This is a genomic window from Mesorhizobium sp. M0088 (assembly GCF_040322895.1).
Lineage (GTDB): Bacteria > Pseudomonadota > Alphaproteobacteria > Rhizobiales > Rhizobiaceae > Mesorhizobium.
This window is the reverse complement of the sequence record NZ_JAMYUI010000027.1, coordinates 55,308-111,444: the sequence shown is the minus strand read 5'-3', so window position 1 is coordinate 111,444 and position 56,137 is coordinate 55,308. Positions and strand designations below refer to the sequence as shown.

The 56,137-nt window shown below is 62.6% G+C and carries 55 protein-coding genes and 1 pseudogene (2 of these 56 only partly in view); 25 read left to right on the top strand and 31 right to left on the bottom strand.

Annotation, left to right across the window (positions count from 1 at the left end; genetic code table 11):
* A protein-coding gene (cbiB, locus tag NKJ67_RS28010) for an adenosylcobinamide-phosphate synthase CbiB (protein WP_127331448.1) crosses the window boundary here: on the bottom strand, positions 1-88 show its 5' portion. 881 nt of this gene lie to the left of the window's left edge; the window shows 88 of its 969 coding nt (coding positions 1-88); the start codon lies at positions 86-88; the stop codon falls past the left edge of the window.
* On the opposite strand from cbiB, the gene cobD reads away from it, so the two are divergent.
* Both cobD and NKJ67_RS28000 read left to right on the top strand, forming a co-directional pair.
* The gene (gene cobD / locus NKJ67_RS28005) at positions 87-1,136 is read left to right on the top strand and encodes a threonine-phosphate decarboxylase CobD (RefSeq protein WP_352584430.1); all 1,050 of its coding nucleotides are present in this window, start codon (positions 87-89) and stop codon (positions 1,134-1,136) included. The genes cbiB and cobD overlap by 2 nt on opposite strands.
* Positions 1,133-1,642 (top strand): tyrosine phosphatase family protein, encoded by a 510-nt coding sequence (locus NKJ67_RS28000; protein ID WP_127272559.1) that lies wholly within the window; start codon positions 1,133-1,135, stop codon positions 1,640-1,642. The genes cobD and NKJ67_RS28000 overlap by 4 nt, the downstream gene beginning before the upstream one ends.
* Before the next feature lie 22 nt (positions 1,643-1,664).
* Here the strand turns inward: NKJ67_RS28000 and NKJ67_RS27995 are convergent.
* From NKJ67_RS27995 to NKJ67_RS27980, 4 genes and pseudogenes are all read right to left on the bottom strand, one after another.
* Positions 1,665-1,960, bottom strand: a pseudogene (locus NKJ67_RS27995) (type II toxin-antitoxin system RelE/ParE family toxin).
* On the bottom strand, positions 1,960-2,214 hold the full coding sequence (locus NKJ67_RS27990; protein WP_127271993.1) for a type II toxin-antitoxin system ParD family antitoxin: 255 nt from the start codon (positions 2,212-2,214) through the stop codon (positions 1,960-1,962). Before NKJ67_RS27990 ends, NKJ67_RS27995 begins: the two are co-directional and overlap by 1 nt.
* Before the next feature lie 168 nt (positions 2,215-2,382).
* Positions 2,383-3,186 carry a creatininase family protein gene (locus tag NKJ67_RS27985; protein ID WP_127331442.1) on the bottom strand — a complete coding sequence of 268 codons (804 nt, stop codon included), beginning with the start codon at positions 3,184-3,186 and terminating at the stop codon, positions 2,383-2,385.
* Between the two features lie 54 nt (positions 3,187-3,240).
* A complete protein-coding gene (locus tag NKJ67_RS27980; RefSeq protein ID WP_127271694.1) occupies positions 3,241-3,624 on the bottom strand; it encodes a RidA family protein in 384 nt (127 codons plus the stop codon).
* 265 nt (positions 3,625-3,889) lie between these two features.
* Here NKJ67_RS27980 and NKJ67_RS27975 point away from each other — a divergent pair, with 265 nt between their 5' ends.
* From NKJ67_RS27975 to NKJ67_RS27945, 7 genes are all read left to right on the top strand, one after another.
* Positions 3,890-4,894 (top strand): ABC transporter substrate-binding protein, encoded by a 1,005-nt coding sequence (locus NKJ67_RS27975; RefSeq protein WP_127272561.1) that lies wholly within the window; start codon positions 3,890-3,892, stop codon positions 4,892-4,894.
* A gap of 12 nt (positions 4,895-4,906) precedes the next feature.
* On the top strand, positions 4,907-5,734 hold the full coding sequence (locus tag NKJ67_RS27970; RefSeq protein WP_352584426.1) for an ABC transporter ATP-binding protein: 828 nt from the start codon (positions 4,907-4,909) through the stop codon (positions 5,732-5,734).
* Positions 5,721-6,572: an ABC transporter permease gene (locus NKJ67_RS27965; protein WP_127268481.1), complete on the top strand. Its 852-nt coding sequence runs from the start codon at positions 5,721-5,723 to the stop codon at positions 6,570-6,572. Before NKJ67_RS27970 ends, NKJ67_RS27965 begins: the two co-directional genes overlap by 14 nt.
* A 186-nt stretch (positions 6,573-6,758) precedes the next feature.
* The gene (locus NKJ67_RS27960) at positions 6,759-8,060 is read left to right on the top strand and encodes a cytosine deaminase (RefSeq protein WP_352584424.1); all 1,302 of its coding nucleotides are present in this window, start codon (positions 6,759-6,761) and stop codon (positions 8,058-8,060) included.
* Complete coding sequence (locus NKJ67_RS27955; protein ID WP_352584422.1) at positions 8,060-9,463, top strand: FAD-binding oxidoreductase; 1,404 nt, start codon at positions 8,060-8,062, stop codon at positions 9,461-9,463. The genes NKJ67_RS27960 and NKJ67_RS27955 overlap by 1 nt, the downstream gene beginning before the upstream one ends.
* Before the next feature lie 205 nt (positions 9,464-9,668).
* Positions 9,669-10,250 (top strand): NAD(P)H-dependent oxidoreductase, encoded by a 582-nt coding sequence (locus NKJ67_RS27950; protein ID WP_352584420.1) that lies wholly within the window; start codon positions 9,669-9,671, stop codon positions 10,248-10,250.
* Positions 10,250-10,837 carry an NAD(P)H-dependent oxidoreductase gene (locus NKJ67_RS27945; RefSeq protein ID WP_127332377.1) on the top strand — a complete coding sequence of 196 codons (588 nt, stop codon included), beginning with the start codon at positions 10,250-10,252 and terminating at the stop codon, positions 10,835-10,837. Before NKJ67_RS27950 ends, NKJ67_RS27945 begins: the two co-directional genes overlap by 1 nt.
* 146 nt (positions 10,838-10,983) lie before the next feature.
* On the opposite strand, the gene NKJ67_RS27940 is transcribed toward NKJ67_RS27945, so the two are convergent.
* From NKJ67_RS27940 to NKJ67_RS27920, 5 genes are read right to left on the bottom strand one after another with little or no spacing between them, the layout of a single operon-like run.
* The gene (locus NKJ67_RS27940; protein ID WP_352584417.1) at positions 10,984-13,434 is read right to left on the bottom strand and encodes a GcvT family protein; all 2,451 of its coding nucleotides are present in this window, start codon (positions 13,432-13,434) and stop codon (positions 10,984-10,986) included.
* A complete protein-coding gene (locus NKJ67_RS27935) occupies positions 13,431-14,612 on the bottom strand; it encodes a pyridoxal phosphate-dependent aminotransferase (RefSeq protein WP_027034771.1) in 1,182 nt (393 codons plus the stop codon). The genes NKJ67_RS27940 and NKJ67_RS27935 overlap by 4 nt, the downstream gene beginning before the upstream one ends.
* Complete coding sequence (locus tag NKJ67_RS27930; RefSeq protein WP_352584415.1) at positions 14,605-15,510, bottom strand: homocysteine S-methyltransferase family protein; 906 nt, start codon at positions 15,508-15,510, stop codon at positions 14,605-14,607. Before NKJ67_RS27930 ends, NKJ67_RS27935 begins: the two co-directional genes overlap by 8 nt.
* A complete protein-coding gene (locus NKJ67_RS27925) occupies positions 15,507-17,960 on the bottom strand; it encodes a GcvT family protein (RefSeq protein ID WP_352584413.1) in 2,454 nt (817 codons plus the stop codon). The genes NKJ67_RS27930 and NKJ67_RS27925 overlap by 4 nt, the downstream gene beginning before the upstream one ends.
* A 20-nt stretch (positions 17,961-17,980) precedes the next feature.
* A complete protein-coding gene (locus tag NKJ67_RS27920; protein ID WP_127269323.1) occupies positions 17,981-18,544 on the bottom strand; it encodes a helix-turn-helix domain-containing protein in 564 nt (187 codons plus the stop codon).
* A 204-nt stretch (positions 18,545-18,748) separates the two neighbouring features.
* Between NKJ67_RS27920 and NKJ67_RS27915 the strand changes: the two genes are divergently transcribed.
* Entirely contained in the window at positions 18,749-19,453 is a 705-nt protein-coding gene (locus NKJ67_RS27915) for a nitroreductase (RefSeq protein ID WP_164762705.1), read from the top strand.
* 39 nt (positions 19,454-19,492) lie between these two features.
* On the opposite strand, the gene NKJ67_RS27910 is transcribed toward NKJ67_RS27915, so the two are convergent.
* The 5 genes from NKJ67_RS27910 to NKJ67_RS27890 form a co-directional block, all read right to left on the bottom strand.
* Positions 19,493-20,935 carry an MFS transporter gene (locus NKJ67_RS27910; protein WP_352584411.1) on the bottom strand — a complete coding sequence of 481 codons (1,443 nt, stop codon included), beginning with the start codon at positions 20,933-20,935 and terminating at the stop codon, positions 19,493-19,495.
* Between the two features lie 175 nt (positions 20,936-21,110).
* Complete coding sequence (locus NKJ67_RS27905) at positions 21,111-21,713, bottom strand: sarcosine oxidase subunit gamma (RefSeq protein WP_127398087.1); 603 nt, start codon at positions 21,711-21,713, stop codon at positions 21,111-21,113.
* Positions 21,706-24,699 carry a sarcosine oxidase subunit alpha gene (locus NKJ67_RS27900; protein WP_352584409.1) on the bottom strand — a complete coding sequence of 998 codons (2,994 nt, stop codon included), beginning with the start codon at positions 24,697-24,699 and terminating at the stop codon, positions 21,706-21,708. Before NKJ67_RS27900 ends, NKJ67_RS27905 begins: the two co-directional genes overlap by 8 nt.
* The gene (locus NKJ67_RS27895) at positions 24,696-25,010 is read right to left on the bottom strand and encodes a sarcosine oxidase subunit delta (RefSeq protein ID WP_352584407.1); all 315 of its coding nucleotides are present in this window, start codon (positions 25,008-25,010) and stop codon (positions 24,696-24,698) included. The genes NKJ67_RS27900 and NKJ67_RS27895 overlap by 4 nt, the downstream gene beginning before the upstream one ends.
* 17 nt (positions 25,011-25,027) lie before the next feature.
* On the bottom strand, positions 25,028-26,287 hold the full coding sequence (locus NKJ67_RS27890) for a sarcosine oxidase subunit beta (protein ID WP_352584405.1): 1,260 nt from the start codon (positions 26,285-26,287) through the stop codon (positions 25,028-25,030).
* Positions 26,288-26,527: 240 nt separating this feature from the next.
* On the opposite strand from NKJ67_RS27890, the gene NKJ67_RS27885 reads away from it, so the two are divergent.
* The 12 genes from NKJ67_RS27885 to NKJ67_RS27830 all read left to right on the top strand — a co-directional run bounded on the left by NKJ67_RS27885 (position 26,528) and on the right by NKJ67_RS27830 (position 41,707).
* Positions 26,528-29,014 carry a mechanosensitive ion channel domain-containing protein gene (locus tag NKJ67_RS27885; RefSeq protein WP_352584403.1) on the top strand — a complete coding sequence of 829 codons (2,487 nt, stop codon included), beginning with the start codon at positions 26,528-26,530 and terminating at the stop codon, positions 29,012-29,014.
* Between the two features lie 156 nt (positions 29,015-29,170).
* Positions 29,171-29,434 (top strand): hypothetical protein, encoded by a 264-nt coding sequence (locus NKJ67_RS27880; RefSeq protein ID WP_164748978.1) that lies wholly within the window; start codon positions 29,171-29,173, stop codon positions 29,432-29,434.
* A gap of 207 nt (positions 29,435-29,641) precedes the next feature.
* Positions 29,642-31,075 carry a UbiA family prenyltransferase gene (locus NKJ67_RS27875; RefSeq protein ID WP_352584401.1) on the top strand — a complete coding sequence of 478 codons (1,434 nt, stop codon included), beginning with the start codon at positions 29,642-29,644 and terminating at the stop codon, positions 31,073-31,075.
* Positions 31,076-31,077: 2 nt separating this feature from the next.
* The gene (locus NKJ67_RS27870; RefSeq protein WP_352584399.1) at positions 31,078-32,430 is read left to right on the top strand and encodes an FAD-binding oxidoreductase; all 1,353 of its coding nucleotides are present in this window, start codon (positions 31,078-31,080) and stop codon (positions 32,428-32,430) included.
* A 124-nt stretch (positions 32,431-32,554) separates the two neighbouring features.
* Positions 32,555-32,989: an EamA family transporter gene (locus tag NKJ67_RS27865; RefSeq protein ID WP_027034758.1), complete on the top strand. Its 435-nt coding sequence runs from the start codon at positions 32,555-32,557 to the stop codon at positions 32,987-32,989.
* The gene (locus NKJ67_RS27860) at positions 32,986-33,993 is read left to right on the top strand and encodes an NAD-dependent epimerase/dehydratase family protein (protein WP_352584397.1); all 1,008 of its coding nucleotides are present in this window, start codon (positions 32,986-32,988) and stop codon (positions 33,991-33,993) included. Before NKJ67_RS27865 ends, NKJ67_RS27860 begins: the two co-directional genes overlap by 4 nt.
* 104 nt (positions 33,994-34,097) lie before the next feature.
* On the top strand, positions 34,098-35,528 hold the full coding sequence (locus NKJ67_RS27855) for an aspartate aminotransferase family protein (protein ID WP_245270233.1): 1,431 nt from the start codon (positions 34,098-34,100) through the stop codon (positions 35,526-35,528).
* 24 nt (positions 35,529-35,552) lie between these two features.
* Complete coding sequence (locus NKJ67_RS27850; RefSeq protein ID WP_352584395.1) at positions 35,553-36,785, top strand: hypothetical protein; 1,233 nt, start codon at positions 35,553-35,555, stop codon at positions 36,783-36,785.
* Entirely contained in the window at positions 36,782-37,540 is a 759-nt protein-coding gene (locus tag NKJ67_RS27845) for an FkbM family methyltransferase (RefSeq protein WP_352584393.1), read from the top strand. The genes NKJ67_RS27850 and NKJ67_RS27845 overlap by 4 nt, the downstream gene beginning before the upstream one ends.
* 154 nt (positions 37,541-37,694) lie before the next feature.
* Complete coding sequence (locus NKJ67_RS27840) at positions 37,695-40,256, top strand: GcvT family protein (RefSeq protein ID WP_352584391.1); 2,562 nt, start codon at positions 37,695-37,697, stop codon at positions 40,254-40,256.
* Between the two features lie 94 nt (positions 40,257-40,350).
* Positions 40,351-41,199, top strand: coding sequence for a DUF1194 domain-containing protein (locus tag NKJ67_RS27835; RefSeq protein WP_352584389.1), 849 nt, complete (start codon positions 40,351-40,353; stop codon positions 41,197-41,199).
* Between the two features lie 166 nt (positions 41,200-41,365).
* Complete coding sequence (locus tag NKJ67_RS27830) at positions 41,366-41,707, top strand: peptidase inhibitor family I36 protein (protein ID WP_027034751.1); 342 nt, start codon at positions 41,366-41,368, stop codon at positions 41,705-41,707.
* 34 nt (positions 41,708-41,741) lie between these two features.
* Here the strand turns inward: NKJ67_RS27830 and NKJ67_RS27825 are convergent, their stop codons facing one another.
* The 5 genes from NKJ67_RS27825 to NKJ67_RS27805 all read right to left on the bottom strand — a co-directional run bounded on the left by NKJ67_RS27825 (position 41,742) and on the right by NKJ67_RS27805 (position 44,540).
* Complete coding sequence (locus NKJ67_RS27825; protein ID WP_027034750.1) at positions 41,742-42,233, bottom strand: GNAT family N-acetyltransferase; 492 nt, start codon at positions 42,231-42,233, stop codon at positions 41,742-41,744.
* Positions 42,230-42,520, bottom strand: a complete 291-nt coding sequence (locus NKJ67_RS27820) for a type II toxin-antitoxin system TacA family antitoxin (protein ID WP_027034749.1) — start codon at positions 42,518-42,520, stop codon at positions 42,230-42,232. Before NKJ67_RS27820 ends, NKJ67_RS27825 begins: the two co-directional genes overlap by 4 nt.
* Positions 42,521-42,593: 73 nt before the next feature.
* Entirely contained in the window at positions 42,594-43,532 is a 939-nt protein-coding gene (locus tag NKJ67_RS27815) for a GlxA family transcriptional regulator (RefSeq protein WP_348625597.1), read from the bottom strand.
* 347 nt (positions 43,533-43,879) lie between these two features.
* On the bottom strand, positions 43,880-44,014 hold the full coding sequence (locus NKJ67_RS27810; protein WP_013531161.1) for a hypothetical protein: 135 nt from the start codon (positions 44,012-44,014) through the stop codon (positions 43,880-43,882).
* Positions 44,015-44,354: 340 nt separating this feature from the next.
* The gene (locus tag NKJ67_RS27805) at positions 44,355-44,540 is read right to left on the bottom strand and encodes a hypothetical protein (RefSeq protein ID WP_013531162.1); all 186 of its coding nucleotides are present in this window, start codon (positions 44,538-44,540) and stop codon (positions 44,355-44,357) included.
* Positions 44,541-44,759: 219 nt separating this feature from the next.
* Between NKJ67_RS27805 and NKJ67_RS27800 the strand changes: the two genes are divergently transcribed.
* On the top strand, positions 44,760-45,659 hold the full coding sequence (locus tag NKJ67_RS27800) for a LysR substrate-binding domain-containing protein (protein ID WP_127411553.1): 900 nt from the start codon (positions 44,760-44,762) through the stop codon (positions 45,657-45,659).
* Between the two features lie 27 nt (positions 45,660-45,686).
* Here the strand turns inward: NKJ67_RS27800 and NKJ67_RS27795 are convergent, their stop codons facing one another.
* The 10 genes from NKJ67_RS27795 to NKJ67_RS27750 all read right to left on the bottom strand — a co-directional run bounded on the left by NKJ67_RS27795 (position 45,687) and on the right by NKJ67_RS27750 (position 54,814).
* Positions 45,687-46,634 (bottom strand): alpha/beta hydrolase, encoded by a 948-nt coding sequence (locus tag NKJ67_RS27795; RefSeq protein ID WP_352584385.1) that lies wholly within the window; start codon positions 46,632-46,634, stop codon positions 45,687-45,689.
* 231 nt (positions 46,635-46,865) lie between these two features.
* Positions 46,866-47,051, bottom strand: coding sequence for a hypothetical protein (locus NKJ67_RS27790; RefSeq protein ID WP_027034747.1), 186 nt, complete (start codon positions 47,049-47,051; stop codon positions 46,866-46,868).
* 188 nt (positions 47,052-47,239) lie between these two features.
* Entirely contained in the window at positions 47,240-49,330 is a 2,091-nt protein-coding gene (locus tag NKJ67_RS27785; protein ID WP_352584383.1) for an ASKHA domain-containing protein, read from the bottom strand.
* A gap of 9 nt (positions 49,331-49,339) precedes the next feature.
* Positions 49,340-50,314 (bottom strand): methyltetrahydrofolate cobalamin methyltransferase, encoded by a 975-nt coding sequence (locus tag NKJ67_RS27780; RefSeq protein ID WP_057142966.1) that lies wholly within the window; start codon positions 50,312-50,314, stop codon positions 49,340-49,342.
* An 81-nt stretch (positions 50,315-50,395) separates the two neighbouring features.
* Entirely contained in the window at positions 50,396-51,487 is a 1,092-nt protein-coding gene (locus NKJ67_RS27775; protein WP_013531168.1) for a methylenetetrahydrofolate reductase, read from the bottom strand.
* The gene (locus NKJ67_RS27770; protein ID WP_127397519.1) at positions 51,484-52,122 is read right to left on the bottom strand and encodes a methylenetetrahydrofolate reductase C-terminal domain-containing protein; all 639 of its coding nucleotides are present in this window, start codon (positions 52,120-52,122) and stop codon (positions 51,484-51,486) included. The genes NKJ67_RS27775 and NKJ67_RS27770 overlap by 4 nt, the downstream gene beginning before the upstream one ends.
* Positions 52,115-52,417 carry a virulence factor gene (locus tag NKJ67_RS27765; RefSeq protein ID WP_352584380.1) on the bottom strand — a complete coding sequence of 101 codons (303 nt, stop codon included), beginning with the start codon at positions 52,415-52,417 and terminating at the stop codon, positions 52,115-52,117. The genes NKJ67_RS27770 and NKJ67_RS27765 overlap by 8 nt, the downstream gene beginning before the upstream one ends.
* 203 nt (positions 52,418-52,620) lie before the next feature.
* On the bottom strand, positions 52,621-53,400 hold the full coding sequence (locus NKJ67_RS27760; RefSeq protein WP_352584378.1) for a formyl transferase: 780 nt from the start codon (positions 53,398-53,400) through the stop codon (positions 52,621-52,623).
* 93 nt (positions 53,401-53,493) lie between these two features.
* The gene (locus NKJ67_RS27755; RefSeq protein ID WP_352584376.1) at positions 53,494-54,069 is read right to left on the bottom strand and encodes a DUF4893 domain-containing protein; all 576 of its coding nucleotides are present in this window, start codon (positions 54,067-54,069) and stop codon (positions 53,494-53,496) included.
* Positions 54,070-54,184: 115 nt separating this feature from the next.
* Entirely contained in the window at positions 54,185-54,814 is a 630-nt protein-coding gene (locus NKJ67_RS27750) for a DUF1638 domain-containing protein (protein ID WP_127317923.1), read from the bottom strand.
* A gap of 64 nt (positions 54,815-54,878) precedes the next feature.
* Here NKJ67_RS27750 and NKJ67_RS27745 point away from each other — a divergent pair, with 64 nt between their 5' ends.
* Positions 54,879-55,019 carry an entericidin A/B family lipoprotein gene (locus NKJ67_RS27745; protein WP_023812312.1) on the top strand — a complete coding sequence of 47 codons (141 nt, stop codon included), beginning with the start codon at positions 54,879-54,881 and terminating at the stop codon, positions 55,017-55,019.
* A gap of 84 nt (positions 55,020-55,103) precedes the next feature.
* Here the strand turns inward: NKJ67_RS27745 and NKJ67_RS27740 are convergent, their stop codons facing one another.
* Positions 55,104-55,802, bottom strand: a complete 699-nt coding sequence (locus NKJ67_RS27740) for a cobalamin B12-binding domain-containing protein (protein ID WP_027029468.1) — start codon at positions 55,800-55,802, stop codon at positions 55,104-55,106.
* Positions 55,803-56,074: 272 nt separating this feature from the next.
* Between NKJ67_RS27740 and NKJ67_RS27735 the strand changes: the two genes are divergently transcribed.
* Positions 56,075-56,137, top strand: the 5' portion of a protein-coding gene (locus NKJ67_RS27735) for a trimethylamine methyltransferase family protein (RefSeq protein WP_024501311.1). It continues 1,512 nt past the right edge of the window; 63 of the gene's 1,575 nt are visible here — the first part of the coding sequence; the start codon lies at positions 56,075-56,077; its stop codon lies beyond the right edge, outside the window.

Here is a 56,137-nt window from a genome sequence, read left to right as displayed (position 1 = left end):
CCGGATGGCCGATGGCGCGAAACAGCCAATCGGGGTAACCGAGGGCGAATTCGACGGCCAATGACAGGAAAGCGATCAGGACTGACATGAAGCTTCTTAATGGGGCGGTTGTGGACCATGGTGGAAGTCTTGGCCGCGCGAGGGCGCTTTTCCCCAACGCCCTGCTGCCATTCGTCGACCTCTCGACCGGTATCAATCCGCACTCCTACCCGCTTTTCGACCTGCCCGCCACCTCGCTGTCGCGGTTGCCGGAAGCCGCGCGCACGCGTGAGCTGACAGAGATCGCTGCCAGTGCCTATGGGGCGCCGTCGCCAGCCAACATCGTGGCGGCACCGGGCACGCAGATCCTGTTGCCGCGCGTCGCCTCGCTGATTACCCCCGGAAGGGCGCTGGTGCTGGGTCCGACCTACGCCGAACATGCCCGCGCAGCAGTGATCGCCGGGCACGCGGTGACCGAGGTCGGCGATTTCGCTGACCTGGCGGACGCCGACCTTGCCATCATGGTCAATCCGAACAATCCGGATGGACGTGTCATCGAGCGCGACCGGTTGCTGGCTCTGGCTGCCGGATTGCGCGCCAAGGGCGGGCTGCTGGTTGTCGACGAGGCGTTCATGGATGTTGGGCCGCGCGAGCATAGCCTCTGCGGCGATGTCGGCCAGGGCGGCGTCGTCGTGCTGCGCTCGTTCGGCAAGTTCTTTGGTCTAGCCGGCCTGCGGCTCGGTTTTGCACTTTCCGATGCTGTGACGGTCGAACGGCTGGAAACACAATTCGGGCCATGGGCCGTTGCCGGCCCGGCGCTGGAATACGGCATTCGCGCGCTTGCCGACATCGACTGGCAGGACGCGATGCGGACGGCGCTGGCTGATGAATCGGCGCGGCTCGATGCGCTGTTCGGCCGCTTCGGTATTCCCGTTATGGGTGGCACCACGCTGTTCCGTTTTCTTCGCCTACCGCATGCTGCCGATTTGTTTGCCGCGCTCGGCGGGCGCGGCATTCTGCTTCGCCATTTTGCCGATCGGCCTGACGTTCTGCGCGCCGGCCTGCCGGGGAGTGAGGAGGAATGGCAGCGGCTCGAGACCGTTCTTGCCGAATGGGCGTCGCGGCGCGAGCTTCAATCGAAGGGTTCGAAACAATGATCCATGTCTGCTCGCTGGCAAAGATCGAGGAAACGGTGGCCAGGAGCGGCGCCGACCGCATGCTGTCGCTGCTTGCCGCCGGAACGGCGGTGGTCCGGCCGGCCTCGATATCGAAAGAAAATCATCTGCATCTGGTCATGCATGACATCGCGGCGGCGCAGGACGGCATGACCATGCCGGGCGAGGAGCATGTCCGCAACCTGCTCGATTTCGCGCGCCGCTGGGACCGGGCAAGGCCGATGCTCGTGCATTGCTATGCCGGCATCAGCCGCTCGACGGCTTCGGCCTATATCATCGCGGCCGCATTGGCGCCGAAACGCGACGAGGCCGAATTGGCGCGGACGCTGCGGGCGCTGTCGCCCTCGGCAACACCCAATCCGCGACTGATCGCGGTGGCCGATGCGCTGCTTGATCGCAACGGCCGCATGATCGAGGCGATCGAATCGATCGGCCGCGGTGCGGATGCCTTTGAAGGCACGCCCTTCGCGCTGAGGATCGACAGCTAGCTGCCCCCATGTCGTTGTTCGATTATCGGGTGCCTTCATTCGCCCAATCTTCATGCCCGTGCCGTATCCGGACAACGAACACGTCGTCGTCGGCTTCGATCCGGTAGACGACAAGATGGGCTTTGAAGGGATGGATACGCATCGGTGGCGCCAATTCAAGCCGCTCCCGCGCTATTCGGGGACTGGCAGCGATCAGGTCAAGATCGTGAACAACTCGTCATGATACTGTCTGGCCTGCACAGCGCCGAACAGGCGCACCCCTTGCTCGGCAATACTGACGATGTCCTCTTCCGCAGCTAAAGAAAGGCGAAATCCCACTACCCATTGCCGGATGGCTTTTCAGCGCGTTTAACCGCCTCCGTGAAAAGCGCGTCCCTGGATCGATTGCCGATGCCACTCTTCAAGCCATCATCGACAAAGCGCTGCATGGCGGCAATCTTGTCATTGCGCTCCTGATCCCGACGGATCAAATCGCGCACATAGTCGCTCGCGTTGGCGTAACGGCCCGTTTCGGTTTGCGCCTCCACCCAATCTTTCATCGGGTCGGGCAATGATACGTTCATCGTTGCCATACTGGCCTCCATATCTCGTCCAGTATGGTCCGTTTTGGCAAAGTTTGTCAAAATCTCTTGTGCGGAAATCTCTTGTCCAAAAGCGCGATTGTCAGATCCGCCCTCCGTCGCCTGGTTTGTTCAAGAGGACAGCGCTTGCCTTTCGATGCCAGACCACTGGTTTGGAGGCTACGTCAACCAGTCCGCGAGCTTCGCCTTGCGCACATCCCGCAGCAGGCTGATGAACCCGTCGGCCTGATATTCTGCCGTCAGCCGGCCCTTCTCCGCCGTCGCGATGCTGGCATCGCCGACGACGCCATTCGGGTTGAGATCGCCAGCGATCCAGGCAAAGGCGTGGGTGCCGGTGTGGCGCAGGAGCGAAAATTCGTTTTCGGCTTTGGCGACATTGGAAACGAAATTGTCGGCCTTGGCCATGTCGACGAGGTCCGGCCGGAAATGCAGCATCAGCGAGGTCTCGACATCGCCGCCATGGATGCCGTGGCGGTCCTCCAGTTCGGTGTACATGCCGGCCGGGCGGCCGAACCGTTGCCAGCTGGTCTTTACCGCCAGCATCTTTTCGCGCACGCGCAATTCGCGCGTGACGATGCCCATGATCTCCTCGTTGCCGCCATGCGAATTGACCACGATAAGCTTGCGCACGCCAGCGCGCGCGATCGACAGGCCAAGCTCGGTCCAGGCTTCGATCAGCGTCGTTGCCGGCAAAGTGAGGGTGCCCGGCGCATGCAAATGTTCGTTCGATTTGCCTACCGCCTGGACCGGCAGGATGCGGACGTCGAGATCGTCGGGCAGGCGGGCGATGACCGTGTCGAGCATGCCGTTCATGATCGAAGTGTCGGTCGAGACAGGCAGATGCGGGCCATGCTGCTCGATCGCCGCCACCGGCAGCACGGCGATCGTCGCCTCCGGATCCATCGAGGCGTATTCGGTGGTCCGGTAGTCGCCCCACCACACGCGTTTCTTCGCAACAGTCATGTCATGCCTCTTCGATGAACGGCCAGACCTAGCGCGGCGGAGGTTGTCTGTCGATCACCCGGCCGCGATAGCCTCGACCTCGACCTTGAATTCGGGTCGGGCAAAGCCGGAGACGATCATCAGCGTCGAGGCCGGCGCGGGGCTGGAAAACAGCCGGTCGCGGACATCCATATAGGGCCGCAGATGCGCGCGGTCGGTGACATAGGCGTTGATACGGATGATGTCGCGTAGGCCCAGCCCGGCTTCGCCGAGGATCGCTTCGATGTTGCGGAAGCAGAGTTCGGCCTGTGCGCCGGCCTCTTCGGGAATCTGGTCGTCCGCGGTTATGGCAACCTGACCCGAGCACAGCACCAGCCGCTTTCCAGGCGGTACCTCGACCCCGTGGCTGTAGCGGGCAAAGGGCGGCTTGATCGACTTCGGGGTGAGGAATCTGAACATGGCAATCTCCTGGGTGCCGCCAGCCTAAAGCCGGACCCATTACACCTTCAAGATGGCGGTGCATGTTGCCCGGGCGATTGTGGACAGCCGTTCAAAAAATAGGCACGATGCCTTTCGTACAGCATGACCCGTCCGCGCTTGGCATGGCAACGTCTTTCAAGCGGGCGGTCCCGGCGCCAGACGCCGGTGGCATGTGTCTTGCTTCTTGAATCTTTGGTGTCGAGCCTGGCGCGTGGCGCGCCGGAGCAAACAGAGGGTGGTGTGGATGTACGGAAAACAGAAGATCTCGGTGGCGGCGGTGGCCCTGCTTGCAGCCAGTACGCTGGGTGCTGCTGCGAATGAGAAAGTCACCTTCGGCACCAACTGGTTGGCCCAGCCGGAGCATGGTGGATATTATCAGTCCGTGGCGGACGGCACCTACGCCGCCTGCGGCCTCGACGTCACCATCATGCAGGGCGGTCCGCAGGTCAGCGGCCGACCGCTGCTGCTGGCCGGCAAGATCGATTTCTACATGGGCGGCAATCTGCTGTCGGCTTTCGATGCCGTCCAGCAAGGCATTCCCATGCGCGTGGTGGCGGCGGACTTCCAGAAGGACCCGCAGGTCATCATGTCCCACCCCGGCGAAGGGCTCGACAAATGGGAGGACCTGAAGAACGCCGACCAGTACATATTGGGCGACGAGGGCGTGCAGACCTTCTTCCAGTGGATGGTCATCGAACTCGGCTTCGACGCTTCCAAGCGCGCGCCCTACACCTACAACACCGCTCCCTTCCTCGCCAACAAGAAGTCGATCCAGCAGGGCTACGTCACCTCGGAGCCGTTCGCGGTCAAGAAGGAAGGCGGCTTCGTGCCGAACCAGTTCCTGCTCGCCGACTATGGCTGGGACACCTATTCGACGACGATCGAGGTGATGCAGGATACGATCGACAAGAAGCCGGAGGTGGTCCAGTGCTTCGTCGATGGCTCGGCCAAGGGCTGGTACAAATATCTGTACGGCGACAACAAGGCCGCCAACGACATGATCAAGAAAGACAATCCCGATATGAGCGACGAGCAGATCGCGTTCTCGATCGAGCAGATGAAGAAGTTCGGCCTTGCCGATTCCGGCGACACCGAAAAGCTCGGCATCGGCGCCATGACCGACGAGCGGATCAAGAATTTCTACGACAAGATGGTCAAGGCCAAGGTCACGCCAGCCGGCATCGACATCAAGAAGGCCTACACGCTGACCTTCATCAACAAAGGCGTCGGGCTCGAGCTGAAGAAATAGGCCGGTCCCGGTATGATAAGGGAAAAGGTGGCGCAAGCGCCGGCTGCATCGGGTGCGGCCCCGACGCTTCTGGCGCTGCGTGGCGTCGGCAAGGTTTTCTCCAACGGCGTGACGGCGCTCAACGATGTCGACCTGACCATCAGGGAAGGCGATTTCCTCAGCCTGCTCGGGCCGTCGGGTTGCGGCAAGTCGACGGCGCTGCGGCTGATCGCCGGCCTGTCGACGCCGACCTCCGGCGTGCTCGACTGGCGCGGCGGCGGCTCAGCTGACCGCTCGAACATCGGCTTCGTCTTTCAGGAGCCGACGCTGCTGCCCTGGGCCAACATCTTCGACAATGTCTGGCTGCCGCTGCGGCTGAAAGGTATTTCCCGTGCCAAGGCGGCACCTGCGGTGACGGAAATGCTGGCGCGGGTTCACCTGACCGGTTTCGAAGACGCGGTGCCGCGCGAACTGTCCGGCGGCATGAAGATGCGCGTCTCGATCGCACGCGCCATGGTGACCAAACCGCGCGTGCTGCTGATGGACGAACCGTTCGCGGCACTCGACGAGATCACCCGCTTCAAGCTCAACAATGATCTCCTGGACCTGTGGCAGGACGAACGCTTCACCGTCGTCTTCGTCACCCACAGCGTCTTTGAAAGCGTGTTCCTGTCCAACCGCGTCGTTGTCATGGCGGCGCGGCCGGGCCGGGTGTTCGACGAACTTGCCATCGAGGCCTCCTATCCGCGCGATGAGGTGTTTCGCACCTCGCCCGACTATGCGGCACTGTGCCGTCAGGCTTCCGATGTGCTGGTCAAGGCCATCAATTCAACAGCAGGCGCGCATCATGACGGCCATTGACGAGCGGGCGCTCGAACTCGACCCCGAGGAGGCGCGCCGCGTGCGCCAGGCGCGGTTCGAGCGGATCGGCCGATGGGTGCTGCCGCTGGCGATCATGATCCTGGCGATCTGGCTGTGGGATCGCATCTGCGTCTGGAACGAGATTCCGCAATACATCCTGCCACGCCCGGGCGTGGTTCTGTGGACACTCTACAACGATGCCGGCTTGCTGTTTTCCTCGCTGCTGGTGACCTTGCGCATCACCTTCCTCAGCCTGGCTCTGGCGGTCATCGGCGGGGTCGGGCTGGCGGTGCTGTTCGCACAATCGAAATGGGTGGAGATGTCGTTCTTCCCCTTCGCCATCGTGCTGCAGGTGACGCCGATCGTGGCGATCTTTCCGCTGATCAACATCTATGTGAACGACCAGACGACCAAGCTTCTGCTGTGCGCCTGGATCGTCGCCTTCTTTCCGATCCTGTCCAACACCACGCTTGGCCTCAACTCCGTCGACCGCAATCTGCGCGACATGTTCAAGCTCAACGGCGCGACGCGCTGGCAGCAACTGCGCTATCTCAGGCTACCGGCGGCGATGCCCTATTTCCTCGGCGGGCTGAAGATCGCCGGAGGCCTGTCGCTGATCGGCGCCGTGGTGGCCGAGTTCGTCGCCGGCACCACCGGCCAGTCGTCCGGTCTTGCCTCACGCATCATCGAGGCCGGCTACCGGCTCAACGCGCCGCGGCTGTTCGCTGCGCTGTTCCTGATCTCGCTGACCGGCATTTTGATCTTCCTCGTGCTGTCGCTGATTTCGCATCTCATTTTGCGGCGCTGGCACGAAAGCGCACTGAAGCAGGAGCGCTAGGATGACTGAAAGGTTGGCGCGAAGCGCCCCCCTCTGTCCTGCCGGACATCTCCCCCTCAAGGGGGGAGATTGGCTGTTGTCACGACCTTCGCCAATCTCCAACGTTGAAAAAAAAGAGCCGGCGCGGACGCTGCCAATCTTCCCCCTTGAGGGGGAGATGTCCGGCAGGACAGAGGGGGGCAACGCTTGATACCAACCTTCGGCTCTTACCATCTCGCCAATGTTCGCCTTCATCGCTCACTGGCACCAGGCCTTTCCGCGCCCTTCGATGCTGACGGCTTCGGGCTTGCCGACATCGCTGTGGCCGACGGGAAGATTTCCAGCATCACCGCGCATGACCGATCGAAAGCGCCTGCCGATGCGATCGACCTCGCCGGCCGTATAATCCTGCCATGCTTCGTCGACTGCCACACGCATATCGACAAGGGCCATATCTGGCCGCGAAAGCCCAATCCTGACGGCACGTTCTTGGGCGCGTTGAATGCCGCCGGTGCCGATCGCGTGGCACGCTGGAGCGCCGAGGATTTGGCACGGCGGATGGATTTTTCACTGCGCTGCGCCTACGCGCATGGCACCAGGGCGCTGCGCACCCACATCGACAGCGTCGCGCCGCAGGAGGAGATCTCCTGGCCGGTGTTCGAGACGATGCGCGAGGCATGGTGCGGCCGTATCGAATTGCAGGGCGCCTGTTTGCTCGGCATCGAAGGCGTGCGTGACAAAAAGTGGTTCGACAGACTGGCAAAGAGGGTTGCCGCGGCCAAGGGCGTGCTCGGTGTCGTCACCTATATGGTGCCGGACCTGGAAGAACTGCTCGACCATGTCTTCGCGCAAGCCATCAAGCATGGCCTAGATCTCGATTTCCATGCCGACGAGACCGATGATATCTCCGCCATATCGTTGAAGAAGATCGCCGAGGCCGCTCTCTGGAACGGTTTCGAAGGAAAGATCCTCGTCGGCCATTGCTGCTCGCTCGCGCGCCAGCCGGACCTCGATGTGCTCGATACGCTGGACAAAGTGGCGAAGGCCGGGCTCGCCGTCGTCTCGCTGCCGATGTGCAATCTCTATCTGCAGGACCGGCGCGGCGACCAAACCACGCCGCGCTGGCGCGGTGTGACGCTGCTGCACGAGATGAAGGCGAGGGGCATTCCGGTGGCAGTCGCTTCCGACAACACGCGTGATCCCTTCTACGCCTATGGCGATCTCGACATGCTGGAGGTCTACCGCATGGCGACGCGCATCCTGCATTTGGACCATCCGGTCGCCGACTGGCCGCAAGCGGTCACCGCGACGCCGGCCAAGGTGATGCGGCTTGATGGCTTCGGCACGCTTGCCGCCGGCGGCGATGCCGATTTCATCCTGTTCAAAGGCCGAAGCTGGACGGAATTGCTCTCGCGACCCGAATCGGATCGCATCGTGGTGCGCGGCGGCAAGGCGATCGACCGGCAATTGCCCGACTATGCCGAACTCGACGAACTGATGGTGGGATAATGGACGTTTCGGCGCTCAAACGCGATCTTGACGGGCTCAAGGTCGACGACAACCCGGCCATCGTCCAGCAGAAGAGCCGTGACTTCTACTGGTACAGCCCGGTGCTGAAGCAGCAACTGGACCATGTCACCGGCGATCTGATCGTGACGCCAAGGAATGAGACCGAACTGATACGCGTGCTTGCCGCGTGTCATTGCCATGGCGTGCCGGTGACACCGCGTGGCAGCGGCACCGGCAATTACGGCCAGGCGATGCCGCTCTCCGGCGGCGTCGTGCTCAACCTTGCCGAGATGAACGAGATCAAGTCGATCGCGCCAGGTCGCGTTGTGAGCGCACCGGGGGCGATCCTGGCCGATATCGACAAGGCGACGCGGGCGCATTCCGGGCAGGAGCTGCGGCTGTCGCCCTCCACCTACAACACCGCTTCGATCGGCGGCTTCATCGCCGGCGGTTCGGGCGGCGTCGGCTCGATCAATTTCGGCGGCCTGCGCGATTTCGGCAACGTGCTGCGCCTGCGCGTGGTGACGATGGAAGCCGAGCCGAAAGCGCTCGAACTCACTGGCGAGGATCTGCACAAGGTGACCCACGCTTACGGCACCAACGGCATCATATCGGAGGTCGAGATGCCGCTGACCGCGGCTTATGAATGGATCGATGTCATCGTCGGCTTCGACGCTTTCATGGATGTCGCCCGCTATGGCAATGCGCTGGCGTGTCAGGACGGTATCCTGACCAAGCTGATCACGCCGATAGCCGCACCCGTGCCGCAGCTCTATTTCAAGCGGCACCAGAAGTTCCTCCGGGAAGGGCAAAGCATCTGCGTCGTCATGGTGGCGCGGCACGGGCTGGACGCTTTCCTTGCCTTCACCCGCCGTGCCGGTGGCGAGGTGATCTACAATGCGGCCACGGCGACGCCGGACGACAAAAAGGGCCTGCCGCCGGCCTATGAATTGGCCTGGAACCACACCACGCTGAGGGCGCTGCGCATCGATCCTTCGATTACCTATCTGCAGTCGCTCTATCCCTTTCCCAACCAGCTGGCGCTGGTCGAGAAGATGGATGCGATGTTTCCCGGCGAGGTTTTTTCGCATCTGGAATTCGTGCGGCTGGACGGCAACATCACCTGCTTCGGCCTGCCGCTGGTCAAGTTCACCACCGAAGCGCGGCTAGACGAGATCGTGCGCTTACATGAGGAGAATGGCTGTCCGATCTTCAACCCGCATCGCTACACGCTGGAAGAGGGCGGCATGAAGCAGACCGACGCGGTGCAGCTCGCTTTCAAGCGCGAGACCGATCCGCAAGGGCTGCTCAACCCCGGCAAGATGATCGCCTGGGAGAACCCGGACTATGACTATCGTTCAGGCCGGACATTCCTTTTCAAGGGGCTGCAGAGGGCAAGCTGATGACCAGCGTGTGGCGCCGCACCCCCCTCTGGCCTGCCGGCCATCTCCCCCTCAAGGGGGGAGATCAGACTGCCGCGCTGCTTTCGCTAACCATCAACGTCGCAGATAGGCAGCAACGCGGAAACCGCCAATCTCCCCCCTTGAGGGGGAGATGCCCGGCAGGGCAGAGGGGGGTGCCTCGCGCTGACCTGCAGGATGTCCTCCGATGAACATCCTCGTCCTTTACGCCCATCCGGTCGAGACCAGCTTCAATGCCGGCCTGCATTGGATGATCGTCGAGCGCCTGACGGCGGCGGGCCATACGGTTGACGACTGCGATCTCTATGCCGAAGCGTTCGATCCGCGGATGACGCGCCAGGAGCGGCTGGACTACCACAGCCAACGCGGCGCCGCTGACGCTGCCGCGCCTTATGTCGAACGCCTGCTGCGCGCCGATGCGCTGGTGCTCTCCTATCCGGTCTGGAACTACGGCTTTCCGGCGATCCTGAAAGGCTTTTTCGATCGCGTCTTCCTGCCCGGCGTTTCGTTCAAATTGGTCGACGGCAAGGCGCAGCCGTCGCTGCACAACATACGCAAGGTTGCCGCGGTGACAACCTATGGCGGCAGCCGATTCCGCGCCATGCTGATGGGCGATCCGCCACGCAAGCTGATCAAGCGCATGCTGCGCGCCACCGTAAAACCGGGCGCGCCGGTGAGCTATCTCGCGTACTACGCGATGAACCTGTCTACCGACCAAACGCGCAAGGCTTTCACGATCAAGGTCGCGGCCAGCATGGACGCCTTCTGATGCGCGCGCTGGTGGTCTACTGCCATCCGGTGCCGGACAGCTTCTGTGCAGCAATTCGCGATACCGCCATCGACGTGCTGATGCGACGGGGCTGGGAGGTGCGGCTGCTCGACCTCTATGCCGAGAAATTCGACCCGGTGATGGGCTGCGACGAGCGGCGCTCCTACAATGACCAGGCGCCGCAGGATCCGGCACTGAAGCCGCATTTCGAATTGCTCAACTGGGCCGAAGCGATCCTGTTCGTCTATCCGACCTGGTGGTACGGACTGCCGGCGATGCTGAAGGGCTGGCTCGACCGGGTGTGGGCGACGGACGTCGCCTTCAAGCTGCCGGCGGGCAAGGGGCGGATCAAGTCGCTGATGACGCATGTAACCAAGGTCGGCGTCATCACCACCTGCGGCGCGCCGACCTGGTGGAGCGTCGTCGTCGGCCAGCCGGGACGCAAGACCCTGCTGCGCGGCATGCGGGCGCTATGCGCGACGCGCTGCCGGACGTTTTTCCTGGCGCACTATTTGATGGATGCCTCGACGCCGGCAACGCGGGCGGCGTTTCTGGCGAAGGTGCGGGCGAAGTTGGAGCGGTTTTAGGGAATTAGCGTCCTTCTCCCCGTTTACGGGGAGAAGATGCCTGCAGGCAGATGAGGGGCAGCACGAACATTGCAGAGGTTGGCGCCGCCCCTCATCCGGCCCTTCGGGCCACCTTCTCCCCGTAAACGGGGCGAAGGAAGAGAGTGCTACATCCTCGTCCGCTCCGACTTCGGATCGTACATCGGCTTCAACGACGCTTCCGCCGCAAAACGCTCGCCGGCGATCTCGATCTCATAGGTTGAGGCCAGCAGATCGGCCTCGCTCTCGCCCTCGCAAGGCACATAGCCTAGCCCGACCGCGCCGCAGAGATGATGGCCGTAATTGCCTGAAGTGATCGGGCCGACGATCTTGCCGTCGCGCAGGATCGCCTCGTTGTGGAAGAGCAGGGGCTCTGGATCCTTCAGGCGGAACTGGACGAGCCGGCGTGACAGGCCGGCTTCCTTCTTGCGCAGCACGGCATCGCGGCCGATGAAGTCGCCCTTGGCGGTCTTCACCGCGAAGCCAAGGCCGGCTTCCAGCACATTGTCCTCGTCGGTGATGTCATGGCCGAAATGCCGGAACGCCTTTTCGATGCGGCAGGAATCCAGCGTGTGCAGGCCGCAGAGTTTTAGGCCGACATCCGCACCTGCCTCATCGATCGCCTCGAAGACATGAGCCGCCTGGTCGGTCGAGACATAGAGTTCCCAGCCGAGTTCGCCGACATAGGTGACGCGATGCGCGCGGGCCAGGCCCATGCCGATCTCGATCTCCTGGAACGTGCCGAACGGATTTTTATCATTGGAAAAATCGTTGGGGCTGACCTTCTGGATCAGCTTTCTCGCGTCCGGGCCCATCAGGCAGAGCACGCTTTCGGCCGCCGTCACGTCGGTGATGACGACGAACTCGTCGGCGACGTGCTTGCGCAACCAAGCCAGGTCGCGCTGCAGCGTGGCGCCGGGGACGACGAGGAAGAAAGCCGTTTCCGACAGCCGCGAGACCGTCAGGTCGCTCTCGATGCCGCCGCGCTGGTTGAGCATCTGGGTGTAGACGATCTTGCCCGGGGCGACGTCCATGTCGTTGGCGCATAGTCTTTGCAGGAAGTGCCGAGCGTCGCGGCCCTCGACACGGATCTTGCCGAACGAGGTCATGTCGAACAGGCCGACGCCATTCCTGACCGCGAGGTGTTCTTCGCGCTGGTTGTCGAACCAGTTCTGGCGCTTCCAGGAATAGCGGTATTCGCGCTCCTGGCCCTCGCGTGCGAACCAATTGGCGCGCTCCCAACCGGCGACTTCGCCGAAAACGGCGCCGCGCGCCTTCAGATGCTCATGCAGCGGCGAACGCCTGACATTCCTCGAGGTCGCCATCTGGCGGTAGGGGAAATGGTCGGCATAGAGCAGGCCGAGCGTTTCGGAGACGCGCTCCTTGAGGTAGCGGCGGTTCTTCTGGAACGGCTGTGCGCGGCGGATGTCGACTTCCCACAGGTCGAAGGGGGCTTCGCCGTCATTGATCCACTGCGCCAGCGCCATGCCGGCGCCTCCGGATGAGACGATGCCGATCGAATTGTAGCCGGTCGCCATCCAGTAGCCGGCCAGTTCCGGCGCCTCGCCGAGATAGTAGCGGTCGTCGGGCGTAAAACTCTCAGGACCATTGAAGAAGGTGTGGATGCCGGCGGTCGCCAGCATCGGCATGCGGTTGACGCCCATTTCGAGGATCGGCTCGAAATGCTCCATGTCCTCAGGCAGTTGGTCGAAGCAGAAATCCTCGCTTATGCCGTCCATGCCCCACGGCTTGGCCACCGGCTCGAAGGCGCCCAGCATCATCTTGCCGGCGTCTTCCTTGTAGTAGGCGCACTCATCGGGCACGCGCAGCACCGGCAGACGGGTGAGGCCGGGGATCGGTTCGGTGACGAGGTAAAAATGCTCGCAGGCGTGCAGCGGTATGGTGACGCCGTTCTGCGCTCCCAGTTCGCGGGCCCACATGCCGGCGCAGTTGACGACGATGTCGGCCTCGATCGTGCCTTGCTCTTCGCCTTGCGCCCAGGACACGCCGGTGACGCGGCCGGCCTTGCTGTGGACCTTGGTGACCTTGACATTCTCGACGATGGTGGCGCCGCGCTGGCGCGCGCCCTTGGCCAGGGCCATGGCGATATTGGCGGGGTCGCACTGGCCGTCGAGCGGCAGATGCACGGCGCCGACGACATCGGAAACATTGAGATGCGGGTACATCTCGCTGACTTCCCTGGGCGAAATCTCGCGGACATCGACATCGAAGGCACGCGCCAGCGATGCTTGCCTGTAGATCTCGTGCTTGCGCTCCTCGGTCAGCGCCACGGTGATCGAACCGACCTGGCGCATGCCGGTGCCGACCTCGGTCTCGGCTTCCAGCTTGACGTAGAGGTCGGCGGAATATTTCGCCAGCCGCGTCATGTTCTGCGAGCCGCGCAGCTGGCCGATCAGGCCGGCGGCATGCCATGTCGTGCCCGACGTCAGCTGTTTGCGTTCGAGAAGCACGATATCGGTCCAGCCAAGCTTGGCCAGGTGATAGGCGACCGAACAGCCGGAAACGCCGCCGCCGATGATGACCGCCCTTGCTTTGGCGGGAACTGCCTTGGCGGTCATGCTGCCTCGCGACGGTAGCTGGAAGCAAAGCGGCGCAGACGAAGTGCAGCTTCCTGCAGCACCGGTTCGGGCTGGCAGAGACTGATGCGAATGTGGCCGGCGGCCGCCTCGCCGAAGCTGGAGCCGGGCATGACGCCGACCTTTTCCTTGTCGAGCAGGGCCCAGGCGAATTTCTCATCGTCCGGTTCGACGGCCGAGATGTCGAGCATGACATACATGCCGCCCTCCGAACCGCGCACGGTCACGTCGTTCATGCCCCGCACGGCGTCGAGCAAGACGGTGCGGCGTGCCGCGTAACGTTCGGCGATCTCCTTGACGCCGTAACGGTTCTCCAGCGCCTCGGAACAGGCGATCGAGATGAAGGCCGGCAGGCCGTAGGTCGTCACCAGATTGAGATTGATCATGAGCGTGATCATCTCCTCCGGTCCCGTCAGCCAGCCCATGCGCCAGCCGGTCATGCCGTGGCTCTTGGACATCGAATTGATGACCAGCGTGCGCTCGGCCATCCCTGGCAGCGAGCGCGGCGAGACGTGCTCGCCGCCGCCGAGCGTCCAGTAGACTTCGTCCGACAGCAGCCAGAGGTCGTGCTCCCGGCAGACTTCTGCCAGTTGCTCCAGCCGCTCGCGCGAATAGACCGCACCTGTCGGATTGTTCGGCGTGTTGATCAGGATGGCGCGCGTGTTCGGCCGGATTGCCGCGCGGATCATGTCGGCACGTGGCTGGAAGCCATCCTCGGCCGGTGTCTCGACGACGGTGAAATCAGCGCCCGCGGCGCTGAACGTGTTGGGATAGGTGGCGTAGTAGGGCGCCACGACGATGGCGTGGTCGCCCTGGTCGAGCACGCCCTGCACAGCGGCGTAAAGTGCGGCCTGTCCGCCCGGCGTGGCGATCACCTGATCCGGCGACGTTTCGACGCCGGTGCAGGCGCTCGAGGCCGCCGCCATCGCCTTGCGCAGGCGCGGCAGGCCGGGAAGCGGGGTGTAATGATGATTGCTGCCGCGAACCGCGGTTACACAGGCTTCGATCGTCTGCGAAGGCGTGTCGAAATCATGGTCGCCGACCGACAGCATGATGATGTCTTCGCCGGCCTCCTTGCGCGTCCAGGCGGCGAAATGCACTTCCCAGCCGTCCTTGCCCGAAGGCACGATGCCGGAAATGCGCGATGATGGTCTAGGCATGCAAAACTCCCGAAATTTCGTAGCCGGCCTGTTCGAGCCGGTCGCGCAGAGCGGCGATGTGCGGTGGTCCGACTTCGCAGCAGCCGCCAACGATGCTTGCCCCAGCCTCGACCCAGCCGATCGCCTGGTCGGCATAGGCATCCGGGCCAAGGTCGTGACGAGCGTGCAGCACATCGACGGTGCCGCCGTGCTTGAGTGCTTCGGTTGACGTGAAGCCATTGGCGTAGGCGCCGATCGGGCCGCCGAGGTCGATCAGTTCAGGCAAAGCCGCGGCGATTGCTTCCGGCCGGCAGCAATTGACCAGCCGCGCGGCGACTGCCAGGCCGTCGAGCGCGCTTGCCGCGGTGGCTATTGCTTCGCCGCTGCGCAGCCGCGGCTTGCCGTGGTCGGCCAGCGTCCACGACACCCATACCGGCTTGCCGCTTTCCGATGCCGCGGTGACCGCCGCGCGGGCTTCGTCCGCCGACGCCATGGTTTCACACAGGAACAGGTCGACGCCATCGGCCTGCTCGGCAACGATGCGGCGGTAAATATCGAGCGTGTCCTGGAAGGAAATGGTCAGTGCCGGTGCATAGCTGCCGAAAAGCGGCGACAGGCAACCGGCGATGGCTGCATCGCCGGCCTCGTCGCGGGCCTGCCTGGCCAATTCGATGCCGCGCTTCTGCAATGGCTTGAAGAGGTCTTGCGCACCTTCACGCGCCAGGCGTTCGGGCGTTGCCGAATAGGTGTTGATGGTGATCACGCGGGCGCCGGCGCGGATGAATTCCGCGTGCAGGTCGCGCACCAGATCCGGTTCGTCGATCAGCACCCTGGCCGACCATAGCGGCGTCGGCTCGGATTTGCTGCGACGGACCAGTTCCTGGCCCATGCCGCCATCGGTGAGGATGATTTTCTTCATGCGCGCAGCCTTTCGTTCTTCGGATCCCACAACGGTTCATCCTTCTGCACGATCGCCTGAAAGCGGTCACCGAAGATTTCGACCTCGACTGATGTGCCTGGCTCGGCCAGATCGGCGCGCAGCATGCCGAGCGCGATCGACTTGTCGACCCGGTGGCCCCAGCCGCCGGACGTCGTCTCGCCGACGATCTTGCCGTCATGCCACAGCGTCGACACCGAAGGGGCGTCACAATCGCCGGGATTTTGCACGACCAGCGTGACGAAGCGCTTCTTCACGCCTTGCTGCTTTTCGTTCTGGAGTGCCGCCTTGCCGCGGAAGTCGGGCTTGTCCCATTTGACGAAGCGCTCTAACCCGCCCTGCAGGATCGAATAGTCGGTCGACAGGTCGCCCTTCCAGGTGCGGTAGCCTTTTTCGAGCCTGAGCGAATCCAACGCATACATGCCGAATGGCTTCAGCCCATGTTGCTGGCCTGCCGCGCAGACGGCGTCGAAGATGGCTGATGTGTCGTCCACCCTGGTGTGGATTTCCCAGCCGAGTTCGCCGGCGAAGGAGACGCGCACGAGTTTGGCCCAGCGACCGGCGATCTTTGTCTCCTGATGCGTCAGCCATGGCAAAGTGAGGTCGGCTTCGCAGACATCGGCGAGGATTTTTCGCGAGTTCGGGCCTGCCAGGATCTGGGTCGAGAATTCCTCGGTCCGATCGATCAGCTTGAACGGTGCGTCCTTGGGCATGCGCGATTTCAGCCACTCGAAATCGTGCCATTGCGCGACCGCCGCGGTGATCAGCGTCATCAGGTTGTCGTCGTGGCGCACCACGGACATTTCGGTGACGATGCGGCCCTTGTCGTCGGCGAAATAGACGAGACCGAGGCGGCCGGGCTTCGGCACCAGGCCGGTGACCTGCAGGCTCAGCCATTCGGCGGCACCGGGACCGTCGAGGTTGAAGCGCGAGAAGCCCGGCAGGTCCAAAATGCCGGCGGCGTCGCGCACGGCCAGGCATTCCTCGCGCACGCGATGATGCCACGGTCCGTCGCGGCGGAAGGTCAGCGTGGCTTCCTCGGAAATGTCATCGCCGTCTTGTGCGTACCAGGTGGCCCGCTCCCAGCCATTATAGGCGTCGAAGCGGCCGCCGAGCGCCTTGATGCGATCATGGATCGGAGACAGCTTGCGGTCGCGGCCTTCCGGCCAGGCATGGCGCGGGAACTGGATGGCATACTCGTTGCCGTAGATCTCCATGCCCTTGGCGACGCAATAGTCCGGCGCCGAGGCAAAGGAGGTGAAGCGGCGCGGGTCGCACGACCACATATCCCATTCGGTCTGGCCCTCTGTCACCCATTCGGCCAGCACCTTGCCGGCGCCGCCACCCTGGGCAATGCCGAAGGTGAAGACGCAGGCCTCGAAGGCATTGGGAACGCCGGGCATCGGGCCGATCAGCGGATTGCCGTCCGGCGTGTAGGGGATCGGCCCGTTGATGACCTTGGACAGGCCGGCGGTGCCAAGGATCGGCACGCGGGCGACGGCATCGGCCAGATAATGTTCCAGCCGGTCGAGGTCGTCGGGGAACAGTTGAAAGGAAAAATCCTCCGGCATCGGGTCGTTGTGGGTGGCCCAATGCGCGCGGCAATTGCGCTCATAGGGGCCGAGATTCATGCCGTTCTTCTCCTGGCGCAGATAGTAGGAGGTGTCGACGTCGCGCAGCAGCGGCAGTTTCTTGCCCTGTTCCTTCGACCATGCCGCCAGTTCGGGAATCTCCTCGAACAATATGTACTGATGGCTCATCACCATCATCGGCACGTCGCGGCCGAACATCCGGCCGACTTCGGCGGCGCGGTAGCCGGCGGCATTGACGACGATCTCGCAGCGGATCTCACCTTGCGCCGTCTCGACCACCCACTCGTCGTTCTCGCGGCGCACGCCTGTGACCGGGCAGAAGCGGATGATCTTCGCGCCCATGTCGCGCGCGCCCTTGGCCAGCGCCTGGGTGAGCTGCGCCGGATCGATGTCGCCGTCGCTCGGGTCGTAGAGCGCGCCTTTCAAATCATGCGTCTCGATGAAGGGATAGCGGCGCTGGATCTCGTCGACGCCGACAATGTCGATGTCCATACCCTGGTAGCGGCCCATGCCCTTGGCGCGCTGAAATTCCTGCATGCGCTCTTTCGTGTGGGCAAGGCGCAGCGAGCCGGTGACGTGATAGTTCATGGGATAGTCGACCGCGTCGGCCAGCCCGCGATAAAGCTCGGTCGAATAGCGCTGCATGTTCATCAGCGACCAGGACGAGGAGAAAGTCGGCACGTTGCCGGCGGCATGCCAGGTCGAGCCCGAAGTCAGCTCGTTCTTTTCCAAGAGCACGCAGTCGGTCCAGCCCGCCTTGGCGAGATGGTAGAGCGCGGAGGTGCCGACGGCACCGCCTCCGATGATCACCACACGCGCCGTGCTCGGCAAACCCGCCATGTTCTTCTCCAAACTTTAACTCAATAGACGGGTGGTGAAACCACCCAGATGACAATTGCCGGCTCCGCGCCCGGATTGCGCCAGCGGTAAGGCTTGCCTTCAAAGCGAAAGGAGTCGCCTTCGCCAAGCCGATGCCAGACACCTCCGATCTCGATGTCGAACAGCCCGGAGGCGACGTATCCAGCTTCTTCGGTCGGCCGCTGCGCCTCGGCCTTCAGTTCCGCGCCCGGCGCGAAGACCGAACGCACCATCTCGAAGCTACCGCCGAGATCGGGCGACAGAAGCTCCTCCACCAGGCCGGATTCGCTTGTGCCAAGCGTGCGGCGCCTGCCGGCGCGCACGACCACGCCGCGCTCGCTTTCGACAGGTACGTCATGGCTGAAGAACAGGCTGATCGGCACGCCGAACAGTTCGGCGAAGGCTCGGAGGTCACCGAGCGACGGCGTCGACAGACCGCGCTCGACCTGGCTGACCCAGCCGACCGAACGGCCAAGCTTCGAGCCGATCTCGGCGAGTGTCAGCCCGCGCGCCTTGCGCAGGGCCCTGATATCGCCGGCCAGCACGCGTTCGTCAGGTACCTGCAATGTTCTAGCGGTAGTCGAAGGCAAAGCGCTCACTTTATGAAAAAATCTGGCCAAATTTCATGAGAAGTCAAGCTCATGAAAAAATCAAGTAGATTTTCACCGATGCACAAGATTTGCTTGCGCGATTTTGACGGTTCATGCAAAGGCTCCGCCGAGAGCGGCGAGTGGGGACGTCCGATCGAGACAAAGGGTAAGGGACGGCCCATGCTGGAAAATAACCCCCGAATTGCGGGCGATGCCGAGATTGTCGACGAGGCGATCCTGTCGCGCCGTTCGGTGCGGGCATTCCTGCCCGACATGGTCGACGACGACACCATCCGCGCCATTCTGGCGGTTGCGGCGCGTGCCCCATCCGGCACCAACATGCAGCCATGGAAGGTCTATGTCACCAAGGGCGAGAGCAAGCAGCGGATATCAGACGCCATTCTCAATTCCGGCATTCGCGCTGAAAAAGCTGATTGGGACGAGTACCGGTATTATCCCACGCAGTTCTTCGAGCCGTATCTGACCCGCCGCCGCGCCAACGGTTTCGGCCTCTATGGCGCGCTCGGGATCGGTCGTCGCGAGGTCGACAAGATGCGCGCCCAGCACGACCGCAACTTCGTCTTCTTCGACGCCCCGGTCGGCATGATCTTCACCATCGACCGCCGCCTCAACCAGGGCTCATGGATCGACTACGGCATGTTCCTGCAGAACATCATGGTCGCAGCAAGAGGCAGGGGTCTGCACACCTGTCCGCAGGCGGCCTTCGCGCCCTATCACCGGCAGATCAGGCCGGTGCTCGACATTCCGGACGAAGAGATCGTCGTCTGCGGCATGGCGCTTGGTTATGAAGATACGTCAAAACCTGAAAACGCCTTCCGCACCGACCGCGTGCCGCTGGAAGAGTGGGTGACGTTCAGCGAGTAGCTCGGGTGGCAAAGGCCACCTGACTATCGATGACATGCACTATTCGGTGTTCATCTGTGCGCTGTGGCCACTGACATGGGCACCGTCCTGTGGCGTCAGCTTGAGATAGGCAAGCAGCGCGCAGAGCGTGATGATGCCCTCGATGACGAACAGGATGCGGAAATCGTTGGCGACGGCTGCACCGCCGCCGGCCAGAAATGACAATGCCGCCGCAGCCAGGCCGACGCTGATCGCCACCGCCAGCTGCCATAATATGTAATAGAGCGCGCTGAAGCGGGCGAGCTGCTCGGGCGCGATGTCGGAATAGGCGAGATTGCCGGTCGAGGCCCATTGCGCGGAGCGGAAGACGCCGAAGACGAAGATGTAGGTCAGCACGATCCACACCGGCGTCGTCGCCTGCATCAAGGCGAAGCCGGCGACCATCACGGCGACGATCGGGGTGTTGTAGACCAGCACGCGGCGAAAGCCGAAACGGTTGAGGACACGCGGCATGAAGAAGCGCATGGCCACGGAGCCGACCGCGGCGACGAAGGTCAGCGATCCCGCCTGCACCGCGCTCATGCCGAAGCCGAGCTGGAACATCAAGGGCAGCAGGAACACCACCGAGCTGAGGCCGATCGTGTCCAGCCCGCCGCCGGTGAGGAACGAAATGCGGAAGGTACGGATGCGCAACAGCTTGAGATCGAGCAGCGGATTGCGCACGCGCAGGCAGTAGAACGAGGCGATGGTCAGGATGACCAGCGCCAGCGCCAGTTCGGCGGCGATGATGCCGCCTGCGGCATCCTTGGCAGCAAGCGAATCCATGCCGAAGACGAGCAGGACCATGCCGCTGCCGACCAGCAGGAAGCCCGGAAAATCGAACGGCGTGCGCACGGGCTTGGTCATCGTCGGAAACAGCGAGGCGGCAAGAATTGCCGCCGCCAGCGCGAACGGCACGTTGATGAAGAAGATCCAGCGCCAGGAAATGTAGGTGGTCAGCGCGCCCCCGACGAGCGGACCGACCAACGGTCCGGACTGGCCGGCGAGTGATATGTACATGTTGATCTTCAGCGTTCGGCTGCGCGGAAAGGTCGACAGGATGACGACCTGGCCGAGTGTGCCCATCAAGGCGCCGCCAAAGCCTTGCAGCGCACGCGCACCAACCAGCATCCAGATGTTGTCGGACAGTCCGCAGAGCGCCGACGAGGCGGCGAACACCAGCAAGGCAAAACAGTAGACATTGCGCAGTCCGAAGCGGTCGGCGGCCCAGCCGCCAAGCGGCATCGAGATGATCAGGCTGGCGACATAGACGGTAATCAAGAGGCCGAGCTGGCTGGGCGGACGGCCGAGGCTTTGGCTGATGCCCGGCAGCGCGGTCACCACGACATTCTGGTCGAGGCTGGTCATGAACACGCCGCAAGCAACCGTCAGCGGCAGCAGGAGCAGGGCTCTGGCCGGCATATCGGCGCGATCCGTGGCGCCGGCGGATAGTTCTGCGGTCATTGAGATGTTCGAACCAAACGAATGTGCCGACTCTTGAAGAAGGGATTTCATATCCCTCGGGCCGGTTGGGCGGCCACGTTTTCGCACCATGGGCGCCGGCGGCCCGATTCTCTAGCGGCAGAAGCGGCTGGCGTTGATGCCAGATGTGGGCAACGCGGCCATCCGGCCGCGCCGCCTACTGCACCTCGTAGCCGACTTCCTCGCTGGCATGGCAGAGCGCCTTCCAGAAAGAGCGTGCGAACGAGCGGAAGACATAGATGTCGAACTGGTCGGCACTGGTCCGCTGGATCTGGGCGAAGATGTCGTGATGGGTGGTCGAACGGCCGGCGCCGACCGGAAAGGCCGGCAGCGCGAAGTCGATGGCGAAGAATTTCGCCAGCACCCATTCGGCCTTCGGCCCGGCAATGCGGATGGCGGTGCGGCCGTGCGAGAGGTCGGTCACGGTGCCAATGGCGGGGGTCACCACTTTGGCAAAGGCCGCAGCCAGGCCTTCGGCTTCATCGGCAACGGTGAACTTTCCCGGCGCGAAGCCGAACACCGATTTCACGCCGTCGCTCAAGCCGCCGCCGGCGCCATCGGGCAGGGCAAGCCCGGTGACGGTGCGGATGGCTGCTATCAGCTTCTTCTCCTCGCCGGGCCACGCGGCGAGCTGCACGATCGAGCCCGGCCTTGTCTCGGTCAGGATGATCTCGACGCCGTGCTCGAAATTGCCGTGCGAGCCGACATGGAATTCAGGCTCAAGCGGCGACAAGGGTTCGGGTGATTGGCGCTCAACCATGCATGCGGCTCCCGTCCGGATCGAAGAAGTGGTTGGAGACGATCTCGACCGGTCCAAACCGGTTGCGCAAGGGATCGGAGACATGAGCGCGCGTGCCCTGCCGTGCCTTGCCGCCCTTGACCAGCGCCAGCGCGATATGCCTGCCGAGCGCCGGTGAATAGCAGCAGGCGGTGATGTGACCGATCGAGCCGTGCGGATTGGCCTCGTCAACCTCCTCGACGATGTGCGCGCCGCCATTGAACGGCCGGTTGTCGAGGGCGATCAGGCCGACCAGTTCCAGGCGATCAGACGCGATCAGGCCTTCGCGGTCCATCATCGCCGAGCCGATGAACGGCTTCTTCTTCGACAACATCCAGTCGAGATGCAGGTCGCGCGCCGTGGTGCGGCCGTCGATCTCGGCGCCGGTGACGTGGCCCTTTTCGATGCGCATCGTGCCCAGCGCTTCAAGCCCGTAGGTGACCAGCCCGAACGGCTTGCCTGCTTCAACAAGCGCTTCCCAGACATGGGTGCCGTGGCCGGCGCCGGAATAGACCTCGAAGGCCATTTCACCGGAGAAGGACAGCCGGCAAATCATCACCGGCACGCCTGATATTTCGCCACGTACGATGCCCATGAAGGGCAAGGCGGCGTTGTCGACCGATGTGCCGGTGACACAGGCGGCGAGGATCTGCCTGGCCTTCGGCCCGCCGATCGCGGCCCCCGCCCATTCGTCGGTCACCGAGGTGACGTGGACTTTCAGCTCCGGCCAGATCACGTCGAGGAAATATTCCAGATGCTGCATCACCTTGCCGGCATTGGCCGTGGTGGTGGTCATCAGGAAATCCTGCTCGCCAAGCCGCCAAGTGGTGCCGTCGTCGAAGGCCAGGCCGTCCTCGCGCAGCATCAGGCCGTAACGTGCCTTGCCGATGGCGAGCGTCGAAAACATGTTGGTGTAGACGCGGTCGAGGAATGCGGCGGCGTCGGGGCCCTGCACGGCAATCTTGCCCAATGTCGAGACATCGACGATGCCTGCGCTTTCGCGTGTCGCCTTGGCTTCGCGCACATAGGCCTGTTCGACCGTCTCTCCGGCATGGCCGTAGATCATCGGGCGATACCAGAGGCCCGCTGAATACATGGTCGCGCCGTTGGCCAGATGCCAATCATGCATCGGGGTCAATCGTTCGGGCTTGAGATCGCCAAAACGTTCCGCCGCCAGCGAGCCGATCGACACCGGCGCAAAGGGTGGCCGGAAGCGTGTCGTGCCGACCTCGGGGATCGGCTTGCCCAGCGCTTCGGCCATGATGGCAAGGCCAGGCACGTTGGAGCTTTTGCCCTGGTCGGTCGCCATGCCGAGCGTGGTGTAGCGCTTGAGATGCTCGACCGAGACGAAGCCCTCGCGGTGCGCCAGCCGCACGTCCTCTGCCGTGACGTCGTGCTGGAAATCGACGAAGCTCTTGCCCTTGGCCCTGATCTCGAACACCGGGGCGGGATCGGGATCGCCGGGTACGGCTTCTACCACCGGCAATACAGAAGGCGTGCTCTGCCCGCCTGCGGCGGCGAGGCCGGCGGCGCGTCCTTCGGCGAGCGCTTCGAGCGTCGAAAAACTGCCGGTGAAGGCGCCGGCGCCAATCCAGCTCTGTGTCGGCTTTGGCGGCAGGAAAGCTTGCCGCGCGGCGTTCCATTCCGCCTTGGCGCCGGCCTGGCTGGCCAGATGGATGGTCGGCGACCAGCCGCCCGACATCAGCAGGCAATCGGCATGGATGCTGCGTGCATCACCGATGAGCGTGCCGTTGGTCATGTCGAAGCGCTGCAGTTTGAGGCCGGACAGCGCCTTGCCGCCTTCGGTGGCAACGACGGCATGGCCAGCGAAGATCTCGGCCTCGGCTTCCGCGGCCAGCTTGCGCATCTCCGGCGAAAGCTCCGGCCGGACGTCCGCGATGGCGACGACCGCGGCACCGGCCTTCTTCAAGGCGACGGCGGCGCGGTAAGCGCTGTCATTGTTGGTGAACAGCGCGATCCGCTCGCCCGGCAGCACGCCGAACTCGTTGGCGTAGCGCTCGGCTGCATGCGCCAGCATCACGCCCGGCCGGTCATTGCCGGGGAAGACCAGCGGTCGTTCGAACGCGCCGGTGGCCAGGACCACGGATTTGGCACGGATCGCCCAATAGCGATGGCGCGGCTCGCCCTTGCCTGGATGATCCTTGTGGTCGCTGACCCGTTCGAGCGCGGCAAGCGTGTTGTTGTCGTAATAACCCCACACCGTGGTGCGTGGCAGAAGCCGGACATTGTCGCGGCCTGCGAGCTGGGCGACGGTGCGGCGTGCCCAATCTGCGGCAGGCGCGCCATCGATCGTTTCCTCGGACCAGTTGGCCGAACCGCCGAAAAGCGGCTCGAGATCTGCCAACATGACGCGAGCGCCCTGATCTGCGGCGGCCTTGGCGGCCATCAGGCCGGCCGGGCCGGAGCCGACCACCAGCACGTCGCAGAAGGCGTTCATGCGCTCGTAGCGGGCCAGGTCCTTTGCCGATCCGGCACTGCCGAGGCCGGCGGCGCGGCGGATGAAGTGTTCGCAGAACATCCAGAAGCGCGTGCCTTTGAGCGGACCGAACACCGGTCCCATGAAGGTCTTGTAGTAGAAGCCGGCCGACAGGATCTTGCCGCCCAGCTGGTTGACGGCGTTGATGTCCCAGGCCAGCGAGGGAAAGCGGTTCTGGCTGATGGCCACCAGCCCGTCATGGATCTCGACCATGGTCGCTGGAATGTTGGGTTCACGAACCTCGCCCTTCAGCACCGTCACCAGCGCGTTGGGTTCCTCGACGCCGGCAGTCAGCAGGCCGCGCGGGCGGTGGTACTTGAACGAACGTCCGTAAAGCGTGACGCCCTTGGCCAGCAGGGCTGACGCCAGCGTGTCGCCGGCATGGCCGGTGTAGGCTGTGCCATCGAAGGTGAAGCGGATGGTTTTCAGCCGGTCGATGCGGCCGCCGGTGTCGGTGCGGCGCGGGCTCATGCCTTATCCTCCGCCTTGCGGTGTGCGGCCGAACCATGGTCGCCGCGCCCTTGATGATCACCGCGCACAAAGGCGACGCTGGAAATCTCATGCGTCAGCGTGTTACGCACGACGCGCAGATGCGCGCGGCAGCCGCCGGAATGCTGCCAGATCTCGTTGTGATCCCCGGCCGGGTTCAGCCGGTCATAGACATAGGCATTCCACGCCTCGAAATTCTGAGAGGCAGGATCGGGGCGCTCGCGGTTGCCGTCACCCTGATAGGTGAACTCGATGACGTCGCGCGGACCGCAATAGGGGCAAGTGATCAACATTGAACTCTACCTAATGCCTAATGCAGCCGCGGGTTTGCACCCTGGCCCTTGTCGTCGATCACCAGGCCGCGGTGGAAGCGGTCGAGGGTGAAGGGGGCGTTGAGATCGTGCGGCTGGTCCTTGGCGATGGTCCAGGCAAAGCACCAGCCGGAAGCCGGCGTCGCCTTGAAGCCGCCATAGCACCAGCCGCAGTTGAGATACATGCCGGGCAGGGGACCGGCGGTGATGATCGGCGAGCCGTCCATCGACATATCGCAGACGCCGCCCCAGGAGCGCAGCATGCGCACGCGGGCAAGGCCGGGGAACAGCGCCAGCATCTCGCTCATCACCTCGTCGACGACCGGCAAATTGCCGCGCTGGGCGTAGCTGTTGTAGCCGTCGATGTCGCCGCCATAGATGAGGCCGCCCTTGTCCGACTGCGACATGTAGAAATGGCCCATGCCGAAGGTGACGACCGTGTCGATGAAGGGTTTCAGCGATTCCGTGACGAAGGCCTGCAGCACATGGCTCTCGATCGGCATCGTCTCGATGCCGGCCATCTGCATGACCAGTCCGGTGCTGCCGGCGACCGCCACGGCCACCTTCCTGGCGCGGATGTCGCCGCGCGAGGTGGACACGCCTGATATGCGGTCGCCGTCGCGCAGAAAGCCGGTGACCTCGCAATTCTCGATGATGTCGACGCCGCGACGGTCGGCGCCACGCGCATAGCCCCAGGCCACCGCATCGTGGCGGGCGGTGCCGGCGCGGCGCTGCATCAGGCCGCCGACGACCGGGAAGCGCGCGCTGTCGGAGATATCGAGCGCCGGAATCAGACGTTTGATCTCAGCCTTCGTCATCAGTTCGGCATCGACGCCGAGATGGCGCATGGCGTTGCCGCGCCTTGCATAGTCGTCGAACTGGGCCGGCGTGTGCGCCAGGTTCAGGCAGCCGCGCTGCGAGAACATGACGTTGTAGTTGAGCTCGTGCGAAAGGTTTTCCCACAGCTTCATCGAGTGTTCGTAGAAGCGGGTGTTGGCCGGCAGCAGATAATTCGAGCGCACCGCCGTCGTGTTGCGGCCGACATTGCCGGAGCCGAGCCAGCCCTTTTCCACAACGGCGACATTGGTGATGCCGTGTTCCTTGGCAAGATAGTAGGCGGTCGCCAGCCCATGACCGCCGCCACCGATGATGACGACGTCATAGGACGCCTTCGGATCCGGCTTGCGCCATGCCGGCTTCCAATCCTTGTTTCCCTTGAGCGCGTTCGCGAGCAGCGAAAAGGCCGAGTACTCTGCCATTGATGTCATCCGGTTCGGGCGATGGGGCAGACTATAGAGCAGGCCGCACCCGCAAAGCCAATATTGCGCCATCGCCTTTCGACTGGCCGACGCCTGGGATGGGATCACTCGGAGTGAGTGATCGGTGGCGCCAATGATCGGGTGGGCTCGCGATACGACGGCTTGCCCCATGATAGGGCCGTCTTTATCAAGGACAGGCTTTTCAAATTGCCTTTGCCGCCGGTGAGTCGCCAACAAATCATGCTTTTCCGATTGCTTCGTCTCATTTTGATCCTCACGCTTGTGGTTTCGGCGCCGCTGTCGTTCGATGCGATGGCACAAGGGCTTGGCCAGGCGCCCGCCGGGCTGGTCGCCGACCAGCAGAAAATCCTGCAGGACCTGACGACCAAGACCGACAATCTGGAAAAGAAGATCCAACAGGACGCCGAGGAGGATAGCAGCCTTGTCGATATCCGCTTGCAGCTCGAGGAGTTGTCGCGGCAATCGCTGAACAGCGCACTGGCCTTCCGCACGCGTCTTGGCGAGATCAACAGCCGTCTTGAGCAGCTTGGCGCGGCACCTGCGGCGGGTCAGCCGCCGGAGCCCGACATCGTCAGCGGCGAACGCCAGGCGCTGGTGTCGGAAAAGGCCGAGATCAATGCGGTCATCTCGCAGGCCCAGGCCCTGTCGATCCGCATCAGCGGGCTGATCGATAAGATCGGCAATATGCGCAGCGAGTTGTTCCGCAACCTTTTGACCAAACGCTACGTGCTGTCGGATGCGCTGAGCCCGCAGGTTTTCTCCGACGCCCAGGACGAATACACCAATCTGTACAAGGCGGTGTCTTCCTGGCTGAGCTTCGCTTTCAAGTTCAAGTTCCAGGCCATCCTCGCAGCGACCTTCGTGGCGCTCGGGCTGGCGCTGGTGCTGCTGGTCGGCGGCAGGCGGCTGTTCGGGAGGGTGTTCGAAGCCGATCCCTCCAATGAAGACCCGTCCTATCTCAGCCGCTTATCGGTGGCTTTCTGGTCAACCTTGCTGCCAACGCTGGCGGTTGCCGCCTTTCTGGGATCGACGATTTTCTTCTTCAATTATTACAATGTGTTGCGTGGTGATATTGGCCTGTTCCTCAATGCATTGGCGACCGCCATCGGCGTGGTGTTCTGCGTCAACCGGCTGACCAATGCGGCGCTGGAGCCGCGGCTGCCGAACTGGCGCCTTATCCCGGTCGAAACGGGGCCGGCGCGCTGGCTGGTGCGCCTGACCACCGCCATGGCCGTGGTCATCAGCGTCAACACCTTCCTGTCGGTGATCAACGACAAAATGGGCTCGCCGCTGTCATTGACCATTGCCCGCAGTTTCGGCGCAACCATCATCGTCGGCGTCATCCTGATCCTGATGGCGATGCTGAGGCCATTCAAGGCGCGTGATGGAAGTTGGCGGCCGTGGCCGGCATGGCTGCGCTATACGGCGCTTGCACTCGGTCTTTTCACCATCGTCGCGGCGCTGCTTGGTTACATCGGCCTCGCTCTGTTCGTTTCGCTGCAGGTCGTCGTTACCGGCACCGCGCTGATCACCGCCTATATCGGTTTCCTGTCGGCACAGGCGATCGGCGAGGAGGGTGCTTTCGCCAACACGACCGTCGGGCGCTGGCTGTCGGCCAAATCCAGCTACGAGGATACGGCCCTCGACCAGCTAGGCCTTGTCGTCAGTGTTGCCATCAATGTGATGATCGTGCTGGTGTTCCTGCCGCTGATCCTGCTGATGTGGGGTTTCCAGCTGGGCGATATCCAGGCTTGGGCCTACAAGCTCGCAACCGGGATCAACATCGGGTCGGTGACCATTTCGGTGACCGGCATCCTCTCCGGCATCGTCGTCTTCATCATAGGCTATTTCCTGACGCGCTGGTTCCAGGGCTGGCTCGACGGTTCGGTGATGGCGCGTGGCAAGGTCGATACCGGCGTGCGCAACTCGATCAGGCTGGCGGTCGGCTATGCCGGCGTCGCGCTCGCGGCACTGGTCGGCATCTCGGCGGCGGGCATCGACCTGTCCAGCCTGGCGCTGGTCGCCGGCGCTCTTTCCCTCGGTATCGGCTTTGGCCTGCAGAACGTGGTGTCCAATTTCGTTTCCGGCCTGATCCTGTTGGCCGAGCGGCCATTCAAGGTGGGCGACTGGATCGTTGCCGGCGATGTCAGCGGCACAGTCAAGAAGATCAGCGTGCGCGCCACCGAGATCGAGACCTTCCAGCGGCAATCGGTGATCCTGCCCAATTCAAACCTGATCAACAACGCCGTCGGCAACTGGACGCACCGCAACAAGCTCGGCCGCATCGACATCAAGGTCGGCGTCGCTTACGGCAGCGACGTCAAGCAGGTTCATGCCGTCCTGCTGGAGATCGCCCGCAGCCACCCGATGGTGCTGAAGAACCCCGAACCCTTCGTGCTGTTTTCCAATTTCGGCCCTGCCGCCCTGGAATTCGAGATCCGCGTGTTCCTGGCCGATGTGATGAACGGCAACATCGCGCAGAACGACATCCGTTTTGCCGTCCTCGAAAAATTCAGCAGCGAACACATCGAGATGCCCTCGACGCCGCGCGCCGTGGTCGAGGCCCATAAGCCCAAGGCGTGGCCGACAGACGACGACAAGATCGAGGCCGACTTCGCCGAACAGCAGCAGATAAAGGCCGAAGCCGAGGCGGAGAAGAAGCGGCTGGTCGCGTCCCGCAAAACCAAGAAGCCAGATCCGGACTAAGCTGGGACTCCGTCGACCTTGATCCTGCCGGAACCGATTGCGGCATGAATGCGGCATTCAGTTGCGGTTCAGCTTCCATCTCCTATAAGCTCCCATGCAAAGGCGAAATTGCCTTGCGAAATGCAACAGAGGCGGTGGGAACACCGATATTGCACCATGTGGAAGTCTCTCGTCGCTGCCGTCGCCCTGGTCGCCGCCATCGGCTCGGTCCATGCCGCAAGCGCGGTCAACAAGGACGCCGAGACCCGCACGCTGGTCGTGACCGAGGGCGGCAGCAAGACCGACCTCGCGCTGGCTGGTGGCGAAACGGTTGAGTTCTGCCCGAATGGCTGTTTCGTCACCTTGCCGAACGGCGACCTCGAAGCTCTGACCGGTTCGGAAACCATCGAAATCTCGGGCGGCGTCGCCCGAATCAAGTAATTCCGGTTGGCATATCTTGAGGGGCCGGGCATTTGCTCGGCCTTTTATCGTTTCCGGTAGCAGTTGCTTAACAATGACGCCGGAAATACCGTCACGGCAGCCGTCTGCAACCGGGCGTTTTAACGTTCGCTACGCCATCGCCCGCTATACCAGCCTCAAGACGCCGGAAAGCGGCGCGCAACTCTACGCGGGCAGGGCAGGACGGACATGGATGCGCGGTCGGACAGGAACGCAATACCGCTTGCGGTCGATCTCGACGGCACGCTGATCGCGACCGATCTGTTGTGGGAAGGGCTGTTCATCCTTCTCAAGAAGAACCCGCTCTATATCTTCCTGGTACCGTTCTGGATCGCCGGCGGGCCGGCGCGGCTGAAGCAGGCAATCGCGCAGCGCATCGACATCGATCCGGCATCGCTGCCCTATCGCGAGGTGCTGCTTTGCCGCCTCCGGACCGAACACGCCGAGGGCCGCAAGATCGTGCTGGCGACCGGTACGCCGCGCAAGTTCGCCGACGCCATCGCGGCCCATCTCGGCATTTTCGACCAGGTGCTGGCCACCGATGGTCTCGCCAATCTCACCTCGGGCAGGAAGCGCGCTTCGCTGATCGCAGCCTATGGCGATGGCGGTTTCGACTATGCCGGCAACAGCCGTCACGATCTCCAGGTCTTCGATGCAGCGCGCAACGCGATCGTCGTCGCGCCCGACCGCCATGCCGCGCGCTGGCAGGCAGCGCATGGCGCCGAGACGATGCCGGCGCCGAAGCCGACTTTGCGGACCATCGTCAAGATGCTGCGTGTCCATCAGTGGCTGAAGAATTCGCTGATCGCAGTGCCGATGGTGCTCTCGCATGAATATTTCAACACCGACATGATCTGGCAATGCCTGCTGGCATTCGTCTCGTTCAGTTCGGTGGCATCGGCCATCTATATCCTCAACGATTTCTTCGACCTCGCGCTCGATCGCAAACACCTCACCAAGCGCAACAGGCCGTTCGCCAGCGGTGCGCTGTCGATCCCGTTCGGACTTGGCGCAATCGCGGTGCTTCTGGCGATCGGCATCGGCACCGGGCTGTTCCTGTCGCCCGAATTCATGGCTGTGCTCGGCGGCTATATGGTCGTCACGACGGCCTATTCGCTGTCGTTCAAGCGCATGCTGCTGGTCGATGTGCTGACACTCGCCGGCCTCTACACGATCCGCGTCCTGGCCGGTGCGGCGGCGACCGGCGTCGACGTCTCGTTCTGGCTGCTGGCCTTCTCTATCTTCTTCTTCCTGTCGCTGGCGCTGGTGAAGCGCTTCGTCGAACTGCGCACCACCGCCATTCCGCCTGGCGAGCGCATTGCCGGCCGCGGCTATCGCACCGAAGACCAGGAGATCGTCGCCCAGGCCGGCATGGCCTCGGCCTTTTCCTCGGCGCTGGTGCTGGCGCTCTACATGGACAGTGTCGCGGTGCGCGAGCTTTATCCGCATCCGTGGCTGATCTGGCCGCTGGCACCGATCGTGCTTTATCTCACCATGCGCGTCTGGATCCTGGCGCGCCGCAACGAGATGCATGACGATCCGGTCGTCTTCATCATCCGCGACTGGCGCAGCCAGATCGTTGTGCTGATCGGTGCAGTGATGCTGGTCATCGGGGGCTGGTAGGCATGGCCACTGAGCGGTTCCCGAGCTTTGGCCTTGCTGCGCCGCCGGCGCCGCGCGCCATCGGTGCCGACGAGGCTATCTCGCTGCTGAAGGGCGGTCAGGCCAAGCCGGCGTCGCTGCTTGCCTATGGCAATGGCCGCTCCTACGGCGATTCCTGCCAGAACGAGGCCGGAGCGGTCGTCGATATGCGGTCGCTGAACCGGATCCACGCCTTCAACGCCGAAACCGGTGTTCTCGAGGCGGATGCCGGCGTGCTGTTGTCCGACATCATCGCCCACGCCGCCCCTTACGGTTTCTTTCCGGCGGTGGTTCCAGGCACGCAATTCGTCACGCTCGGCGGGGCCATCGCCAATGACGTGCATGGCAAGAACCATCATCGGCGCGGCACCTTCGGCTGCCATGTCGAGAGCTTCACGCTGCTCAGGTCCGACGGCAAGACCCACCGCTGCTCGGCGACAGACAATACGCGGCTGTTTGCGGCAACGATCGGCGGCATGGGGCTGACCGGCCTCATCCTGTCGGCCTCGATCCGGTTGATGCGGGTGCATTCCCTCGACATCGTCGAAAAGGCGACGCCGTTTCGTGATCTCTGCGAATTCTTCGACCTGGCCGAGGCGGCCGATCAGGCCAACGAATATGCGGTCGCCTGGATCGACCAGCTCGCCGGCGGCCGCAACAGCGGTCGCGGCCTGCTGCTGTCGGGCGATCACGCCGAGCACGGCTCGCATGCCGCCTCGTGCGTCGGCGGCAATTTCTCGGTACCGGTGCAGCCGCCGTTCAATGTGCTCAACCGGCCGTTCCTGACCGCCTTCAACGCTGCCTACAGGTGGAGGAAGAGCCGAGCAACGGTGCCGCGCCAGGCCGGATATCAGGGCTTCTTCTTTCCACTTGACGGCGTGCGCGACTGGAACCGGCTTTATGGGCCGAAAGGGCTCTTCCAGCACCAGAGCGTGGTGCCGGAAGAGACGGCGCGCGAGGCCGTGCCGGCATTGCTGGCGGCTGCAAGGCAAGCCGGGCAGGGCTCGTTCCTCACGGTGCTGAAACGCTTTGGCTCCATCCGCTCGCCGGCGCTGCTGTCGTTTCCGCGTCCCGGCTACACGCTGACACTGGATTTCCCCAACAGGGGCGCCGCGACGCTGACACTGCTGCGGGAACTCGACCGCATCACGGTCGAGGCCGGCGGCGCGGTCAATCCGTACAAGGACGCTCGCATGGGGGCCGAAATCTTCGCTTCGTCCTTTCCCGAATGGCAGCGGCTGGAAGCGCTCCGAGACCACGCCTTCATGTCTGACTTCTGGGCGCGCACTGCGAAGAGATTGGATGCGAGACGAGGCTCGGTCGAGGCGGCCGAATAGATAAAATTCGAATAATTCTTGGTCAATTGATGATTAATAACGCAATTCACTCAAAATATTGTTGGGACTTCACCAAATGTTTGCGGGTTTGTAATAGGAAGCGCGAAGGGGCGGCTTGGAACACATGAAATACATCGTCTTCATTCTCTTTACCGTCATGACCAATGCCGCCGCGCAGCTGATGCTGAAGCAAGGCATGATGTCGCTCGGACCGATCTCGTTCGAGGGCGTCAATCCGCTCGTCAAGCTGCTGCAGATCGTCTTCAGCCCCTGGGTGTTCCTTGGCCTGTGTACCTTCGTCATCTCGATGGCGTCGCATCTCTATGTGCTGTCCAAGGTCGAGCTCTCCTTCGCTTATCCGTTCCTCAGCCTCGCCTATGTTGCCGTCGCCATCTTCGCTTATTTCGTCTTCCGCGAGGACCTCAATGGCTGGCGGATCGCCGGCATCGCCTTCATCTGCGTCGGCACGGTGCTGATCGCGCAAAGTGGGCGAGGGCATGAGGACCAGACCGCTTCCATCGCGCCCGACAAGATCCAAGCAAACGAGATCGTTCGATGAGACATGTGATTTTCGGCGGCGACGGTTTCGTCGGCCGCCATCTTGCCCCGAAGCTTGTCGCCGATGGTGAAGAGGTTGTCGTCGCCGACATCGTCAAGAGCGACCTGCCGCACTACCGCACCGTCCGCTTTATCCAGTGCGACGTCACCGATCCGACCTCGGTCGCGGCGGTTGGGCTGAAGGCCGATGATATGGTCTACAATTTGTCGGCCAAGATGCTGTCGCCGATCCAGGTGCGGGCCAAGCGGCACGATTTCTTCTTCCCTGTGAATTTCCATGGCACCGAGCACATCATGCAGGCCATGGACGGAGCCGGTGCGTCAAAACTCGTCCACTACACGACCGACATGATCTACGGCCACACGGTCACGCAGCCGATGACCGAGGAGCACCCGGTGGCGCCGCTGGGCGAATATGGCTGGTCGAAGCAGAAGACAGAGGAGCTTGCCGCCGAATGGCGCAAGCGCGGCATGTCGATCTCGCTGTTTCGCCCGCGCCTGATCATCGGCCCCGGCCGGCTCGGCATTCTGGAAAAACTGTTCAAGCTGATCGACTGGAACCTTCCCGTGCCGATGATCGGTTCGGGCAGGAATCCTTATCAGTTCATCTCGGTGTTCGACTGCGCCGAGGCCGCGCGCGCGGCCTGGAAGGCCGGTGTGCCAAACGAGGCCTATAATCTGGGTTCGCTCAACCCGCCGCCGGTCAAGAAATTGCTCGGCGATCTGATCAGGCATGCCGGCTCGAAATCGATCCTGATCCCGACACCGGGCTGGGCGGTCAAGCGCACGCTGGACCTGCTCGACCTCTTGAACATGCCGATCATGGACCCGGAGCAGTATCTGATCGCCGACGAGGACTGCGTGCTCGACGTGTCCAAGGCCGGGCGCCAGCTCGGCTGGGTGCCGCAATATCGCGACGAGGACATGCTGATCGCCGCCTACAGCGAGTACCGCGCAAAGAAAGCCGGTCACGCAGTCGCCACCAAACATGTGCCCGCCGAATAGCGGCTCGCAAAACAGCTTTCGTTGCGCTCGACCCTGGTCGTGCGTGCAGACAGGAGATTGAAATGACCGTCATGGCCAAGCCAGAGCAGACCAATTTGCGCACCATGGTCAGCGCGCCGTCGCTGTCGCCCGCCACCATCGCCAAGCCCGATTTGATCAGCGTCGAGCAGGCCAAGGCGATGGACGTGGCCCGCATGACCGACCTGTTCAAGGCGCATCTCAACCCCGGCCAGCTGCACTTCATGAAGCTGCTCGGCTTCCACAAGATCAAGATCGAGCGTGCCGAAGGCATGTTCTACATCGACCAGAACGGCCGCAAGATCCTCGACTTCTTCGGCGGCTTCGGTTCGCTGGCCTTTGGCCACAATCATCCGCGCATCCTGGAAGCACGCAAGAAATTCCAGGAGGAGAAGCGCCAGGAAATCGCCATCGCCTTCATGTCGCAATATGCGGCAGCGCTTGCGCACAACATCGCCAAATGCTCGCCCGGCGATCTCGACATGGTATTTTTGGGCTCGTCCGGCTCGGAAGCGATGGAAGCGGCGGTGAAGCTCGCCGAGCGCGCCGCCGGTCCGAAGCGGCCGAAGATCGTCTATGCCGAGAATTCCTTCCACGGCAAGACCAAGGGCGTGCTGGGCATCACAGACGGCCAGCTTTACCGCGCCGACTTCAAGGTGGCCGAAAACACGGTCCGCATCCCGTTCGCCGACATCGAGGCGGTCGAGCGCCTGTTCCGCTCCGACCCGGAGGTCGGCGTCATCGTGCTGGAAACCATCCAGGGCGGCGGCGGCATCATCCAGGCGCCGGCCGAATATTGGCAGAAGCTGCGCGCGCTGTGCGATCAGTATGGCGTGCTGTGGGTCGCCGACGAAGTGCAGTGCGGCTACGGCCGTTCGGGCCGCTTCTACGCCTTCGAGCATTACGGCGTCATTCCCGATGTGACCGCGCTGGCCAAGTCGCTTGGCGCCGGCAAGGCGGCGGTGGGAGCCATGATCGCGCGGCGCGAGGTCTACATGAAGGCCTATGGCACGCCGAAAACGGCGATGATCCATGCCATGGCGACCTTCGGCGGCATGGGCGAGGCCTGCGTCACCTCGATCGAGGGGCTCAACGTGCTCTATGACGAGGGGCTGATCGACAATGCCGCCGTCACCGGCGACTATTTGCTGCAGCGCCTGCAGGCGCTCAGGGAAAAGTACCCGAAGATCATCAAGGATGTGCGCGGCAAGGGTTTTATGGTCGGCCTGGAGTTCCACGACTTCTCGCAGACCTTGCCGATGGTCCTGCGGCCGATCGTCAGCGTGCTCGACGACAAGCTGAAGGGCTCGCTGTCGGGCTTCGTTGGCGCGCTGCTGCTGCGCGATTACGACGTGCTGGTCGCCTTCACCGAGTACAACCGCAACGTCATCCGGCTGGAGCCGCCGTTGATCTGCCAGCGCGAGCATGTCGACCGCTTCGTCGATGCCTTCGACAGTCTGCTGTCGCGCGGCATCGTGTCGATCGTCAAGGACTTCGTCAAAAGCCAAGTCCGTTAGAAACGAAGCTCGCTGAGTTCGACAATGCTGACCAGGTCGCCCGCACCAGACAACCCACTCGACCGGCTCACCGGGGCCGGCCTGGCGTGGGGCGAGGGGACTTATGCGCGGCTGGCGGCACCCATCGGCGCGGCGGCCTTCGCGCTCTACATCCTTTTGACGGCGTTCACCGCATGGGTGATGCCCGACGCCAACTGGGACATGCTGCCCTATCTTGCTATAGCGGAGGAAGGCACCTATCCCGATGCGCAGGCGCTGCATGACTATGCCTACAACACTGTCAAATCGGGCGTGTCCGCAGGCGACTACAAGGCGCTGACCGACGATGGCGGCGGCTTCCGCAGCCACATGGCGGAGAATGCCGCCGACTTCCATTCACTGCTCGGCATGTACCGGATCAAGTTCCTCTATGCCGAGATCCTGTCGACGCTAAGCGCGGTGATGTCGCCGGTGGAGGCAATGCGCCTGGTGTCGGTGTTCTCCGTGCTGCTGTTCGGCGCGATTGCGCTGCTTTGGTTGCGCTCCCAGGGGGCGCTGGCGTTGGCGCCTATCGTCGGCGCGGTGCTGATCATGGCTGATTTCGGCGATGCGGCGCGCGCCTCGACGCCGGACCTGCTCACGTCAGCGCTGCTGCTCGGCGGGCTTTATGCCTATGTCCGCGGCCGCGAGGTGGCGACGGCGATCCTGCTCTTCCTCGCCTTCATGGTGCGCCCGGACAATATTGTTTTCCTTGCGATTTTCGCGATACTGCTGGTTGTGTTCCGGCAGAAAGCATGGGGTGCGCTGGTTGGCTTTGCCGCGTCCTTCATCGCCTACTTTGCCATCTCGCACTGGGCGCATCATCCCGGCTGGTGGCCGCATCTGTGGTTCTCCAGCATCGAGCAGCACTACAATATGGACGGGTTCGAACCGCCATTCTCGGTGGGTGCCTATCTCAGGGCTTTCGCCACCTCGCTGTTGCGCGCCGTCAGCCTGAACAGCTGGGTCGGCGTGTCGGTGCTGGCACTGGCCGGCTGGTTTGCTGTCGCCCGTGCCGGCTTCCGCCTCGATCGCCGCGCCAGCATCCTTTTTGCGGCACTGGTGCTCGGCGCGCTGGCGAAGTTCACCGTCTTCCCGATCCACGACACGCGCATCTATTTCCCGCATCTGATCCCGCCATTCCTGCTGCTGGCGACGCCGTTCATGGCGTTGTGGGCGGCCGTGGCTCGCGGCCAGAATCGCCCTGCCATGCAAATCATTCCCGGAGACAAGTCATGAGTTCGCTATCCAGCCTGGCGCGCGTTGCCCTGTCGCTTGGTCTTCCCAAGGGAGTTCTCGATCGCGGGCCGTCGCTGCGCGGAACGAAGTTCCTTGCCAAGGCGGCGCTGAGGGCGCGGTTTGGTGGGGCAGGACGGCCGTTTCAGATGGTCAATGTCGGCGCCTGCGACGGTGCGCTGTTCGATGACGTCACGCCGTGGCTGCACCGGATTGCCGGCGCACGCGCGATGCTGGTCGAGCCGATCCCGTACAACCAGAAGAGACTGCGCGCCAATTATCCCGATATGGACCGCTTCATCATCGAGCCGGTGGCGGTGACGAAGACAAAGGGCACGATCACCGTCCACACTTTCGATGCCGCCGCACTCGAGGCCGGCACGCTGCCGATCGAGTTCATCGGCTGCTCGTCGGTCACCGACACCAATCTGATGTCGGGCAAGAATGCCTGGGGCGAGGCCGACGCCAACTTCAACAAGTTCGCGCCGCATCTCAGGGACATCGAGGTGCCATCCGAGACCTTGCAGACGCTGCTCGACCGCAACGGCATCACCCATATCGACGCTTTCCTCGTCGATTGCGAGGGCGCCGACTGGATCGTCTTCGAACAGCTCGACCTCAAGCGCTACCGTCCCGGCATGATCAAGGTCGAGGTTGGCGCGCTGCCGGCCGCCGAGATCGGCCAGGTCGTGGTCAAGCTGAAGACATCAGGCTATCAGGTCGGTTTCCAGGCCGAGGACATCTGGGCCTTCGCCTGAGTTAGCCTACCGGAAAGCGAACCGCCCCAGGCGCCGGTGTGAAGCATTCTGCCGTCTGGTCGCTCGGCTTTTTGCCAATGTCGCAAACAGGCTTCAATCGTGCTGCCGCTCCGCCCTATAGTCCGCCCGCTTTATCACTTTGGAGTCGCGGGCAATGGCAGAGTTTCCGAAAAAGGCGAAGGTCGTCATCGTCGGCCTGGGCGGTATTGTCGGCGCATCGATCGCCCATCATCTGATCGAACGCGGCTGGGACGACATTGTCGGCATCGACAAATCAGGCATCCCGACCGATATCGGCTCGACCGCGCATGCCTCCGATTTCTGCTACACGACCAGCCACGATTTCCTGTCGTGCTGGACGACGCTCTACTCCATCGATTTCTACGAGAAGATGGGTCATTACGCGCGTATCGGCGGCCTTGAGGTCGCGCGTGTCGGCGACGATAGCCGTATGGAAGAGATCAAGCGCAAGATCGCCTCGGCCAAGGCGTTTGGCACGCGCGCCCGCCTGATCGAGCCGGCCGAGATCAAGGAAAAATTTCCGCTCATCGAAGAAGCGATTGTCCAGGGCGGCCTGTGGGATCCCGATGCTGGTCTGGTCATCCCGCGCTCGCAGACGGTCGCCGGCAAGCTGGTCGACCAGGCGGAAGCCTCGGGCAAGCTCAAATCCTTCGCCAACACATCGGCCAGGTCGCTTGTCGTCAAGGACGGCCGCATATCAGGCGTGGTGACGGACCGCGGCACCATCGAGGCCGACTATGTCGTCGTCTGCGCCGGTATCTGGGGCCGGCTGATCGCGGAAATGGTGGGCGAAGACCTGCCGGTCATGCCGATCGACCATCCGCTGACCTTCTTCGGCCCCTACAACGAGTTCGCCGGCACCGGCAAGGAGATCGGCTGGCCGCTGCTGCGCGACCAGGGCAATTCGGCCTATATGCGCGACACCGGCGATCCCAAGACCGCCGAGGGCGGGCAGATCGAATGGGGTTACTACGAAGAGACCAATCCGCGCCTTTGCCATCCGCGCGACCTCCTGGAGAAGGACCAGGCGCGGCTTTCGCCCTCGCAGCGCGATCTCGACATGGAGCAGATCCTGGCACCGCTCGAACGCGCCATGGAACTGACGCCGATTCTTGGCGAACTCGGCTATAACGAGAGCCATTCCTTTAACGGGCTTCTCCAGGTGACGGCCGATGGCGGCCCGTCCATGGGCGAAAGCCAGAAGGTGCGAGGCCTGTGGTATGCGGTCGCCATCTGGGTCAAGGATGGTCCCGGCATGGGCAAGCTCATCGCCGACTGGATGACCGACGGCCGCACGGAAATCGACCATCACGCTATCGACTATGCGCGCTTCTATCCGCACCAGACCAAGGAGCAGTTCATCTGGGACCGCTGCACCGAGACGGCGATGAAGGTCTACAATCCGGCGGTGCATCCGCGCGAGCCGTTCTCCAAAGCCCGTAACATCAGGCGCTCGCCGTTCTGGGAGCGCGAGAAGGAACTCGGTGGCTATTTCATGGAGCTGGGCGGCTGGGAGCGCGCTCACGGCTATGCCGCCAACGAGCATCTTTTGGAAAAATACGGCAACCGCGTGCCGGTGCGTGAGAACGAATGGGACAACCGCCATTTCTGGCGCGTCTCCAATGCCGAACATCTGGCCATGAGCGAGGATTGCGGCATCGTCAACCTGTCGCACTTCGCCATGTATGATATCGAAGGTCCCGACCATGTCGCACTGCTGGAATGGCTGTGCGCGGCCAAGATCGGCGGCGACAACAACATCGGCAAGGGCATCTACACCCACTTCCTCGACGAGGAAGGCATGGTGCGCGCCGACTTTACCGTCATCCGCATGGCCGACCGCTGTCGTTTGATCGACGGCGCGGACGCCGGTCCGCGCGACTTCCAGTACATGCGCCGCACGGCACAGGACAAAGGTTTCGACGTCACCATCACCGACGTGACCGAGAAGTATGTCACCATCGGCATCTGGGGGCCGAACGCCCGGGCGACCTTGCAGAAGGTGGTCGAAAATCCGGACGGGCTCTCTGTTGAGAACTTCCCATTCGCGGCGATCAAGCCGGTCCTGATCGGCGGCAAGGATGTCACCGCTTTCCGCATATCCTATGTCGGCGAGCAGGGCTGGGAACTGCATATGCGCTACGAGGACGGTCTCGCTGTCTGGGACGCGCTGCGCTCGACCGGCGTCATGCCGTTCGGCGTCGAGACCTATGCCAACACGCGCCGCATGGAAAAGAGCCTGCGGCTGCAGAACGCCGATCTCCTGACCGAGTACAATCTGCTCGAAGCGGATCTCGCTCGTCCGAAGGTCAAGGAGAACGATTTCTGCGGCAAGGCCAAGCATGTCGAATACCGCGCTCGCGAGCACCAGCCGGCCGTGCTGTGCACGCTGGTGATGACCGAGAATGTCGATGCGAAGGGCGTGGCCCGCTATCCGGTCGGCACGATGCCGGTGATGGATCCGAAGACTGGCGAGACACTGGTCGACGAGCTCGGCCGGCGGTCTTTCACCACGTCGATGGCGTACGGCCCGACCATCGGCAAGAACATCGGCCTCGCCTATCTGCCGTGGGCCTACGCCCAGGAGGGCCGCAAGCTCACCATCGAGTATTTCGGCGAGACCTATCCGGTCGAAGTCGCCGCCGTCGGCTACAAGCCGCTCTACGATCCGGAGAATTTGAAGCCGCGCAGTTGAGCGCCGGGCAGGCGCGAGGGCATGAAGACAAAAGCCTGGCCATCGGCCGGGCTTTTCTCTTTTTAAGCCGACGGTTTTCGCTTACCCTTGCGGAATGTCTGCTTTTGCCTGTGCTAGACATTTGCTTTCGGGCTGTGCCGCGTTCGCGCTGACGCTTTGGTTGGCGCCGGCGTCCCTTGCTGACGAGCCCGTCGATGTCGAGCTGGTGCTGGCCGTCGATGTCTCGCTGTCGATGTCACCGGACGAGCTCGAGATCCAGCGTCATGGCTACGCAGCGGCGCTGACGCACGACAATGTGCTGCAAGCCATTGCCGATGGCGCTTATGGCAAGATCGCCGTCACCTATGTCGAATGGGCCGGCACCAACTGGCAGCGCGTCATCGTGCCGTGGACGGTGATCGCCAGCCGCACCGACGCCGAGCGCGTGGTTGCGCAATTGTCGGCGCAGCCGCCCAACAGCGCGCGGCGCACCTCGATCTCCGGAGCGCTGGAGTTCGGCAACGACCTGTTCGCCGAAAGCGGCTACCAAGGCACGAAGCGGGTGATCGACATTTCGGGCGACGGCCCCAACAACCAGGGTGCGCCGGTCAATCTGACCCGCGACGATCTGATCAAGCAAGGCATCGTCATCAACGGCCTGCCGCTGATGACGCGAGGCGGCTTCACCGGTGCCTACGACGTCAGCAATCTCGATCGCTACTACAGCGACTGCGTCATTGGCGGTCCCGGAGCCTTCATGATCCCGGTCAATGACTGGACGCAATTTCCGGAAGCCATCCGTCGCAAACTGGTGCTGGAACTCGCCGGTCCGGCCTCGCCGCAATGGGCGGCGGAAGAAGCCGCGCATCCGCCGGTGATATTGGCGCAGGAGAGGTCCACCACCGACTGTCTGGTCGGCGAGAAAATGTGGCGAAACCGCAGCTGGATGTTCGACAGCCGCTAAAGCTCTTCCCATTGAGCGTGATCTTTGGCCAAACCGGCTCCCATTCTTGCCCCGCTGCCTACCTGTTCGGGCTTACGCTCCGGGCTTGCCTCCGCGACCGAAGCAGTGGCAAACTGGCCAAGCCGCGTGACCCAGCCAGGAGCGCGGCCGAACCGAGGAAAAACCGATGAGACGTCTTGCCATCCTGACCGCAGTCGCGTCCGTGCTGTATGCCGACGTCGCCAGCGCCCAATACAACCAGGCTGCCTGCATCATGTTCGAGAACGGGAATTTTCGCGGGCGGTCCATCGGCATGGGCGCCGAGGATTCCGTAAATTTTCGTGGCGGCCAGTTTTGGAATGACCGTGTGTCGTCGGTGATCGTTCGCCGCGGCTGCACGCTCGTGGCCTATGAGGATTCTCGGATGGGCGGCCGCTCGATCGAGATCACGCGCAGGATCCGCAATTTGGGCGGCAGTGACTGGAACGACCGTATCTCCTCGGCGGAATGCACCTGCGACGGCTACTGAGGTTCAGGCGCGGCGCAGACCGATTACGTGTGCCTCAAAGGTTCCGTAAATCCTTTACAAGCACATAGAGGTGTAGCGGGTCGGTTGGGGATTGAATGAAACCATAACGCTCGTAAAAGGCGCGGGCGTTGTGATCCTTGGCATGTACGGTCACCGCGCGGATGCCTGCAATGTCAGCCGCCTGCAGGCTGCGCAGGATGGCATCGCGCAGCATTCCGCCGCCAACGCCTTTGCCCTGCCAGTTCAGGCTGACCGCGAGACGCGCCAGCAGCATTATCGGAACCGGATGGCGCGCAAGGCCTTTCGTCAACCGCTCGGGCGCACCATCATAGGCGACTTCACCAACCACGAGCGTATAGAAGCCGATCACATCTTCGCCGGAGAGACCAATATAGGTTTGCGAGCCATTTGCTTGCTGGTTTTGAAGCGCGTACCTGGCGAGAAACCTATTGAGCGGCTGCTCGCCGCAATCGAACACATCCACCAGATGCGTGCGAGCCAGTTTCTCGATACGAAACCGGCTCACGCTGGATCGCGGCCGGAAAAGATGCTCGGTTCACTCAGCAGGCGCTTCAGGCGCGGAAGATCTCGCGTGGGGGCATCCAGCGCCGCCATGAACGCAGCCCATTTTTCTGCGTCGAGGGAGAAGCTGTGTCGGTCCGCCAATGTTTCCTCGGCGCGCCCAAGTGCACTTTCAAGGACAAAATCACTCAGCGAACGGCGCTCAACGGCGGCTGCGGTCGCGAGCGTCCGCTTTGCCTCGACGGTAAGACGCAAGTCCAGTTTTTCGGATCGAGTCGTTCTCGTGGTCATGTGACACCTTTCAACATAAGGATATCACATTTTGCCAGACAATGTCATGACAATTCTCTAAGGGCGTATCGGATCACGCCGCCAGCAACTGCTTACGGTCGACGCGCTCCTGCTGCGGCGAGCGGGCGTAGAGTTCTCGGTAGCATTTGGAGAAATGCGAGGCCGAGACGAAGCCGCAGGCGACCGCCACCTCGACCACCGGCATCGACGACTGGATCAGCAGATGCCTGGCGCGGTCGAGCCGGATTTCGAGATAGTAGCGGGCAGGGGAGCGCCCCATCTCGGTGCGGAACAGCCGTTCGATCTGACGGCGCGACAGGTCGACATGGTCGGCGATCTCGATCAGCGACAGCGGCTCCGACAGATTGCCCTCCATCAGTTCGATGATGGTCAGCACTTTCGAGTTCTGGACGCCGAGGCGGGCGCGTAGCGGCAGGCGCTGGCGGTCGGTGGGGCTGCGCACGCGGTCGGTCAGCACTTGCTCGCAGACGCGGTTGACGAGGTTCTCGTCAAAGTCGTCGCCGATCAGCTTCAGCATCATGTCGAGTGCGGCCGTGCCACCGGCGCAGGTGTAGATGTTCTGGTCGATCTCGAAAAGGTCGGCAAAGACATTGGCCTTCGGGAACGCTTCGGAAAAGCCCGGCAGGTTCTCCCAGTGGATGGCGCAGCGCTTGTTGGACAGCAGCCCGGCGGCGGCGAGGATATGCGCGCCGGTGCACAGGCCGCCGACGGCGACGCCGCGATTGTATTCCTCGCGCAGCCAGGCGAAGGCGGACTTGTTCTGATAACGCTCGACATTGATGCCGCTGCAGACGATGGCCATGTTCGGCCGGTCGGGGCCTGCCATCTTCTTGCGCTCATCCTCGAGCGACGTGTTGACCGCGCATTCGACCCCGTTCGAGGCGCGCACCGGCTTGCCGTCGATGCTGGCGAGGCGCCAGCGATAGGCCTCATAGCCGAGCATGCGATTGGCCGAGCGCAGCGGGTCGAGCGCGGTCGCAAAAGCGATCATGGTGAAATCGGGAATAAGAAAGAATACAAACGATCGCTTGATCGGATGCTTTACGGCGTTCAAGGGAACCTCACACAGCCATGGCGCGAACAGGATGTCGCGAATAGCATAGCGACATCAGGAAAAACCATGTCTGTCAATCGGCTGCGCCGCTACGACAAGATTAAATTTGCGACATGGGTCGCAAATGGGCAATCGGCGTGCAGCGCGCCCTGGAAGTGGCACCAACTGTTCAAGGGACGAGCAACGTATGGCCTGCGCGCAGAACAAAACGCCGCCTTGGCTGGAGCCAGGCGGCGTTACAGTTTTAAAGCAGCGGCAGGGATGCGCTGCCCCCTAAAAAATCTTCAGGCGACGAAGCCGAGGCGCGCCGCATTCATGGCGCCGGTCTGGCCGGGCATGGTGTTGGCAAGACGCTGACGCTCGAGAGCGGTGGTCAGGTTCATTTCGCGGCGGGCAAAGAGGCGTGCAAAAAGCTTCATAATCATCTCCATTCGGTTGCTCAGACGGGTCGCCTTCGCTTGATGGAGTGGGGCAGCTCGTTTGCTGGCGCTGATATAGGCTTGTGTAAGCAGAAACTAAATCGCAAAAGCGAAGCGCTTGATATGAAATGCGACATCGAGTGCGACAGATTTGGGCAAGGTGCCCAAAATTTACGATTATTTACAAGGCATTAATTGGATACAGGAGCTGCTATGCGGCTTTCTCATATGCGTCATACGCCAGCGACATGGCTCCAAAAACTCATTTGAATACAAATAAAACAGAGAAGGCCTGCCGGGCGGTTCGCGCGGCAGGCCTTCAGCACATGGTACACACGATCTATTTTGCTCCAGCCCAGGATCCGATGCCATTGCGAGTGCCGGTCTTGGTGTCGGAAGCTTCAGGCCAGCCGATATCCTTCTGCAGTTCGATCGGCAGGGAGCGGATGGCGCGTTCGGTCTGGTAGCGGGCGCGGGCCGCGCTGAATTCGGTCGCGATGCGACCAAGGGACGACAGGATAGACATTTCATTCTCCTTTGGTGGCTGGCGGGTGCCAGACCACGTTGGTTACGTCGGGTTTGTTTCAACTTCATTTCGTGTCGAATGCAGGTCTGTGTCGAGGTCGTTTCATGGCTGCTTGTGGCAGCAGCCTCATTCGATGGAGTTGACTATCCTCCCAATCTGATGTTCAATCAAACGAAATGGAATGATGCTTTGTATCAGAAAAATTGAAGGCTGGTTCCCATGAACGCCCCGCTCAATCATCCGCTGCCACTGCTCGATCTCGACGTTTTGCGTACTTTCGTGGCGATTGCCGAGACCGGCAGCTTCACCACCGCCGCCAATGCCGTCTTCCGCACGCCGTCGGCCGTCTCCATGCAGATCAAGAAGTTGGAGGATATCCTCGGCCGCTCGGTGTTCGCGCGCGACGCCCGCTCGGTGTCGCTGACCACGGACGGCGAGATGCTGCTCGGCTATGCCCGCCGGCTGCTGTCGATCAACCGCGAGGTAGTGTCGAAGTTCATCATTCCCGAGATTGTCGGTGTGGTGCGGCTTGGCTCGCCGGACGATTACGGTGAGCGCGTGCTGCCGCATGTGTTGAAGCGTTTCGCGCAGTCGCATCCGTCGATCGCCGTCGACGTCACCATAGACCAGAGCAGCAATCTGCGTCGGCGCATGGACGACCGGGCGCTCGACATCACGCTGTTGACCAATTCCTACAAGACCAGCGCGCTCGGCGCCGAGGTGCTGCTGACCGAGCCGATCGTCTGGGCCGGTGCCAAGGGTGGCTCCGCGCATCTGCGCGAGCCCTTGCCGGTATCGCTATGGGAAGAGGGTTGCGCCTGGCGGGCCGGAGCGCTCGATGCGCTTGGCCGCGAGGGCCGGAACTACCGCATCGCCTATATGAGCGCGCACACGGCCGGCCAGCGCGCCGCGATCATGTCCGATCTCGCCGTGGCGCCGCTGCCGAAGTCGTTCCTCGGCAATGACATGGTCGAACTCTGCCCGAAGGATGGCATGCCCGATATCGGCACCTACAATCTGGCGATGGTGGTGGCGCCGGATGCCAGTGCCCCGGTCAAGGCGGTCGCCGACCACATCCGTGCGACTTTCGAAGTGTTCCGGGAAACCGGCAAGTTCTGACCGGCTGGTAAGGACGATAATAGAGAGCTACTCCGCCGCTTCGGCGGGGCGCTGTTCATGCCTTACTCTCGTATCTTGCACGATCCGGCTCTCTCCGAGAAACGCGACGATGCGCTCGCGGGCGCGCCGCGCTTCCGGCATGTCGATCAGCGGCCAGACGTGGAACATGCCTTCCTCATAGACGAGATCGATTTCAACGCCGGCGGCGCGGGCTTTTTCGGCGAAGATCAGATTGTCGGGAGTCAACAGATCGCGCGAGCCGGTCAAAAGCAGTGTTCTTGGCAGCACTGACAGATCTCCATAGACCGGGCTGATATGCCAGTCGCTGGAATCGATGCCGGCACTGTACAAACGAATTGCCTCTCGTCCGCCAGCTATGCCCAGCCAAGGGTCGTTGCGTTCCGCCTCGAACACTGCGGGATTGGTGAGCGACACGTCTAGACCCGGCGAAATGAGCACATGCCGCGACGGCAGGGGCAGTCCTTCTTCGGCGGCCATCATGGTCAGCACCACGGCCATGTTGCCGCCGGCGGAATCACCCATGAACACAATGTCCTCAGCCTCTGTCTCGTCGAGCATCTGCCGGTACACGTCGCCAACCATGCCGAACATGGCGTGGAAATCGTGTTCGGGGGCGATTGGATAGATCGGGACAGTGATGCCGTAGCCCAGCCGATCCGCCATCTCGGCGATCAAGTGCCAATGATAGGGCGTGATCTCAAAGACATAGGCGCCGCCGTGCAAGTAGAGAATCCGCTTCTGCTCGCCGTCTCTGGGAGCGATTTCGTAGACCGGAAAGCCATCTACGGTGTGTGTCTGGATGTCGAGACGCTGATGCAGCGAGGCAGGGGGTTGGTGGTTCTCGGTCTTGCGCGCGGCCGCGATCCAGCGCTGCAGATTTTCCGGACTGGCAAATGCCTGCTTACGGCTGTGCCGCAGGACAAAAGAAACGACATGGCTTTTCAAACTTGGCATGCGGATACACGAACTTCGGCCAAAGCCGACTAAGAGAACCCCCTATTCGGAAGATTGTGCCGTGGCTGAAAATGTCAAGATTCACGCCCGCGTCTACACGGCGGTGTGATCCGCGCCCCGGTGCTCAGCGGCGCGGCAAAAGTGCGGCACGCAGCCGGTTGCTGGTGGTCGCCGGGGACACGCGAGATCCCCGGCGCAGGCCGAGCAATTTGCATTTCTCGGCGAAGGTCATCAGCGCGCGGCGCTCCAGATGGTATTGATGAGTGCTGCCTTTTCGCTGGATCGCGGCGATACCGGCCAGCCGATATCCTTCTGGATTTCGGGCGGCAGGCTGTTCAACAGGCGCCGCGCCTTGCTGCGGTCGTGAGCATTCTTGATGGCCGCGCCATAGCGGCCGAGGCTTTCGAGCATCGACATCGTCGTCTCCTCTGGAGCGTTGCGGCGGCTGAAAGGATATTTCCTGCCTGCCGTTCGATGCCGGTTGAATGCGCCTGCCATGTATCTGGCGAATTTCACGAAAACAGCGCTTTGGTTTCCGGATCAAGCGATCCGGAAACATTTGCATGCAAATGAGTTTGGAAAGGCGGTGGCCTGGGCGCGGCCGCTTATTCCCGTCCACGCCTGGCGGCGTGGCCTTCGCGCGAACGCCGTCGCGGAGCGGCGTCGCCGGCAAGGCCGTCCTCGCTGACCGTCTTGCGCGGCGGCAGTTTCACCGCCGCCGACAGTTTCGGGAACGGATCGACCTTGTTGGGCAGCGCCATGGCGTAGACGAAATGCTCCTGGAATTTCGGTTCCAGCGCCGTCTCGATCTTTTCGATCTTGCTGACCGTGTCCTCGATCTCGCGGCGATAGCCGCGGTTGAGCAGCGCCATGCGCGCGCCGGCGCCGGCGGCGTTGCCGACCGCGGAAACCTTGTCGAGGTCGCAATCCGGGATCAGGCCCAGCACCATGGCGTATTTCGGATCGATGAAGGAGCCGAAGGCACCGGCGAAATGGATGCGGTCGACATGCTCGGTGTTCTGCTTTTCCATCAACAGCTTGGTCCCGGCATAAAGCGCTGCCTTGGCAAGCTGAATGGCGCGCACGTCGGTCTGGGTGATGGTGATCTTCGGCCCATCTTCCGTCAATGCGGCGGAGCCCTCCTTCAGCACGTAGGAGAAGGTGCGGCCATTGGCGGTGACGCGCGGCGAACGGGCCGAAAGCCCGCCGTCGATGACGCCGTCCTCGGAAATGATGCCGGCGAGATACATCTCGGCCACCACTTCGATGATGCCGGAACCGCAGATGCCGGTGACGCCGGTTGCCTGGACGCTTTCCAGGAAGCCCGGTTCGTCGGACCACAGCTCAGAGCCGATGACGCGGTATTTTGGTTCAAGCGTATCGGGATCGATGCGCACGCGCTCGATGGCGCCGGGTGCCGCGCGCTGGCCGCCTGAGATTTCGGCACCCTCGAAGGCAGGGCCGGTGGGCGAAGAAGCGGCCACGACCCGCGCACGATTGCCGAGCACGATCTCGGCATTGGTGCCGACATCGACGATAAGCATCATCTCGTCCTGGCGATGCGGGCCTTCCGACAGCGTGACGGCCGCCGCGTCCGCTCCGACATGGCCGGCGATGCAAGGCAGCATGTAGAGCCTGGCGCCCTGGTTGAGCTTCAGGCCGATGTCGGATGCCTTGATATGCACAGCGCCCGAAACGGCGAGCGCGAAGGGGGCGCCGCCAAGCTCGGTCGGATCGATGCCGAGGAACAGATGGTGCATGATCGGATTGCCGACGAAGACGCTGTCCAGGATGTCGTTGCGCTGCACATTGCCTTCGGCGCAGACCTTGTCGACGAGACCCGAGATGGCCTCACGCACGGCGACCGTCATGCCTTCGCGGCCGTCAGGATTCATCATCACATAGGAGACGCGGCTCATCAGGTCCTCGCCGAAGCGGATCTGCGGGTTCGAGGTGCCCGACGAGGCGGCGACGCGGCCCGACAGCAGCGACACCAGATGCATGGCAATGGTGGTCGAGCCGATGTCGCAAGCCAGCCCATAGGCTTCGTTCTTGAGGCCGGGCCAAAGTGCTACGACGCGCGCGGTCTCCGAATCGGCATCCTTGTAGATGGCGGCGGTCGCGGTCCAGTTGCCCTTGCGCAGGATGCCTTGCACCTGCGGCAGCAGATGAAAATCGAAATCAAGGCTTTTCAGGCCCCAGTCGTGCATCAGCGCGATCTTCAGCCGGTCGAGATCGCCAAGAGGCTTGTGCATGTCGGGTTCTTCGATCTCGACATAGCACATGCGGATCGCTGCATCGCGGGCGATGACCCTGGTGTCGGCATCCTTGCGGATGGTCTGCGCGTTGATGACCGTATCCTGCGGCACATCGATGACGAGGTCGCCGAGGATCTGCGCCGAGCAGGAGAGGCGGCGCCGTTCCGGCAGGCCGCGGACGCGCTCATAGCGCTCTTCCTTGGCGCCCTTGGGCGTGATGTGGTCGTTGGAGGAGGTGATCTTGTGCTTGGCGAAATTGCCTTCCTGCACTTCGATCTGGCAGCGTCCACAGGTGGCGCGTCCGCCGCATACGCTTTCGACATAGACGCCAAGCTGGCGCGCGGCGTCGAGCACCGGCGTTCCAACAGGAAAGCGCCCGCGCTTGCCCGACGGCATGAACAGCACGAGCGGGTCGGTGATGTTTGCAGGTGAATTCACGTTGCGCGCTTATCCTCGGCCCATCCGGGCTTCACGGCCGCCACGGCGGCGACCTCCATTGCTAGCACCATCACCCGGAGCATTGACCTGCGTCGGGGCGGCGACCGCCTGGCCGCCTTCGGCCGGCTTGTAATCCTTGTAGGTGCGGATCCAGTTTGTGCAGTTCTCGTCGGTGCCGTTCAGCACATTGGCGCCGCGCACGGCTTCCATTTCCTGCGGACGCACCGGGTTCATGATGGCCGAGGTCATGCCGGCGCCGATCACCATCGGGATGAAGGCGGCGTTGATGCCGTGGCGATGCGGCAGGCCAAACGAGATGTTGGACAGGCCGCAAGTGGTGTTGACCTTGAGCTCTTCGCGCAGGCGGCGCAGCAGCGCGAACACCTGGCGGCCGGCATCGCCGAGCGCGCCGATCGGCATCACCAGCGGATCGACGACGACGTCATGCGCCGGAATGCCGAAATCGGCGCAGCGCTGCACGATCTTCTTGGCGACGGCGAAGCGCACGTCCGGATCCATGGAAATGCCGGTCTCGTCGTTGGAGATGGCGACGACAGGCACGTTGTATTTCTTGACCAGCGGCAGGATGGCTTCGAGCTTTTCTTCCTCGCCGGTGACGGAGTTGACCAGCGGGCGGCCCTTGGCGACCTTGAGAGCGGCTTCGATCGCGGCGGTGACGGAACTGTCGATCGACAGCGGCAGGTCGACCAGCCCTTGCACGATCTCCAGCGTCTGCACCAAAAGGCCGGGTTCGGTCTCGTTCGGATTGACCGAGGTGACGCCGGCGTTGACGTCGAGCATGGTGGCGCCACAGGCTGCCTGCTCGAGCGCGTCCCTGATGACGGTCTCGAAATTGCCCGCGATCATCTCGGCGGCCAGCTTCTTGCGGCCGGTCGGGTTGATGCGTTCACCGATCACGCAGAACGGCTGGTCGAAGCCGATGATGATTTCTCGTGTCGCCGAGGCGACGATGGTACGGGTCATGAATTCTCTCCGCCGTGATATAAAGATTTCTTTATATCGTTGTCTGGTTTCGTTCAAGCGAATGGGTGGCCGTCCGCGCCGTCAGTGCGCGGTCTTCACCATGTCCACCTGCGTTTCGGTAATGTCGTCGTGCAAGATGCTGTCGAGCCGGTCGGCGACAAGCTGATCGTCGCGGCGGATCTCACGTTTCCATGGTTGGCGGCCCTTCAGCACGCCCGATTCATCGACGATCTCGGCGACATATTCCTCCTGCCGGTAGGCCATCACATGGACGCCGGAAACGCCTGATATTTCCTTCACCTCGTTGATGATGTCGATGCAGAGCTGCTTGCCTTCCTTTTTCTGGTCCTGGGCGCCTTCCAGCCGCTTGATGACAGAATCGGGAATATGGATGCCCGGCACGTTCGAGCGGATCCACTTGGCCGTTTTGGCCGAGGCCAGCGGCCCGACGCCAACCAGGATGAAGCATTTTTCGGTGTAGCCGAGGTCGCGCACCTTTTGCATGTAGGTGCGGAACATCGGCACGTCGAAGCAATACTGGCTCTGCACGAATTGCGCGCCGGCGGCGATCTTCTTGCCCAGCCGATGCGGCCGGAAGTCGATCGGCGGCGCGAATGGGTTGATCGCGGCTCCGAGGAAAAGCTGCGGCGGCGTCGTCAGCTTGCGGCCGGACAGGAACTTGCCATTGTCGCGCATGATGCGGCAGGTTTCCAACAGTGACATGCAGTCGAGGTCGAACACCGGCTTGGCGCCGGGCTGGTCGCCGGCCTGCACACCGTCTCCGGTCAGGCACAGCATGTTGGCGACGCCCATCGCGGCCCCGCCCAGCACGTCGCCCTGGATGGCGATGCGGTTCTTGTCGCGGCAGGCGATCTGCATGATCGGCGCATAGCCCATGCGGGTCAAAAGCGCGCAGATACCGACCGACGACATGTGGCAATTGGCGCCCGAGGCGTCGACGGCGTTGATGGCATCGACCCAGCCGTCGAAGATCTTGGCGCGGTTATAGACGTCTTCCGGATCGGCGCTGTCGGGCGGGTTGAGCTCGGTGGTGACGGCGAACTCGCCGCGCCGCAGGACGCGCTCCAGCCGGCCGCGCGAAGTGTGGCCGGGCAGGGGTTCGAGCGGCAGGTGGATGCCGGCCGGGTTCTCGTCGCGCTGGCGGCCGATCATGCCGACGCCCCGGTGTTTGCCGTCTCATTCTTGGCGGCAGCGGCCGCTTCTCGTGCGGTGGCCGCCTGTGCGGTCACCCGCAGCCAGGCCGAGGTTTCGCGCAGCGACTGGTCGACCGGCTTCTGCACGGTCAGGATCCTGTCGCTGTGCACCATGTTCTGCGAGCCTTCCCAGGCCTTGACCCAGACGCAGGGCATATCGGGCTCGACCTCGCAATTGCCGTTGGCGCGGACGCCGCCGCAAGGACCGTTGCGCAATTGCTTGGGGCAATTCATCGGGCAGGACATGCCGGTCGAGGACAATATGCACTGGCCGCACATGCGGCAGTCGAACATGAAGCCCTTGACGCGCTTCTCGACGAATTTGATCGGCCCTTCGACGCGGCCGTAACCTATGCCCTTCCACAAGGGATGGAGGAGCAGGAACATGTCGGCGAATTTGGCGTAGAACCATTCGAGTAATCGCGAGTGCCGCACAGACCATAATCTGACCGCAAAGGAACGCTGCACGCGCCGCTGCGGCGATACGTCGGCCGGCTTGTAGTCGGATTTCGGCGCTGCCTTTTTGACCAGAGTGGCCTGGGTAACCGGCTGGACAACCCTTTGGCCATCCTTGGCAGGAATGGTTTCAGACATTTTCTTTGCCGCCTGCCTTGACCAGGGCGACCAGCCGCTCGCGGTCGTATTTCGTGTCGATATCGTTGAATGCCTTCTCGACCTCGGCTTCGAGGTCATCGCCGACCGGGACGGGATCGGCCTTGCGCCATTCGGCCAGATAATCGTCGGTGCCGCCGGCGTGAGTGCGCATCGCGCACATGTCGATCGCTTCGGTGAAGCGCAGCGGCAGTTCGCGCTTGGCGTTCTGCCGGCCCTTCTTGACGATGATTTGGGCTGGGATGTCGCGCCAGTAGACGACGATCAGATCGGCCATGAATTCTCACTCCTCGTTCTGCGAGCATTGCCGGAAGCGCAGTGGGGCCGCTTGTTATGGGACGACGCGCGCGCATTCAAAAGCGACGCATTTGGATGTCGTAAAATGAAAGGTGTGATTATTCGTTTCCGGCGTCTGCCGGCGCCCGGTATGACGCGTCGGAAAAGCCGGCGCACGGCATGCGGATCTTGACGAGGAACGCGTTACCAGATGCCGGTTCTCAGGCCAGTCCAGACGTAGAACCAGATCGTCGGGTGATACCATTGCTGCGATGGCAGGCCGGGGTCGACGGTGGTGATTTTTCCGGCCAGAACATCGCTGACCGCCTCGACGCAGATGTCGCGCGAGAACGCGGCCTGGCGCAACGCGTAGCTGGAGATGGTGTCGCCGCGTTTCGGTTGACCGCGCACCTGTTTCAGCACGGCGCCCGTATCGACGCCGGCATCGACCAGATGCACGGTGGTGCCGAAATTCTGCGGGTCGCCTGACGTCAACGCCCAGTAGCCACCGTTCATGCCGCGGTATTTCGGCGTGATGCCGGCATGATAGTTGAGCACCGGGCAAGGCATCCGGGCAAGCATGTCCTTCGACAACAGCCTGCAGCCATTAAGCAGGACAACGCCAGGCTGGATCTTCTTGATCGCTTCGAGGCATTCCGGCCCGTTGGCTGAGGCGACATGGATGATTTCCTGATCCCGCCGCGGCTCGACCTCGAGCTTTTCCTCGGCAATCAGCCGGGCGGCATGGCTGGCGAGAAGCCGTTTGCCCAGTCTGCTGAGCACCATCGTGCCAAGTTGGCCGATGGCGGAGATCCAGCCCTGGCGGCGAGCCCGGCCGCGAAGCAATTGCTTTTTGGATTCAGGCGTTTCGAGGATGACGCTGACAGGGCCGACGCGGTCGGTGATCGCGTTGACGATAGCCCAGACATGCTGGCCGCCTCCGGTGACGACCACGATCCGCGTACTGGATTCTGATGCTGCCATGGATCTTGCCCCCTCCAAGCAACCCGTTCTTGATAATGGTCGGGATGCTAGGGCGTCCGGGTTAATCCTTGGTGATCAGCCTTCGATACACGGTCAGCGCTTGAATTCGATGATATCGAGCTTCGATTCGTAGTAGGGCGCCGGAAATTCGATGCGCCATTCCTTGGCGCTGTTGCGGAAGGCATAGCCGACCTGGTCGGTTTGCGGGCCGCTGCCATAGGGCTTTGCCGGATCATCGTTGACATAGAAGGAGCCGAGATAGATCGCGCGTTTCTCGCCATCATCGAAGAAGCGGCCCTTGGTGCGCTGCGAGCCGTTGATCTTTTCCAGCCGCCAGCCGGAACCGTCGTCGGTGACCTTGCACTTGAACCAGCCATAGATGACGAGCGGCAAAGACCCGCCGGCCTTGATGGTGCGGCACCGCCAACTGCCGGTCAGGTCCTTGTCGGAAAAGGCCACCAGCGGTTTTGCCAGCAAGGCGTCGAGTTGCTTGACCTCGGCCGCATCACCAGCTTTCGCCTCGGCAAGCGCCGCCTTGCGCGTCTCGCCATAATTGTCGAGCCGCTTCTTGTCGGCCGGGGTGATGAGTTTCTGTACGTCGCCATCGGCATGAGCGGGCAGGGCGAAACAGAGGAGACCGAGTGCGGCTATCAAGAGGCGAGGGGTCATCGGTGCGTTTCCACGTTCGAATGGCCTGGAGGGCCTGTTGCCTTATGGCGCACAACTTACCCGTTCTCGGCGGCCTGTCACCCAGGGTTGGAGCATAGCGGGGTCAGGAATTGCTTCAGGCGTGTGCAGCCGCCTGCGCCATTCCGGCCGTCAGGTCGCCATAGCCGGTTGCGCGGCGTTCATAGACGAGACCAAGCATTCTGGCTGCCTTTTCGGCGACCTTGTCGAGTTCCGGATCATTGGTCTGGGCCAGATAGATCAGCTTCTCGTAGTTGCCGAAATAGTCCTTGATCAACTCCGGGTGCTTGTCGAGGCCGAGCGGTTTCATGAAGAAGGCGTCGAACTGCCGGCAGAGGAAGTCGGTCATGTAGAAGGACATCATGTCGTCGTCGGCGACTTTCGCATAGGCCTCCATGCCTTGATAGAAGGCAAAGCAGTGCGGGCCCGCCATGCGCTCGACGCCGTGCTTCTCGCAGATGCGGTCGAGCAGGCCGCCGGTGCCGCAGTCGGCATAGCCGACGAAGATGTTGCTGTAGCCTTCGGCCTTAGCCTTTTCGATTGCCTTGTCCATGGCCGGGGCGATGCGGTCCGGATAGAAATGGAATTCTGCCGGCAGGCAGGTCAGGTCGAGGTGATCCAGTCCGAGCTGTTCCTTGACGGCCAGAATTTCGCGCGCAATCATCCCACAGGCGATAACGAGCAGCCTGTCGTCTTGATTCGGTTTCGTTTTTTGCGTCTTGGCCATGGAACCCGTCGAGCCGGCCTTCGTTGCTGTAGCGCTAATTTATCTATTGAGGGAGACACCGTCCATGAAACTGCTACGCATCACGCCAATTGCCATCTTGACCTGCGCCCTGGCCCTCACGGCTTGTGCGAACACCGTCCGAGGCGTCGGCAAGGACGTCAAATCAACCGCCAATGCGGTCGAGGACACCGTCAACAATCCCTGATCCGCACCCGGCCTTCTTCATCTGGGAACAAAAAAGCCGCGCTGCAAGGCGCGGCTTTTCCTGTTGTCCGGCCGAAATGGCCAATCAGGCCGAAGCGCGCACATTGTGCTTGCGCTTCATGAAGTCCTTGGCGGTCTCGACCGCCACTGCCGCGTCGCGGCAATAGGCATCGGCGCCGACGGCCTTGCCGAATTCCTCGTTCAGCGGCGCGCCGCCGACCAGCACGACATAATCGTCGCGGATGCCCTTTTCCTTCATCGTGTCGATGACGACCTTCATATAGGGCATGGTCGTGGTCAGCAGTGCCGACATGCCGATGATGTCGGGCTGGTGCTGTTCGATCGCATCGAGATATTTCTCGACCGCATTGTTGATGCCGAGATCGATGACGTCGAAACCAGCACCTTCCATCATCATGCCGACGAGGTTCTTGCCGATGTCGTGGATGTCGCCCTTGACGGTGCCGATGACCATCTTGCCCTGCTTCGGCGCGCCGGTGGCGGCGAGCAGCGGACGCAGGATGAACATGCCGGCCTTCATCGCATTGGCCGACAGCAGCACTTCGGGAACGAACAGGATGCCGTCGCGAAAATCCTCGCCGACGATGCGCATGCCTTCGACCAGCGCTTCCGTCAGCACTTTATAGGGCACCCAGCCGCGCTCGAGCAGGATGTTGGTGCCTTCCTCGATCTCTTCCTTCAGCCCGTCATAGAGATCGTCGTGCATCTGCTGCACCAACTCGTCATCGGAAAGTTCGGAAAGGATGATCTCGTCGTCGGACATTTGTATCGAGCTCCTGCCGGCATCGCGACCATGTCGCAAGGCACACATCTTCGCGTTCATACCTAACCCGCTGAGGGCATGTATCCATAGCTGATTTGCGACTTCCCGCAAAAGGAAAGCGACCGTAACTCTCTTGGAATTCTTGTCGATTTTGCGACAGGCGTTGGCGCTGGCGGGCCGTTTCGAATAGGGTGCATGGCTACGATCTGGCAAGAAGCGGCGAGGCAGCCGCTATGGATTCCAGACAAGAACAGTTTCAGGGAAGAACCACCATGAGCGAACACGCGGCAGTCGATCAGGAAGCGTCAAACGCGCGACGTGGGCGTGGCGCCAGT

Coding starts and splice junctions, on each gene's coding strand:
- cobD (WP_352584430.1), top strand. CDS start 87: ATGAAGCTTCTTAATGGGGCGGTTGTGGACCATGGTGGAAGTCTTGGC.
- NKJ67_RS28000 (WP_127272559.1), top strand. CDS start 1,133: ATGATCCATGTCTGCTCGCTGGCAAAGATCGAGGAAACGGTGGCCAGG.
- NKJ67_RS27990 (WP_127271993.1), bottom strand. CDS start 2,214: ATGGCAACGATGAACGTATCATTGCCCGACCCGATGAAAGATTGGGTG.
- NKJ67_RS27985 (WP_127331442.1), bottom strand. CDS start 3,186: ATGACTGTTGCGAAGAAACGCGTGTGGTGGGGCGACTACCGGACCACC.
- NKJ67_RS27980 (WP_127271694.1), bottom strand. CDS start 3,624: ATGTTCAGATTCCTCACCCCGAAGTCGATCAAGCCGCCCTTTGCCCGC.
- NKJ67_RS27975 (WP_127272561.1), top strand. CDS start 3,890: ATGTACGGAAAACAGAAGATCTCGGTGGCGGCGGTGGCCCTGCTTGCA.
- NKJ67_RS27970 (WP_352584426.1), top strand. CDS start 4,907: ATGATAAGGGAAAAGGTGGCGCAAGCGCCGGCTGCATCGGGTGCGGCC.
- NKJ67_RS27965 (WP_127268481.1), top strand. CDS start 5,721: ATGACGGCCATTGACGAGCGGGCGCTCGAACTCGACCCCGAGGAGGCG.
- NKJ67_RS27955 (WP_352584422.1), top strand. CDS start 8,060: ATGGACGTTTCGGCGCTCAAACGCGATCTTGACGGGCTCAAGGTCGAC.
- NKJ67_RS27950 (WP_352584420.1), top strand. CDS start 9,669: ATGAACATCCTCGTCCTTTACGCCCATCCGGTCGAGACCAGCTTCAAT.
- NKJ67_RS27945 (WP_127332377.1), top strand. CDS start 10,250: ATGCGCGCGCTGGTGGTCTACTGCCATCCGGTGCCGGACAGCTTCTGT.
- NKJ67_RS27940 (WP_352584417.1), bottom strand. CDS start 13,434: ATGACCGCCAAGGCAGTTCCCGCCAAAGCAAGGGCGGTCATCATCGGC.
- NKJ67_RS27935 (WP_027034771.1), bottom strand. CDS start 14,612: ATGCCTAGACCATCATCGCGCATTTCCGGCATCGTGCCTTCGGGCAAG.
- NKJ67_RS27930 (WP_352584415.1), bottom strand. CDS start 15,510: ATGAAGAAAATCATCCTCACCGATGGCGGCATGGGCCAGGAACTGGTC.
- NKJ67_RS27925 (WP_352584413.1), bottom strand. CDS start 17,960: ATGGCGGGTTTGCCGAGCACGGCGCGTGTGGTGATCATCGGAGGCGGT.
- NKJ67_RS27915 (WP_164762705.1), top strand. CDS start 18,749: ATGCTGGAAAATAACCCCCGAATTGCGGGCGATGCCGAGATTGTCGAC.
- NKJ67_RS27910 (WP_352584411.1), bottom strand. CDS start 20,935: ATGACCGCAGAACTATCCGCCGGCGCCACGGATCGCGCCGATATGCCG.
- NKJ67_RS27905 (WP_127398087.1), bottom strand. CDS start 21,713: ATGGTTGAGCGCCAATCACCCGAACCCTTGTCGCCGCTTGAGCCTGAA.
- NKJ67_RS27900 (WP_352584409.1), bottom strand. CDS start 24,699: ATGAGCCCGCGCCGCACCGACACCGGCGGCCGCATCGACCGGCTGAAA.
- NKJ67_RS27895 (WP_352584407.1), bottom strand. CDS start 25,010: ATGTTGATCACTTGCCCCTATTGCGGTCCGCGCGACGTCATCGAGTTC.
- NKJ67_RS27890 (WP_352584405.1), bottom strand. CDS start 26,287: ATGGCAGAGTACTCGGCCTTTTCGCTGCTCGCGAACGCGCTCAAGGGA.
- NKJ67_RS27885 (WP_352584403.1), top strand. CDS start 26,528: ATGCTTTTCCGATTGCTTCGTCTCATTTTGATCCTCACGCTTGTGGTT.
- NKJ67_RS27880 (WP_164748978.1), top strand. CDS start 29,171: ATGTGGAAGTCTCTCGTCGCTGCCGTCGCCCTGGTCGCCGCCATCGGC.
- NKJ67_RS27875 (WP_352584401.1), top strand. CDS start 29,642: ATGGATGCGCGGTCGGACAGGAACGCAATACCGCTTGCGGTCGATCTC.
- NKJ67_RS27870 (WP_352584399.1), top strand. CDS start 31,078: ATGGCCACTGAGCGGTTCCCGAGCTTTGGCCTTGCTGCGCCGCCGGCG.
- NKJ67_RS27865 (WP_027034758.1), top strand. CDS start 32,555: ATGAAATACATCGTCTTCATTCTCTTTACCGTCATGACCAATGCCGCC.
- NKJ67_RS27860 (WP_352584397.1), top strand. CDS start 32,986: ATGAGACATGTGATTTTCGGCGGCGACGGTTTCGTCGGCCGCCATCTT.
- NKJ67_RS27855 (WP_245270233.1), top strand. CDS start 34,098: ATGGTCAGCGCGCCGTCGCTGTCGCCCGCCACCATCGCCAAGCCCGAT.
- NKJ67_RS27850 (WP_352584395.1), top strand. CDS start 35,553: ATGCTGACCAGGTCGCCCGCACCAGACAACCCACTCGACCGGCTCACC.
- NKJ67_RS27845 (WP_352584393.1), top strand. CDS start 36,782: ATGAGTTCGCTATCCAGCCTGGCGCGCGTTGCCCTGTCGCTTGGTCTT.
- NKJ67_RS27840 (WP_352584391.1), top strand. CDS start 37,695: ATGGCAGAGTTTCCGAAAAAGGCGAAGGTCGTCATCGTCGGCCTGGGC.
- NKJ67_RS27835 (WP_352584389.1), top strand. CDS start 40,351: ATGTCTGCTTTTGCCTGTGCTAGACATTTGCTTTCGGGCTGTGCCGCG.
- NKJ67_RS27830 (WP_027034751.1), top strand. CDS start 41,366: ATGAGACGTCTTGCCATCCTGACCGCAGTCGCGTCCGTGCTGTATGCC.
- NKJ67_RS27820 (WP_027034749.1), bottom strand. CDS start 42,520: ATGACCACGAGAACGACTCGATCCGAAAAACTGGACTTGCGTCTTACC.
- NKJ67_RS27815 (WP_348625597.1), bottom strand. CDS start 43,532: ATGATCGCTTTTGCGACCGCGCTCGACCCGCTGCGCTCGGCCAATCGC.
- NKJ67_RS27810 (WP_013531161.1), bottom strand. CDS start 44,014: ATGAAGCTTTTTGCACGCCTCTTTGCCCGCCGCGAAATGAACCTGACC.
- NKJ67_RS27805 (WP_013531162.1), bottom strand. CDS start 44,540: ATGTCTATCCTGTCGTCCCTTGGTCGCATCGCGACCGAATTCAGCGCG.
- NKJ67_RS27800 (WP_127411553.1), top strand. CDS start 44,760: ATGAACGCCCCGCTCAATCATCCGCTGCCACTGCTCGATCTCGACGTT.
- NKJ67_RS27795 (WP_352584385.1), bottom strand. CDS start 46,634: ATGCCAAGTTTGAAAAGCCATGTCGTTTCTTTTGTCCTGCGGCACAGC.
- NKJ67_RS27790 (WP_027034747.1), bottom strand. CDS start 47,051: ATGTCGATGCTCGAAAGCCTCGGCCGCTATGGCGCGGCCATCAAGAAT.
- NKJ67_RS27780 (WP_057142966.1), bottom strand. CDS start 50,314: ATGACCCGTACCATCGTCGCCTCGGCGACACGAGAAATCATCATCGGC.
- NKJ67_RS27775 (WP_013531168.1), bottom strand. CDS start 51,487: ATGATCGGCCGCCAGCGCGACGAGAACCCGGCCGGCATCCACCTGCCG.
- NKJ67_RS27770 (WP_127397519.1), bottom strand. CDS start 52,122: ATGTCTGAAACCATTCCTGCCAAGGATGGCCAAAGGGTTGTCCAGCCG.
- NKJ67_RS27765 (WP_352584380.1), bottom strand. CDS start 52,417: ATGGCCGATCTGATCGTCGTCTACTGGCGCGACATCCCAGCCCAAATC.
- NKJ67_RS27760 (WP_352584378.1), bottom strand. CDS start 53,400: ATGGCAGCATCAGAATCCAGTACGCGGATCGTGGTCGTCACCGGAGGC.
- NKJ67_RS27755 (WP_352584376.1), bottom strand. CDS start 54,069: ATGACCCCTCGCCTCTTGATAGCCGCACTCGGTCTCCTCTGTTTCGCC.
- NKJ67_RS27750 (WP_127317923.1), bottom strand. CDS start 54,814: ATGGCCAAGACGCAAAAAACGAAACCGAATCAAGACGACAGGCTGCTC.
- NKJ67_RS27745 (WP_023812312.1), top strand. CDS start 54,879: ATGAAACTGCTACGCATCACGCCAATTGCCATCTTGACCTGCGCCCTG.
- NKJ67_RS27740 (WP_027029468.1), bottom strand. CDS start 55,802: ATGTCCGACGACGAGATCATCCTTTCCGAACTTTCCGATGACGAGTTG.